This is a genomic window from Streptomyces sp. NPDC030814, assembly GCF_055572155.1.
The window spans coordinates 1-57,671 of the sequence record NZ_JBVIDX010000014.1; the positions used below are offsets into that span (position 1 = coordinate 1).

Below are 57,671 nucleotides of genomic sequence, written 5' to 3' on the forward strand. Positions count from 1 at the left end.
GATCGTGTGCGGCCGTTGTGGCTGGGGTCGGTGAAGTCGAACATCGGGCATACGCAGGCCGCGGCGGGTGTGGCTGGTGTGATCAAGATGGTGCTCGCCCTGCGGCACGGGCTGCTGCCGCGCACCCTGCACGCCGACGAGCCCACCTCACGTGTGGACTGGACGGCCGGTGCCGTCGGACTGCTGCAGGAGAACACCGACTGGCCGCGGGCCGCCGACCGTCCGCGCCGGGCGGGAGTGTCCGCCTTCGGTGTGTCCGGCACCAATGCCCACGTCGTCCTGGAGGAGGCCACTGACGAGTCCGCAGCGGACCCGGACACCTCCGTTCCCGCGCCGACCGCCCTGCGCCTGCCTTCCTCGGCGGTGCCCTGGGTGGTCACCGGCCGTACGCCCGCCGCTCTGCGTGACCAGGCCCGCCGGCTCGCCGACTTCGTGCGGTCCCGTCCGGCGGCCGACCCGGCCCACACCGCCGCCGCACTGCTGACCACCCGGTCCGTGTTCGAGGAACGAGCCGTCGTGCTCGGCACCGACCGCGACGAACTGCTGCGCGGCCTGGACGCCCTGGCCGTCGGCCATGCCCGGCCCGGCCTCGTCACCGGCTCCGCCGCGGCAAGCGGCCGGACCGCCTTCCTCTTCGCCGGGCAGGGCTCCCAGCGGCTCGGCATGGGACGGGAACTGTACGAGACGTACGAGGCGTTCGCGGACGCCTTCGACGAGGTGTGCGCGCACGTCGACACCACCCTCGAACGCCCCCTCCAGGACGTCGTGTTCGGCACGGACGCCGACGTCCTGAACCGTACCGAGTACGCGCAGCCTGCCCTGTTCGCCCTGGAAGTCGCCCTGTTCCGGCTCGCCGAGTCCTTCGGTGTGCGCCCCGACGTACTCCTCGGCCACTCCATCGGTGAACTGGCGGCCGCGCACGTGGCCGGGGTGTGGTCCCTCGCCGACGCCTGCCGTCTCGTGGTGGCCCGCGGCCGGCTGATGCAGGCGCTGCCAACTGGCGGCGCGATGCTCTCCCTCCCACTCTCCGAGGACGAGGTGCTGCCCCTGCTGGAGGGACGCACCGAGCGGGTGGGCATCGCCGCCGTCAACGCACCCCGCGCCACCGTGATCGCCGGCGTCGCCGCGGACGTGGCGGAGATCGCGGAGCAGGCCAGGGCGAACGGCCACCGCGCCACCGCGCTGCGCGTGAGCCACGCCTTCCACTCGCCCCTGATGGACCCGATGCTGCGGGACTTCCGGCGGGTCGCCGAGTCGTTGGACTACCACCCGCCGCGCCTGACCGTCGTCTCCGACCTCACCGGCCGTGTGGCGGACCCCGACGACCTGACCTCGCCCGACTACTGGGTACGGCACGTCCGGCACGCGGTCCGCTTCGCCGACGGCGTCCGCGCCCTGGCCGGCCTCGGCGTCACCCGCTGCCTGGAACTCGGCCCCGACGGCACCCTGTCCGCCCTGGCGGCGCAGAGCCGGCCGGACCAGGACGAGACGGTCGCCGTTCCGGCGCTGCACAAGGACCAGCCGGGACCCCGCTCCTTCGAGACCGCCCTCGCCACCCTGTACAGCCGTGGCGCCGCCGTCGACTGGACCAGCCTCCTCACGGGCACGGCCACGGGCACAGGCACGGGCACGGGCACGGGCACGGAGGCCACCGTCCCACCCGCGGAACCGCTGCCCACGTACGCCTTCCAGCGGCGCCGCGCCTGGCTGCCCGCCGCACCCTTGGGCGCCGCCGGGATCCGGGCGGCGGGTCTCGGTGCCGCGCGCCACCCCCTGCTCGGCGCCACCGTCGAACTCGCCGACGCCGGTGGCGTCCTCCTCACCGGCCGGCTCTCTGTGCGCTCCCACGCCTGGCTCGCCGACCGAGAGGCGGCGGGCAGCACGCTGCTGCCCGAGTCGGTCCTCGTCGAACTGGCCGTCCGGGCGGGCGACGAGGCCGGCTGCACCACTCTGGAGACACTGACCCTCCGGGAGCCGCTGCCGCTGCCCGCCCAGGGCGGCGTGCGGATGCAGATCCTGGTCGCAGCGGCCGACGACACGGGTCGCCGCGCGGTGACGGTCCACTCCCGACCGGACGACGACGAGGGCGACCAGCCCTGGCGCTGCCACGCCGAGGGCATCCTGAGCAGCAACGCCACCCAGCCCGCCGAGCAGGCGTCGGCGACCGACGTCTGGCCGCCCGAGCGGGCCGAACCCGTCGACGTGGACGACCTTTACGACGTGCTGCCGCTGCGCGGCCACGCCTGCGGCCCCGCCTTCCGTGCCGTGCGCGCCCTGTGGCGCCGCGGCGGCGAGCTCTTCGCCGAACTCGCCGTCCCGGACGAGCAACGCGCGGGAGACGCAGCCGCCTTCGGCGTCCATCCCGTGCTGCTCGACGCCGCGGTCCAGACCGCCCTGTGGGCCGCGCCCGAGGCGGAGGAGGGCCGTGTCGCGCTGCCGCTGGGCTGGCACGGCGTGACCGTGCACGCCACCGGGGCGGGCGCCGCCCGGCTGCGGGTCACGGGCGCGGGCACCGACCGCGTCTCACTGACCCTGACGGACACCCACGGACGGCCGCTGGCCACCGTCGACTCCCTCTCCCTGGCCTTCCCGGCCGTCTCCGAACTCGTCGCCGATCCTCCGGTCGACGGACTTCACGCCCTGGAGTGGGCGCCTGTCGTGGGCCAGGCTGCCGCCGATCCGGGACCCGCCGTGGGCGCGGGCGGCGACTGGGCGGTGCTCGCCCCGAAGGGCGCGGCCCTAGCCGCCCACCTTGCCGAGCGAGGTGTCACCGTCCGTGTCCACCACGACCTGGCCGCACTGCGCGCCACCCTGGACGAGGGCGGCACGGCGCCCACGACCGTGCTCCTGCCGATCGCCTCCGCCGAACACCCCGACGACGGCGTGGACCTCGCCGCCGCGGCCGAGGACGCCACCGCGGACGTCCTGGCCACGCTCCAGGAATGGCTGGCCGACGAGCGTCTCGACGGATCCCGGCTGGCCGTGCTCACCCGCCACGCCGTGGCGGCCGCACCCGACGACCGTGTGTCCGACCTGGCCCACGCCCCCGTCTGGGGGCTGGTGCGCACGGCCCAGTCGGAGCACCCTGGCCGCTTCCTGCTCGTCGACCGTGACACGCCCGCCCGCCTGCCCCTGTCCGCCCTGCGCGGTGAGGAGCCCCAACTCGCAGTCCGGGGGGAAGCCCTTCTGGCTCCGCGTGTCGTGCGCGCGCAGCGCCCCACCGAAGGGACGCGGCCCGGCTTCGGACCCGAGGGCACGGTGCTGATCACCGGCGGCACCGGCGGCCTGGGTGCCCTGACCGCCCGGCATCTGGTGGCCGAGCACGGCGTACGGCGGTTGCTGCTGGTCAGCCGGTCCGGGCCGGAAGCACCGGGCGCTGCCGGGCTGCGCGACGGACTGACCGCGCTCGGCGCGGAGGTGACGGTCGTGGCCTGCGACGTCTCCGACCGTGCAGCGCTGGCCGAGCTCCTGGCGTCGGTGCCGGACGAGCACCCGCTGACCGCCGTGGTGCACACCGCCGGTGTCCTCGACGACGGCCTGCTCACCTCGCTCACCCCGCAGCGCCTGGCGACCGTCTTCCATGCCAAAGCCACCGCCGCCGCGCATCTGCACGAGCTGACGGCGGGTCAGAATCTGTCCGCCTTCGTCATGTTCTCCTCGGCGGCGGGCCTGCTCGGCAATCCGGGCCAGGCGACCTACGCGGCCGCCAACACCTACCTCGACGCCCTCGCCCAGCACCGCCGCGCGGCCGGACTGCCGGCCACCTCACTGGCCTGGGGGCCCTGGGAGCGCTTCGGCGGTATGACGGCGACCCTGGACCGCACCCATACGGCCAGAACGGCCGCCCAGGGCGTCATACCCCTCTCCGCCGAGCGGGGACTGTCCCTGTTCGACGCCGGCAGCGCCGCCGACCGGGCGCTGCTGCTGGCGATGCGTCTCGACGCGCGCGCCCTGCGGTCCCGCGCCGAAACCGGTGAACTCCCTCCGCTGCTCCGCGGACTGCTGCGGGTCACCGTCCGGCGCGGCGCGGCCGGAGCGGGGGGCGGGGGCGGCGGATTCGCCCGGCGGCTCGCCTCGCTGCCCCGGGCCCGCCGGCACCGCGCGGTCGCCGAACTCGTCACCGGCCGGGTTGCCGCGATCCTCGGCTACGACAGCGCCGACCTGGTCGGCTCCGACAAACCGTTCAAGGAGCTGGGGTTCGACTCCCTCGCGGCCGTGAACCTGCGCAACAGTCTCGGCCAGGAGACCGGGCTGCGCCTGCCGGCCACCCTCGTCTACGACCACCCCACCACCGGCGCCCTGATCCGGCACCTGGCCGCGGAACTGGGCCTGGACGGAGAACGGGCGGAGACCGAGGACACGGCCGGCGGCCCCGACGCCGCCGTGCCCGACGACGACCCCGTGGTGATCGTCGGGATGGGCTGCCGCTATCCCGGCGGGGCCGACTCACCCGAAGCGCTGTGGCACCTGGTGGCCGCCGGAGCCGAGGGACTGGGCCCGTTTCCCGCCGACCGCGGCTGGGACCTCGACGGCCTGTACGACCCGGACTCCGACCGTCCCGGCACCACCTACGTCCGAGAAGCCGGATTCCTCTACGACTCCGGCGAGTTCGACGCCGAGCTCTTCGGCATCTCGCCCCGCGAGGCGCTCACCATGGACCCGCAGCAGAGGCTGCTCCTGGAGACGTCCTGGGAGGTGTTCGAACGGGCCGGGATCGCCCCCACCTCCCTCAAGGGCAGCCGCACCGGAGTGTTCGCGGGCGTGACCTACCACGACTACGCCTCCGGCATGCAGATGGGCACGGCCGGCAACGTGGCCGCGGGCCGGGTGTCGTACGCCTTCGGTCTCGAGGGCCCCTCGGTGGCCGTGGACACCGCCTGCTCGTCCTCCCTGGTCGCCCTGCACCTCGCGGCGCAGGCCCTGCGTGCCGGGGAGTGCGACCTGGCGCTGGCCGGGGGAGTGGCGGTCATGTCGCAACCGGATCCGTACGTGGCCTTCAGCCGGGAGCGGACCTTGGCCGCCGACGGCCGGTGCAAGCCGTTCTCGGCCGACGCCGACGGCACCAACTGGGCCGAGGGCGTGGGCCTCCTCCTCCTGGAGCGGCTCTCCGACGCCCGGCGGCGCGGGCACACCGTCCTCGCACGGATCGCCGGCAGCGGCGTCAACCAGGACGGTGCCTCCAACGGGCTGACCGCCCCGAGCGGACCCGCCCAGCAGCGGCTGATCCGCCAGGTACTGCGCTCCGCCGGACTCACCGCCGCCGACGTGGACGCCGTCGAGGCCCACGGCACGGGCACCCCCCTCGGCGACCCGATCGAGGCCCAGGCGGTCCTCGCCACATACGGGCAGAACCGTGAGCGGCCCCTGTGGCTGGGCTCGATGAAGGCCAACGTCGGTCACACCCAGGCGGCGTCCGGCGCCGGCGGTGTCATCAAAATGATCATGGCGATGCGGTACGGCGTCCTGCCCCGCACACCGCACACCGGCCTGCCCTCCCCGCACGTCGACTGGTCCGAGGGCGCGGTCGAGCTGCTGCGCGAGGACGTGGCCTGGCCGCCCGGTGACCGCCCGCGCCGGGCAGGTGTGTCCTCCTTCGGCATCAGCGGCACCAACGCCCATGTGATCATCGAAGAGCCGCCCCGGTTCCGGGAAGACGTCATCGGCGGTACCGACACCCCTGTCGATGCCCAGACCGCCGACGACCCCCGGACCGGGGCCCCTGCCTCGCCCGCCCGCGTCCCGCTGCCGCTGTCCGCGCGCGGCGCCGAGGCGCTGCGCGGCCAGGCGGTGCGTCTGCACGCTCTCCTGACGGACGAGCCGGCGCCGGACCTGCGGGACGTGGCCCTGTCGCTCGCGACCACCCGGTCCGCCCTGGAACACCGCGCGGTGCTCACCGTCCCCGACCGCGACACGGCCCTGCGCACCCTGAAGGCACTGGCGGACGGGACGGAGCCCGACACCCCCGTCATCCGAGGCACCGCCCCGACCGGCTCGGCACAGCCCGCACTGGTCCTCGTCTTCCCCGCCGCCGACGCCCACTGGACCGAGAGCGTCGCACCACTGGCCGCCTCCGCTCCCGTGTTCGCCGAGACCCTCGAGGTCTGCGGACGGGCCCTGGCCGGGCTGGTCGACTGGACCCCCGCGGACGTCCTGGCCGGACGCACCGCCCCCGACTGGCGGCGACGGCCGGAGATCGCCGGACCGCTCGGCTGGGCGGTGGCCGTCGCGCTCACCGCGCTGCTGCGCTCGTACGGCGTCGAACCGGCGGCGGTGACCGGCCAGGGCACCGGCGAGATCGCCGCGGCCTGTGCCGCCGGGCTGCTCACGACGGAGGCCGGCGCCCGGCTCGCCGTGCACCACAGCCGGACGACGGACGAGAGCGTGCCGCGGGTCGGCTTCGGACCCGTCGGCACACCGTTCTGCTCGGCCGCGACCGGCGGCTGGCTGGACTCGGAGGGGAGCGGCGCCGCGGAGTGGGCCGCTAGCCTGGCGGGCGATCCCGGCCGACCCGAGCAGGCCCTGCGGGCGCTGCTGGACAGCGGACACCACACGCTGGTCGTCCTCGGCGGGCCGGACCGGGGCGGAGCCGCGCCCTACGGGGGCACCGAGCCCGACGCGCGCGTGGACCTGCTGCCGCTCACCGGCCCGGACGGACCTGACCTCGTGACCCTCCTCGCGCAGCTGCACGTCCGGGGCGTCGAGGTGCACTGGGACGCCCTGCTGGCGCCCACCGGCGCACGCCGGATCCCGCTGCCCACCTACGCCTTCCACCGCCGCCACTACTGGATGGCCCCCACCCCGCGCCCCGGGTCCGGCGCGCCCACGGCGAACCCGGGGGACGGGCACCCGCTGCTGGACTCCGTCGTCGAACTGCCCGACGCGGGCGGGCTGGTGCTGAGCGGAACGCTGTCCTGCCCCAGCCGGGGGTGGCCGGTCCCGGACGCCGTCGCGGGCACCGTGGCAGAGCCCGGCTCGGTGCTCCTCGAACTCGCCGTCCAGGCCGGCGAACGGGTCGGCTGCGACCGCGTCGCCGAGCTGATCGCAGAGGCCCCGCTGATCCTGCCCGAGCGGGACGAGGTCCGGCTGCGCGTCACGGTCGGCGAGGCGGATCCGTCGGGGGAACGCGCCGTGCGGATCCACTCCCGGCGGGCGGGCGCCCTGCCCGGCACGCCCTGGACCCGTCACGCCCGGGCCGTACTGTGCCCCGGAGACGGCCCGGCCTCCTTCGACCTGGAAGTCTGGCCGCCCGCCGACGCCGAACCCACCGACCTGCCCGTGACGGCCCCCGAAGGCCTGCGGGGCCTGTGGCGGCACGGCGACGACCTGTACGCCGAGGTAGTGCTCACCGCCGAACAGCACCCGCGGGCCGCCTCCTACTGCCTGCACCCGGCGCTGCTGGACACCGCCCTGCGCGCCCTCGCCCGCACCCCCGGGGCCACCGGCGGCGACGCGCCCGCCCTGCCCGTCTCCTGGCACCGGATGGCGCTGTACGCCGTGGGCGCCTCGTCGTTGCGGGTCCGGCTGACGCGCACCGGGACCGACACCGTCGCAGTGGAGGCCACCGACGGAACGGGGATGCCCGTCGCCTCGATCGGCGGTATACGGCTCGGCGCCGCCGACCCGGCACTTCTCACCGGGGCCCGCACCGCACAGCACGGTCCGCTGTTCCGGCTCCAATGGCGCGAGACCACGTGCGAGGCCCCCACGGACAAGCCCCGCTGGGCCCTCGTCGGCCCTGACCCGCTCGGTGCCCGCGCGGCCCTGATGAAGACGGGTGTCTACACCGAGGCGTACGACGACCTGGCCGCGCTCGCGGAGGCGTTGGACTCCGGGGTCACCGTGCCCGAGGCGGTCCTGGTCGGCTGTGTGCCCGAACCCGGGGACACCACCGGCGCCGCCGCGGTGCGGCAGATGGCCGCGCAGGCGGGGGAGTGGCTCTCCGACGACCGCCTCGCCGATACACGGCTCGTCGTGCTGACCCGTGGCTCGCTCGCGGGCGACGGCACCCGGGCGCCGGACCCGCAGGTCGCCGCGGTGTGGGGCCTGATCCGTTCCGTCCAACTGGCCGAGCCGGGCCGTCTGGTGCTCGCCGATCTGGACGGCAAGCGCGCGTCCTGGCGCGCCCTGCCGGCGGCTCTGGCCCTTCCCGAGCCGCAACTGTCCCTGGCCCAGGGAGTGGTGCGCGTTCCACGGCTGGCCGCCGTGCCCGCCACCACCGACGGCGGGGGCCTGCCCACCGACCCGGAAGGGACCGTCCTTGTCACCGGCGCCGGCCGGCCGGCCGGGACCGAGATCGCCCGGCACCTGGCAGAGCGGCCGGACGTGCGCCGTCTGCTGCTGGTCGCCCAGGTGCCCGGAGAGGAGCAGAACCTGCTCAGGAGCGAACTGGCCGACCGGGGTGTCGAGGTGACCGTCGCCGCGTGCGACCCGGCAGACCGAGCGGCACTGGCCGCCCTTGTGGCGTCGGTGCCGGCCGCTCACCCGCTGACGGCCGTCGTGCACGCGGCGCAAGTGCCGCAGCGCCGGGAGACGGACGACGCGGTGGCGCCGGAGGGAGATCAGCTGGAGAAAGAGATGCGGGCGGCCCTCCACCTCGACGAGCTGACGGCGCCCGGCCGGCCCGGCTCCGCCGCGGTGCCCCTGGTCCTCCTCTCGTCCGCCGCCGGCACCCTGGGAGCCGCCGGACACGGCGACGAGGCCGCACTGGGCGCCTTCCTCGCCGCCCTGGCGGAGCGCCGTTGCGGCGCGGGGCTGCCCGGGCAGTCGGTGGCGTGGGGTCCCTGGGACGGGCAGGACCGCGCCGCGCCCGCCGCGCCCGCGGGAGTCGGACGGCTGCCCCGGACCGCGTGCCGCGACCTCTTCGACTCCGCCTGCGCACAGGACGCCCCCACGGCGGTCCTGCTGCGCCCGGACAGCGGGACGCTCCTCGGCCGCGCAGGCGACGCGTTCCTGCCGGCACCACTGCGGGGCCTGGCCGGACCACCCGCCCGTCGACGGGCGGGCCGGCCGGGATCCGCGGGTGCGCTCAGCATGCTCCGGCGCCGCCTCGCGGGGCTGGCCGACGCCGAGCGCGACGCCGTCCTCATCGACCTCGTGCGTACCGACGTGGCCGCGGTGCTCGACTATCCCTCGGCCGAAGCCGTCGACGACACCCGCGCCTTCCGGGACATCGGCCTCAACTCGCTCACCGCCTTCGCCCTGCGCAACCGGCTGCGCGAGACCACGGGGCTGCGGCTGCCCGCCGCCCTCCTGTTCGAGGCCGACACCCCCGTCCTGCTGGTCAAGCGTCTCAAGGAAGAGCTGCTGCGCCCGTGAACGGGCGGCGTCCCCGCTCGTCAGCCGCCCGGCATCCGACACCGCATCGCCCACGACACTCCCCTCACGACACTCAAGGAGAACAGCCACAGATGAAGACGAACGGCGTCTACGTCGACTCGGTCGGGGTCTATGTCCCGGAGCGGCGGGTGACTGTTGAGGAGGCCGTCGAACAAGGGCTCTACGACGAATTCTCCATCCAGTACGCGACCGGGCTCACCGCCGCCTACATCGCGGGAGACATGCCCGCCCTCGACATGGCCGTGCACGCCGCCCGGCACGCGTACCAGCGCTCCGGCAACGAGATCGACGACCTCGACTTCCATGTCCACTGCACCGCGGTGCAGCACGGCCCCGAGGGGTTCTACCCGCCCGGGTACGTGCTGCGCGAGCTGGGAGCGACCGGGGTGGCGAGCACGGACGTGCGCCAGCACTCCAACGGCCTGCTCGCCGGGATCGACGTCGCCGTGGGCCGGCTGACGGGTGCCGCGGGCGCCGAGAGTGTGCTGGTGACGGCCGCGGAGAACTTCACCAGCCCGCTCATCGACCGGTGGCGCGGCTTCGGCACCGGATTCACCGCGAGCGACGGGGGCGCCGCCGTCCTGCTCAGCGGCGAGGGCGGGTTCGCGGAGCTGCGGGCGGTGAACTCCGGCACCATGCCGGAGCTGGAGCAGTGGCATCGCGGCGAGGAGTCGCTGCTGCCGTTCCGCGGTGAGGAACGCAAGGCCTCCGGCACGATGGAACTGCTGATGTACTTCAACCAGCACGTGATGCCGCTCGACAAGTGCATGGAGATGATCCGGGACTTCGAGCTGGACCTGGTGCACCGCTCGCTGGTGGACGCGGGGCTGAACGCGTCGGACCTGCGTTGGGTGGTCGCGGCGAACAGCGACTCCCTCATGGTCGAGCAGACGAAGATGCAACCCCTGGGTCTGCCCATGTCGCGCTCGACCGCCCACTTCGGCAAGGAATACGGTCACATGGGAGCCTGCGACATGGCGGTCTCCCTGAACCACCTGCTCACCCACGGGCTGGTGTCCCCGGGTGACAACATCCTGATGACGACGTCGGCGGCCGGCTGGGTGTCCACCTCGGCCGTGATCACCATCCTGGAGATCCCCGACTGGGCCAGCGCCTGAGGTCCCTGGACGCCCGAGGCCGCGCCGGTGGCGCGGAGAACGCCGGAACCGGCACCACGTGGTCGTGGTGCCGGTTCCGTTGCCGCCGGGCTCCGGCTCACGCGTCCCGGTTGCGCAGCACGAGATACCCGCCGAGCAGCGCCGCGGCCACCCACGCCAGCATGATGACGAGCCCGCCCCCGGCCCCGTAGGGCAGGTCGGACTTCGGTACCACCCGCACCATCGCCGCACCGGCCTGGTCGGGAAGGTATTCGGCGACCTTCTTCGCGCCGGGCACCGAAGCCAGGATCTGCGTGACGAGGAAGAAGAACGGCATCAGTATGCCCATGGACAACATCGAACTGCGCAGCATGGTCGCCACGCCCATGGAGAACACGGCCATCAGCGTCATGTAGAGCGCCGCGCCGAACGTCGCCCGCAGAACGTTGTCCGCGCCGAGAGTGGTGCTGTGCGACCCGAGCGCGGCCTGGCCGGCGAAGAAGGTCACGAAAGTGGTGGCCAGGCTGACGGCCAGGGCCGCACCGGTGGCCACCGCGACCTTGCTGAGGTAGAAGAGGCCGCGCTGGGGGACCGCCGCGAGTGAGCTGCGGATCGAGCCGGTGCTGTACTCGGAGCCGATCACCATGACCCCGAAAGCGATCATCGCCAACTGGCCCAGAAGGCCGCCGGTGAAGCTGGTCCCGGCGGCGTCGAAGGAGAGCTTCTCCTGCTCCGTGAGGCTGTCGTAGTCGGAGTTGGACAGGGCGCTCACGAGTGTGCCGAAAGCCACGGTGACGGCGAAGGCGGCGAACAGGGTCCACCCTGTGGAGCGGACCGTGGTGAGCTTGGCCCACTCGGAGCGCAGGGTCGCAGTGGGTGCGGGCATGGGTCAGGACTCCGTTTCGGTCGGCTGCGGCGCGTTCGTACCGGCGCTCGACGGGGCGCCGGTGGCGGCGGACGCGCCCGTGCGGTACTCGGCTGCCTCACCCGTCAGAGCGATGAACGCCTCCTCCAGAGAGGCGTGCTGCGGGCTCAGCTCGTGCAGCGGGAGGCGGTGTTCCAGCGCCAGATCCCCGAGCCGCTCCGCAGGGGCCTCGGTCACCTCGAACGCACCGGAGGCGTTCTCGGTGGCGGTGATGCCGGCCGCCGCGAGCACCTCTCGCAGCTTCTCCGGTTCCGGCGTGCGGATCCGCACGTACGAACGGGAGTTGGCGGCGATGAAGTCCTGCATGCCGGTGTCGGCGAGCAGCCTGCCACGGCCGATGACGACCAGATGATCCGCCGTCAGCGCCATCTCGCTCATCAGATGGCTGGAGACGAACACCGTGCGGCCCTCCGCCGCCAGCCGTTTCATCAGCGTGCGGATCCAGTGGATGCCCTCCGGGTCGAGACCGTTGACCGGTTCGTCCAGCATCACGATCTCCGGATCGCCGAGCAGCGCCGCCGCGATGCCGAGCCGTTGCCCCATGCCGAGGGAGAAGCCCTTGGGCCGCTTCCTGGCGACCTCGCTCAGACCGACTTCCTGGAGCACCTCGTCGACCCGCGGCAGCGGTATGCGGTTGCTGAGGGCGAGGCATCTGAGGTTGTCGTACGCGCTGCGGCCGCCGTGCATCGCCTTCGCGTCCAGCAGCGCGCCGATGCGGCGCAGCGGTTCGCCGAGCTTGGAGTAGGGCTCGCCGTCGATGAGGACGCGTCCTGCCGTGGGACGGTCCAGACCGAGCATCATCCGCATCGTGGTGGACTTGCCCGCTCCGTTGGGGCCGAGGAATCCGGTGACACAGCCTGGCCGGACGGTGAAGGTGAGGTCGTCGACCACCACCTTCTCGCCATACTGTTTGGTCACTCCCGCAAGCTCGATCATGTGTCCACGCTAGGCGGAGCCATCCCTTCCGCCTGTGGCCATGCGGACATGTCTAGGGGTTCCCCCAGTTGTCCAGGCGGTCACCGCGAGGGCAATGCCGCCAGCCCTCCCGACTGGGCTGTGTAGTACGGCAGATAGGCGTCCAGCAACGCTCCCAGATAGTCCGGATCCGGGATCGCGGCGCGGAAGTCCGGCACCAGCCGCCGCAGTCGTCCGACGGACGCACGGGTGACGGCCATCGGGCCGGGACGGTGCACGCGCCGGGCCGTGACCCTCAGACGGTCCTCGATGGCGGTCACGATCGACTCCACCGGTTGCGGGACCCCCGAGGCCACGTTCACCACCTCGCCGTGGACACCGTTCTCCAGCAGTCTGCCGACCGCGTGCACCAGGTCCCGTACGTCCAGCAGGTCCCGATGCGCTCCTTGATGGACCGTCACCTCACCCGCCGAGATGTGCCGCACGAGCGTGGGCAGCAACTGGTGCGGCCGCTGATGATGGCCCACGGCGTGGCTCACCCGCAGGATCAGGTGCTCGACGCCCGAGGAGCGCACCACGCTCTCCAGCGCCAGCTTGTGCCTCCCGTACGCCGTCGGCGGCCGCAGCGGCCCTGTCTCGCTCACCTCTTCGTGTGTGAAGCCGTACATGGAGAACGAGGCGGTGGACAGGAACAGCAGCCGCCGTCCCTCCAGCCGGCAGGCGTCCAGCACCTCGTAGAGGAGCAGAGCCTCACGGTCGTACTCGGACGGGGCCGTGGTGGCTGTGCTGGAGACCCCGGAGGCGAGCACGGTCACATCGGGGAAGCGGTCCCCGAAGGCCTCGGTCAGGTTGCGGGCCAGAAATCCATCACCGATGATCCGCACGGCTGCCTCCCGGGCTCGGGGAGACGGCCCCGGTGCCGAGGGCTTGTGCCCAGGGCGGTCCGGAACGGATCCCCATGACGCTGCGCAGGGCCGCTATCAGTGTCCGCGCCTGCACGTTGACGTAGTGGCTGTACTTCAGCAGCTCCCCGAGCTGACGCAAAGTCACCCACCGGTAGTCGGCCGGGACCTCGGAGGGGACGCCGTCGTCCGCCTCGATGACCAGGTAGCGGTTCTGTGCGTTCAGGAACCGGCCGCCCTCCTCCGACAGCACCGTGTCGAACAGCACCTGTTCCGGGCGTGCCCCGGTGACCAGGTCGAGGAAGAGAGGGCGGTCCGACGCGGGCAGATGGGCGTAGTTCTCCGGTGTGCACTGCACGGTGGGCCCGAGTTCGACGACGTCCAGATAGCCCGGCTCGAGCCGGGCCTGCATCAGACAGTGGGGCACGCCGTCGATCAGTCGCACCAGCATCGCGGACACCCCGATGCCGTGCGGTTCGAGCAGCGGCTGCGACCAGGACGTCACCTCGCGCCGGTTGGACAGGACGTCCACCGGCACGATGCTGAAGAACAGGCCCCGCTTGTGGGAGATGCGGTCCTCGGCGCGGAACCAGTCCCGCCCCACCACATCGCTCAGGGGCAACAGGGAGGCGATGACGTCCCGTTCGCTCTGCTGGCGGGTGATCCAGCTGCGGATCGCCACGTCCGAGTGGATGCCGGCTGCCGGGGCGGCTCCGTGGTGCCAGTCCGGCAGACAGGAGAGTACTGTGCGAGCGTCCATGTTGACCAGATTGTCGTAGTGCAGCAGCGCGTTGACCTGGCGCAGCGTCAGCCAGCAGAAGTCCTCGCCCGCCTCCACCTCGGGACCGACCTCGACGATCATGTTGCGGTTGCGCTTGCAGAAGAACCACGAGCCCTGTTCGGACTGGAGCACATCGGCCAGCACCCGGTGGCCACGGGCCTCCGGTTCCCGGAAGCAGTCCAGATAGGGGACCGAGGAACCGCCGTGCACCCGCATGTAGTTGCTCTTGGTCGCCTGCACGGTCGGGGACAGCTGCACGCCGTTGACATTGCCCGGCTCGGACTTCGCCTGCATCAGGCAGTGGAGCACGCCGTTGGTCTCGCGGACGGCGATACCGAGGATGCCTATCTCCGGCTGCCTGATGATCGGCTGTGTCCACTCCGCCACGGGGCCGAAGTCGGTGTGCACCCGCATGCCGCGCACGGTGAAGAACCGCCCGCTGTGATGCACCAGGTCGCCGCTGCCCGGGTCGAAGCCCCAGCCCGACATCTCGTCGAACGTGGTGCGGCGCACCACTTGGCTGTGCCGTCGGCGGCGTTGGTCGAACCAGTCGAAGAACTCGACGTCGGACATCACCTCGCGGCCGGTGGCCGTCGCGGAGACGGCCAGCCGCGCGGTCAGGAGCGCATCGCTGTCGGACTCGGGGCCGGTCGTGTTGAGCTGGGGCATCGCTGCCTCTCCATCGGATCGTCATCGGTTCGACGCGTCCCACGGCAGCCGGCACGGCTCGTGGGACGGGGGCCGCCGCGGGGGTCAGAAGGCATGGGGGAGGCCCTCCCCTCCGGGTGCGGACGGCCACCTGCTCGGCGCGCCGGACACGGCCCGGGCGGCCGGCTCGAAGGAGTCCGACCCGCCACCCGCGCCGCGCACGACGGGTGCCAGCGCGGTCAGTACCAGCCCCTCCGTCACCAGCCATCGGCCGGTGAGCCCGGCACCACCGACCGGACCGGCGAACTCGGGCGGCACCGGCACCAGCAGTCCGACCTCGAACGTGCCACACGCCGCACCCGCGAGGTCGCGCTCCCAGGTGAAGCGCAGCCGGGCGTCCTCGAACCCGAGCGGTCGGCGGGCGAGCGGGAACCACACCTTGTACACCGACTCCTTCGCACTGAACAGCAGCCGGTCCCAGGGCACGTGCGGTGCCCTTCGCCCCAGCCGGGCGAGGTCGGCACGCTCCTCGGGCAGCGACACCGCCTCCAGGACGCCGTCCGGCAGCCGAGCCGCGGTCTCGGCGTCGATGCCGAGCGCCGCCAGATCGGTGGCGCGGGCGACCGCCGCCGCCCGGTAGCCGTCGCAGTGGGACATCGCACCGACCACCGCGGCGGGCCAGCGGGGTTCTCCCTGCGGGCCGGGCAGCAGCGGCTCGGCGGGCAGCCCCAGCGCGGCCAGCGCCAGACGGGCGCACCGCCGGCCGGTGGCGAACTCGCGCCGGCGCTTGTCGACGGCCCGCGCCACCACCGCCTCCTCCTCCGGGAACAGCGGCGGTGCGGTCAACTCACCGCGCACCTCGGTCACCTCGACGGTGTCCGGCAGCAGCCGGCGCATCAGCGACGTCACCGTGCACCTCGCCGGGGCAGGATCTCGCGCAGCAGCGGATCGGGCATGCCGTGGGCCTGCCACTCGCGCGGGTAGCCCAGCGACACCTCGCGGTGTGGTACCCCGTCGTGCCAGGTGGTGCGCGGGATGTGCAGGTGGCCGTAGACGACGGTGGCCGCCCGGTAGCGTCGGTGCCAGTCGTGGGTGGCGGTGGTCCCGCACCACAGCGCGAACTCCGGGTACCGCAGGATGCGGGTGGGTTCGCGCACCAGCGGGAAGTGGTTCACCAGCACGGTCGGCAGGTCGGGCGGACAGCTGTCCAGCCGCTCTCGCGTGTACGCCAGCCGTGCCCGGCACCAGGCCGCCCGATCCGGATACGGGTCGCTGTGCAGGAGGAACTCGTCGGTGGCCACCACGCCGGCCTTCTCCGCCCGGGCCAGCGCATCGGCGGTGCCGGTGGCACCCGGCGGCAGGAACGAGTAGTCGTACAGCAGGAACAGGGGCGCGATCACCACCGGCCCGTCGGGTCCCGGCCACTGGACGTAGGGGTCCTCGGGGGTCAGCACCCCCAGCGAACGGCACAGTTCGACCAGGCTGTGATAGCGGGCCTCACCGCGCAGGGTCACCGGGTCGTCGGGGTGCGTCCACAGCTCGTGGTTGCCCGGCACCCACACAACGGTCGCGAACCGCTCGGCGAGCAGCCGCAGCACCCACTCGACATCGGCCGTCAGCTCCCCGATGTCACCGGCGACGATCAGCCAGTCGGAGGGATCGGACGGGCGCAACCCCTGTACCACGGCACGGTTCTTCTCATAGGCGACGTGCAGGTCACTGACTGCGAAGAGCCTGCCGCCCGTGACCTGGCTCACCGCTTCCGAGCTTGGCCCGGGGCGGGCCGTGGAACCGTGGTGGTGGGCATGGGAACTCCTTGCTGGGGGTCCGGAGCCTCGGGAACGCGTCCGGTGCTCAGCTTTATGCCACCGTGTTGTCCCGCCGCACAACGCGCGGCCACCCTCCAGGCCCAAGGACAGGGGAAACGCCCAGACTTCGGGCCGCCACCGCCGTCACGGCCCGGCGGTGCCGGATAGTGGCGGCACACTGGTGGGACCACGCCGGTGATCCAGCCCACCGATACCCGCTGATACAGGACGGACGAACAGCGTGAGTTTCTCCCCCGTAGACGAACTGTGGTGCCGACGGTTCGCCCCGGCCCCCGACGCCGCACACCGCCTGGTCTGCTTCCCCCACGCCGGCGGCTCGGCCAGCTACTACCGCCCCGTCGCCACCGCGCTCAGCCCGAGCGTCGATGTCGTCGCCGTGCAGTACCCCGGACGTCAGGACCGGCGCAACGAGCCGCTGATCGACGACATCGGTACGCTCGCGGACCAGGTGCACGAGGTGCTGCGCGGCCGGGACGACCGTCCACTGACCTTCTTCGGACACAGCATGGGCGCGCTCGTCGCCTTCGAGGTCGCCCGGCGGTTCGAGGACGAGGGCAGCGGTCCGGTACGGCTGTTCGCCTCGGGTCGGCGTGCTCCCTCCCGCCAACGCGACGAGAACGTCCACCTCCGCGACGACGACGGCATCATCAGTGAGATCAGATCGATGAGCGGCACCGACAACCGGTTGCTGGAGGACGAGGAACTGATCCGCATGATCCTGCCGGCGCTGCGCGGCGACTACCGGGCCGTGGAGACCTACCGGTGCGCTCCGGGCGCCACAGTCGGCTGCCCGGTCACCGCGCTGGTCGGCGACAGCGACCCCAAGACCTCGATCGACGAGGCCCGGGACTGGGAGAAGCACACCACCGCCGACTTCGACCTGCGTGTCTTCTCCGGCGGCCACTTCTACCTCGACAGCCGCGCCGCGGAGGTGCTGAAGGTGCTCGACGAGCACTTCACCGCTCTGACCGCGCCGCGCGCCGTCTGACCGGCGCTGCGATCCGTTTCCGCTCGCCCACCGACCTCGAACCCGCCCCGCCGTCAGGCCGCTCCCTGAGGGCGGATCGGTTCCGCGGGCGGAGTCGACGCGTCCCCCGTCCGGAACAGGCCCGCGTCCTCGAGTGCACTCGCCAGCCCGGAACGGCCGGAGGTCGACATCTTGCGGTAGCAGTTCGTCAGATGCTTCTCCACGGCCCGCCGGGAGACCCCGAGAGCATCGGCGATGGCCTGGTTCGTCAGACCCTCCACGGCCATCAGCGCCACCATCCGCTCGGTCGAGGTCAGCTGTCCTCGGGTCGGAACACCGACCGCCCCGGGTCCCAGCATCTCCTGGGCGCGGGCCCCGATCCACGAGGCTCCGCACTCCACGGCCAGCTCGTACGACGTGCGCAGTGCCGCCTCCGCCTCCGCGGCATGACGCGGTGCCACCGCCTCCGCGAGCCGCAGCAGGACCGACGCCCGCGTGAGCGGATCGCCGGATTGCTCCAGCACCCCGGCAGCCTCCCGCAGCCATCTGGACGCCGAGGACCCGCCCGTCACCGCGGCGTGGAGCGCCAGGGCGCGGCCGAGGCACGACGGAGCACCCCATGCCCTGGCCCGCTCCAGGTGCCGCTCGGACACCTGCTCGGCACGCTCGGACTCGCCCATGCGGTGCAGTGTGCGAGCCGCCCAGTACGCCGCGGGTGCCAGCACCGGATTGCGCCAACCCGCCCGATCGAGGGCGTATTCGGCGTCGAGGAAGTGCTCCACGGCCATGCCCGGTTCATGCCGCCGCTCCGCCTGCGCACCGCGCACCATGGTGCGCAGTCCGGCGAGCACACAGTTCTCGTGCACCCCGCGGATCCGCTCCGGCAGCGCCTCGACCAGCTCCGGCTCGCGGGTCCGCAGCGCCACCATGGCCGAAGCGATGAGCGAGAGCGTGCTCGCCTCCTCGGGTCCGGACACAGCGAGGGCCCGCACCGCTCGTTCCCGCGCGGCCGTCAGCCTGCCCTGGGCGAGCAGGACCAGCGCCTGTTCGCTGAGCACCACCGACTGCTCCAGCCGGCCGCCCCGACGTTCCGCGTCGGTCAGGGCGGTGTCCAGCCAGGACATCAGTCCCGTGACCGAGTCAGCGGCGACCGCGGCCGGTACCACCAGCGGCAGCATGGTGTGTACATGGGCCGCGCGCGCCGGCTCGTGTTCCATGACCCGGCCTGCGAGCGCACTCACCTGAGCGGCGGGCAGCGTGGCGGAGACCGTCGCGGTGGACGTCAGCGCCATCAGCAGCTCCCGCTGCCCCGGGTCTGTCATCGACGCTCGTGTGCCCAGCTCGGCCAGCCGGTCCGCGGCCGACGCGATCACTGACGGATCGAGAGCGCAGAGATGTTGAAGCCGGGCCTCCAGGCGCAGCTCCAGCGGACGGCGGTCGGCCGGCGGCACCTCTGCGGCGGCCAGTTCCCGTGCCGTCTGCCGCAGCGCGTCCTGGACCGACAGCAGTGTGGCACCCGTGGCCACCGGGGTGAGGGTCAGCAGCGCCTCGGCGCGGGCGCGGGCGTCGGACAACAGCGGGAGCGCCTGGGTGATGTGCCGGACGGCCACCGAGGGCGCGAAGCTGCGTTCAGCGGTTGCCAGTTCCACCAGCAGCACTGCTCGCACCTCGCTGTGCGGCGGGGTGTCGAGCAGCGCCCGGCGCAGATAACGTGCCGCCGTTTCCGGGGCTCCGCGTCGCACGGCGGCTTCGGCGGCTTGGCGCAGCGCCACCACCGACTCGTCGTCCAACGGCACGGTGGTGGCGAGGAGATGGCCGGCCACGCGCTCGGGCGTGCTGCCCCGGTAGCGCAGCAGCGCGGCGGCACTCAGGTGCAGGCGGTTGCCCTCGACCGGCGGCATGCCGTCCTCGATCACCTGGTGCACCGCACGGTGCGCCAGCCTCAGTGCGGAGCCGTCACGTACGACCAGCGTCAGCCGGCGCAGCCGCCGGAGACCGGCCTCCCGGTCCACCCGGTCCAGTCCGGCCAGTTCGCCCACAACCTGCGGGTCGGCACCGTCACCGAGAACATGCAACGCCCGCGCTACGGCCAGGACGGACGCCGGCTGTTCCTGAAGACTCAGCATCAGCCGCCGACGCAACGCCGGTGGCACCAGTGTGGCCACCTCGGCGGCCCCGGCCGCCACCGGGGCGATGCCACGGGACTGGCATTCCTGGAGCAGCGACACGAGGTGCAGCGGATTCCCGCGAGTGGCGTCGTGACAGACAGCCGTGAACTCCGCGTCGCCCGGTACACCCAGGCGTTGCAGGATCAGCGCGTCGACGGACGCCGCGCCGAGCGGGGCCGGGAACAGCGTGTGTTCGGCGGCGGCGACCGGAAGGAGCCCGGGCGGCTCCGCCGCGGGCTCTCCCTCGCAGACCGTCGCAGCGACCAGGATTCTTCGGTGGGTCACTTGCTGCACCAGCAGGTCCAGCCAGTTCAGGGTGGCCTCGTCCGCCCAGTGCAGATCATCGATGAGGAGGACCGGAGTGCGGTCCTGGCTCATGTTCTCCACCAGGGACAGCAGGGCCCGCACCGTCGTCGTGGTGTGCTGCCGGGGCGACTCCGGATCGCCCTGGAGGAAGGCCAGTGCGGGCCGTGCCGGCCCCGAGCCCCATCTGCCCACCGAAGTACCGGACTTGACGACGGGTTCCAGCAGCTGCCGGGTGACACCGAGAGCGAAGGAGCGTTCCGCGGGGGCGGCGTAGGCACGCATCACCAGGGGCCGGGGCAGCGCAGCCGCCCCCGTCGTCGGGCCGTTGGACAGGTGCACGGCGAGTTCGGCGATCTCCGACAGGACCGCCGACTTGCCGATCCCCGGTGGTCCGCTGATCACGACCATGGATCCGTTGCCGTGTGCGGCGCGCCGGAGGGCATCGGCCGCCACCTTCAGTTCGTTCTGCCGCTCGAGCAGCATGCCAGCGGCCTCCTTGCGCGGTGTGATGAAGCTTGAGGGGGGTTGAATACGGGGTACGTCAGGTGCGCGGCATCATGGGCCCATCGGAGTCCCGCCGTACTGGTTCTCCGATCCGGGTGACGCGGCCTCGGAGCGCGCCCCGCAGCGCGCTCCGGCGGCCTCCCGGGCGACCACGGTCTGTACAAACCGCCGGGACGCGGGCGTGGGGCCCAGCTGGCGCAGTGCTTGTTCGGTCAGCCGAGCCGCCTGAGGCGCCGGGGAGCCGAATCCACGGCGCAGGTCGGCCCAGGCCAGGGCGGAGTCGGTGCCCCAGCGTCTGGCCAGCCGTGACTCCTCGGCGAAGAGTTCCGCCGCCCGGTCGTTCGCACCACAGCCCTGGTGGGCCAGGGCCGCCAGCGAGCGCCAGGCCACCAGGCCCGGGTTGGTCCACCCACGAGCCGACATGCGCCGCCCGCACTCCTCGGCCTCCGCCAGGGCCTGCCGGGGACGACCCTGGCAGAGGTACAACTGCGCGCGGGCGTAGAGCAGATGGATCGCGGTGTCGCTCTCCTCGGCCTCGGGCGCGATCTCCTCGCGGGCCAGCCGGTCGGCCTCCGCGTACCGCTCCCGCGCCACCAGGAGGCGGATCTCCAACGACCGCAGAAGTGAGAGCCACGTGGGATTCCACACCTCGGCCGACGCCAGGGAACGGCAGGAGGCGAGGTCGTGCAGGGCGGTGTCCGGGGCACCGGCCTGAAGGCTGAGCTGGGCGCGCAGCAAGCGACCCCACACCACCAGCGCGGGGCTGGGGCGGCGTCCGGCCGCTGCGAGTGCAACGTCGAGCGCGTCACGCGCGGCGTCATGCTCGTCCGCGACGGACAACGCGCAGCAGACGGCGAACCGGGGGAGCAGTGCTTCGTCGATCGGCGCCCGCAGGGCCTCCCGACACATCGCCCGTACCGCGGCCGCGTCGTGACCCTGCACCGTCTGCCGCCATGCCTGCGCGGCGAGGCGGATCGTGCTGACAGGAGAGCCGGGCCCACCGTCGACAGTCGGCCGGGCACCGGTCGCCGTGGACGGTCCGGGGTGCGGGGCGTCCGTCGGCCGGTTCAGGGCCTCCCTCCCGAGGGTGTGCGTCGGCCCCGCGCCGGACGTCCCGGACGACACCGGCAGCATGGCATGACAGACGCGCCTGGCGGCCAGGAGGTCCTCGGCGGCCGTGCGCATGTGCGGACGAACCTCTGTCCCGGACAGCAACTCCGCGATCCTGCGCTCCGCCGCCTCGGGCGCGGTCATGGTGTACGACTCGGCGGCCTCCAGGAGCACTTCCGCGCGCTCCACCGGGTTCAGCGGTTCGCGCAACGCCCGCTCCAGCAGCGCGGCCGCCTCGGCGTGCCGGCCGCACGCGAGCAGGGAGTGGGCGGCACGGCGCAGCACCGGCGGCACCCAGGGATCGCCCAGCGGCACGGTGTTCAGCAGCAGGGCGGCCAGCGCCTCGTCGTCGGCGCCACAGCGGTGCGCCCAGCGGGCCGCCTCCGCATGCAGACGCTTGCGCTCCTCGGCGGCCAAACCGGTCAGCAGACCGGCGGTACAGCCCGTCATCCTCAGCCGTGGTGGATCACCGGCGTCGGTCAGGCCCTGCACCTGTAGCGTCCTCAGGGCTCCCGCCACTTCGGCTTCGTCCAGTTCCACGAGAGCGGCGACCCGCTCCACCGGTACCAGTCCCTGGCAGACCGCCAGACCGCGGAGCAGCGCAAGCGGACGCTCGGGCAGTTTGGCGGCGGACTCCGTCGCCCGATCCCGATGCGCGGCCTCGATCTCCTGGGAGAGCGCCGCCCACAGTCCGACGGCGGACACCAGGGCGGGATCGCGGCGCAACGTGTCCATGGAGCGCAGAATCACCCAGGGACTGCCTCCGGTGAGACGGCTGACGCCGTCCCACCAGACGTCGTCCGACGTCGAGGGGACGGGTAGCTCCGACGCGGTGTACAGCGCCTGGATCTCGGGCACGCCGAGCGGTCCGAGCCCCAGCAGCAGCCCTCGGTTGTCCGGGGAGGCCGCCGCCTGGTCGAGGAGTCCGGCGCAGGCGTCGGGGAACTCGCCGTGGGCGCTGGTGACGGTCAGCAGTACCCCGAGCGGTGCCGCGGCCAACCTCCGCAGCAGTCCTGCGACGACCTGCACCGACTCCGGGTCCGCCCACTGGACGTCGTCCAGGGCGATGAGCGTCGGCCGGTGCGCGGCTGCCATCAGGGAGCGGCACCACCCCTGTACGGAATTCTCCGCCGACGGCTCTCCGGCTAGGGCGGCACCGCCCACCGGGGAGCGGCTGGGCCGAAGCTGTTCCACGAAGGAGTACGGTGCGGGCGAGGACGGGGCCGTGCCCAGCGCGGTCAGCACCTGTACATCCGCGGCCCGGGCGAAGGCCATGCCACGTCGCAGCAGACGACTTCGTCCGGAGCCCGGGACACCGTGGATCACGGTCACGCCGGAATGTCCGACGGCGAGTCGGTTCATCATACGGAGCAGTACCGCTTGCTCGGCCTCCCGCCCGTACAGTGGCGTGAAGCCGTCCAGGGCGGCGAGCTTGAGCAGGAAAGGGCTGGCGGACGCGGTCAGACGCTCCGGTGTGGTGTTCATCGCTCCCTGTCACCGGCCCGGGGCGCGAGGGTCCCGGAGGTGGCCCGCAGGACACCCACGAGATCCTCCCGGCCGCTCACGCCGAGTTTCTGATAGGCGTGGGTCAGGTGCAGTTCCACCGTACGCCGGGTGATGTAGAGCGCCTCGGCTATCTCCCGGTTGGAGTGGCCGGCCATCGCCAGGGCGGCGACTCTGCGCTCCCGTGCCGTCAAGGCGTCGTTCGGGCGGCCGCTGAGCTGACGGGGCCGCCCGCCCGCCTCGGCGAGCCGGAGCCGGATGCCGGTCGCGGCGTTGCCGGCCCCGCACCCGAGCATCAGGTCCAGCGCGGTCCGTAGCCGGGGCCGGGCGGCCAGAGGGTCGCCGGCGTCGAGCAGTGCGGCCCCCAGCGCGTACTCCGCGCGTGCCCGCAACAATCGCGCGGGGGATTCGGCCAGTCGCGCGCAGGCGTCGGCGAGAAGCCGGTGCCCGGCGCGCCCCGGAGTGGCCAACCCGCGGGCCAGTAGCGTCAGTCCGGCGCTGCGCGGGGTGTCGGAACGGAAAACCGTTGTGCCTCCCTGGGCGGCCACCTGCTGTGCCTCGGCCGGACGGCCCAGTTCCGTCAGTAAATCGGCGGTCTCCAGCCACCACGGCAGCACGAGCGGGGACTCGGCGCTCTGCGGGCCCAGTGCCCTGCCGCTGGCGCGGAGGGCTACGAGTGCGCCGCGCAGGTCGCCGTGGGCCCGTCGTACGGCCGCCGTCGCCCACCAGTGAAGGGGCTGGACGTAGGGCAGGCGTCGTACGTCGGCCCCGCCGATCTCGGAGAGGATTTGCGCGGCGGCGGCTGTGGTGCCGCGCTGGGCGAGGACGTAGGCGAAGACGACGGCGGACGTCACGGTGGTGCTGTCGCCGCGTCGACGTTCGAGTTCCAGGGCCTGCCGGCTGTCCCGTTCGGCCGCGGGCAGGTCGCCCATGGCGCTCAGGACCAGCGCCCGGACCGTGAGGGCATGGATCCGGCTGGGGTCGAGTTCCCCGCGCAGGGGGTTGCCGAGAAGGCGGTCGAGCGCGCCGAGCGCCGTGGTGTTGTCATCGGCGAGGTTCGCGACCATGGCGGAGGCGATCAGCGAAAGGTCGTCCAGCGAGGTGCCGGGGGCGCCCACGGCGGTGACGCCGGGGTGCTCGGACAGCGGCTGGCCGCTGAGCGCCGACAGCGCGGCGTGGGCCAGCCGCAGGCGACGGTTGCCAGGATTGTGGTCGCCCGGCTCGCTCGATGTCCGGGGTCGCTCCTTGACCCAGTGCATGGTCCGTGGATCCAGCGCTCCGCTGAGCAGCAGGGCGGATTCCAGACTGGCGCGGGACTCCTGCGGAACGGTGACCTGTGGGGAACCGGGCCGACGGTCCAGCACCTCGGCGAGCAGCAGGGCCGCCTCGTCACCTCGGCCGAGGAGGACGAGCGTGTCGGCGTACCGCAGGGCGAGCTCGGCGAGTTCCTGTCCGTCGGTGCTGCTCGCCAGGAGCATGCTGAGGTGGTGGACGGCCAGTTCCGGTTCGATGGTGCTGAGGGTGTCGGCCAGTAAGGCCCTGATCCGGCGCAGCGTGCGGGTGTTCTCGTTCGCCCCGGCGCCGATGTCCAGTGCGTGGGAGAGGTACCGTACGGCGGCGCTCGGGGAGTCGGTGGCCAGGGCCGCGCTGTAGAGGGCCTCCAACATCCACGGCGCGGCCCCGTACCGGATCTGCAGGAGTACGCGCGCCACCTGGGTCGGCGGCCGGCCCGCGTCCTCCAGCAGCCGGGCGGCGCGGGCGTACAGGGGAATGAGCTCGTCGCTCGACAGACCGGCCGGTAATTCGTCGGCGGGGCTGCCGGATCCGGCTCGTGCACAGTCGAGCGGCAGGATCCGGCGTTCGGCGAGATGGTCCAGAGCCCGTCGGACGGTCGGCAGCGGCACCCGGATCAGTTCGCTGACCAACTCCGGTTCCGCACATCCGAGTACGGCCACCGCGGACAGGACGGCGGAGGCGGATGAGGGCAGCGGCCCGGCGCTTCGCGACGTCGTGCGATCCGTTCCCGACTCCTCGCCCTTCGCGCCGGATGTGCCGGTGTACCGGGCGACGAACGCGTGGATTGCCGAGGGTATGCCCCCGGACTGCTCCTGGCACGAGCGCAGCAGGGCGGTGGAGGGTTCGTGTCCCAGACTCTGGGCGAGCAGTTGGGCGATCTCGGAGCCGGTGAGGGGCCTCAACTCCCATGCGGTCCAGGTGTGGTGGGTGAGCAGGGAGGTGAGGTCCGGCGGCTCGGGGACGTGGGGCACCGTGATCACGGGCAGCAGGGGCAGTCCGACGGATCTGCGCAGGACGTAGTCGAGTGCGCGCAGCGACTGCGGACGGGGCAGGTGGGCGTCGTCCATGGCCAGCACCACGGGGCCGCGCCGGCAGAGCCCCACCACCGCCTCGTGCAACTGATGACACGTCAAAGTACCGTTTGTTGAAGGCAGTCGGGCGAGCGACGACACACCTTGCACGTCACCGGTCACTTGGCGCCACGTGCCGTCGGGGGGGTCGGCCCGCAGCACGGACGTCGAGGGCCCCGCGAGGCCGCAGAAGGCTGCCAGCAGCGTGCTGCGGCCGATTCCGGCCGGTCCGGTGAGCATCACGCCGGGGGGCGGTCCGGAGTCTGGCCGGGGGATGTGGCCGATCAGCGCGGAGAGCAAGGTGGATCTGCCCACCAGGAGGGGATCAGCGGGGGTGAGAGCACCCCCGCGCAGTGATCGAGGGGCCGGTATGGCCGAGGTGAGGTTCACGGGGCCACCGAATGTTCTGTGCGGGACGAGGGGAGAGGGGAGCGGAGTCGTGTGATGGGCGCAACCGCATGGGGAGGCTGGGCGTCACGGTGGCCCGGGGGTGAAGGGCGTAACGCGCTCACCGCTTTGTAAGCGGCTTTCAGCGTCCTGTTCTCGATTGACAATTGTGCGCACAATGATCTGGATTGTAGCCGATGCTCACTGTCCGCATGCGTGACATGTGAGATGCAGTGACCAAGAAAGCAGACCCGTTAGGGAATCAACTAGACTTTTTAAGTCAATGTCGCGGGTGGATGGCTTTGGGATTGTGTGTACGGAATATCCGGTACCCGGGCGGCCCGACCGGGGCTCTTTCCTCAAGCAGGTGACGCGTTCCGACCCGCGCCGGACCCGTCTGCGTGGCCGGGAATTCGGCGGTGGAGCCTGACCTGACCGGCTCAGGCGGGCAGTCGGATGCGGAACCACGCGCCCCGGTGGCCGGGTTCCAGTGAGACCGTCCCGCCGTGCGCGCGGACGATGGCGGCCACGACGCTCAGCCCGAGACCGTTGCCGCCGCCCGAGTCCGCGGCCGGCGCCTGGGCCGCCGCCCGCCCGCCGTGGACGAACCGCTCGAAGGCCGAGCGGCGCAACTCGACGGGGATGCCCGGCCCGTCGTCTATGACCTCGATCACCCGGTAACCGTCCTCGGTGCCCAACCCGAGGGCCGTGCGCGTGCCACCAGGCGTGTGATGGCGCACGTTCGCCAGCAGGTTGGCGACCGCCTGGTAGAGACGGTCCCGGTCGCCGATGACCGCGTGGGTCCCCGGGAGGATCGTGAGCCGGATGGGGTGGTGCGGGGAACAGGCCTGGGCGTCGGCCACCGCATCCCGGCACAACTGCGCGAGGTTGACGGGCTCGCTGGCCAGTGGCTGGCCGAGGTCCAGCCTGGCGAGGAGCATCAACTCGTCCAAAAGCGCGGACATCCGGCGGGTCTCGTCGGTCATACGGTCCATGACCAGGTCGAACTTCTCCAGATCGGCCAGTCCGCCCAGCCGGGCCAGCTGGACGTAGCCGGAGATGGCGGTGAGCGGAGTGCGTAACTCGTGGCACGCGGTCGCCACGAACGCCATCACGCGCTGCTCGGACTTGCGCCGGTGCTCGCGGTCCCTGCGTAGTCGGGCGCTGAGCCCGATCGCCGCCAGCAGTGGCAGCAGGAGCAACACCAGCTTGAACATCGCCTGTGAACGGGGAGCCCGCAGGGACACGGACGGTCCCATCGTCGCCCTTTGGTGTTTGCCGCTGCGGATCACTGCCACCCGGTCGCCGCCGGCGGCGGCGACCGGGCGGAGGGCCGTCGTGTACGTCGTGGTCGGCCTGACCGGCGGTGGTGGTCCCCCGCCCGGCGTCGGCCCGGCGGACAGGGCGAAGAGGAGGACCGCGAGGGACAGGACCCCGACTGCCGCACCTCCGTGCGGAACCCAAGCCGAGTTCACAGGGCGAGGCGCCGACATCGCGGTCTCCTCGCTGGTCTGCCGGAGATACACCTCACCGCCCGATCAGGGTGATCCGCGCCAACGTGACGAGAACAGGCCTTGCTTGGCGGCACGATACCCAAGGGCCCTCTCTGGTCGGCAAGTCTTGGGCGCCGAGGACCTCTCGGCGTGCCGTGGATGTCGACAGGACGGTCGTGCCAGGTGGGCAGGGGCGGAACCGGACAGGCCGCCCGGGTGCGCCGCCGATCGGGAGCACTGGCGGTCCCGAGGCCCAGGCGGGCGACGCGTGGTGGGCCGGCCGCCCGGGCGGGCTTCACCGCCGGCCGGCGGCACCGCGGGCGCCGTGAGATAAGCACTGATCAACGGCTGTCGAACCGCCCGGGCAGCGCCGCCGCACGCGGCACACGAGCGTCCACTTCCGCCTCACAGCCGGGCCGCATGGAGCGGGTGCGGGCTCGACACCCTCCCGCCGGGGAATATAGGTGAATCCCTAGTTTCGAGGCATGCGACGTTTGCCCGTGAAGGAGCGGCGTCCGGTGCGTGCTCCAGGCGTACCGGCCGGAAGTCCTCGTACTGGACGCATTCGTGCTTTCGGCCGGTGGGCCGAGAGGGCGTGCCGGGCGTCGCGACGGGGCGAACGTCGCCTGCCGGGGCACTGGGTGCGCGGCACCGGTCGGGCGCATGGGCGGAACCGTAGGGCGCCGTTGTGGCTCATGGCAGCGTCTTCGATGACTCGGGGGCGAGTCCCTCGGTGGCGGGCAGGCTGACCCGGAACCACGCGCCCCGCTCGGAGGGTTCTAGACCGATGGAACCGCCATGAGCGGTCACCACCGCCGCCGCCACGCTCAACCCCAGTCCGCGTCCCGGACGTCGAGGCAGTTCCGGATCCGTCGCAGCGGAGCTCGGCGCGCGGAAGAACGGCTCGAAGATCCGGTCCCGCACGGTTTCCGCGACCCCCGGCCCGTCGTCGATGACATCGATGACATGGCGGTCACCGTCCAGCTCCAGCCTGAGTTGCGCCGAGGTCTCCTCGGGGGTGTGGTTCAGTACGTTGGAGAGCAGACTGTCGATCGCTTGCTCAAGTCTTCGCCGGTCGCCCTCCACCCAGTGGGGAAAGGACCCCACCACGCACCGCAGCGTGCGCGCAGTGCCGGGGCTCTGGGCACGGTTCACCGCCTGCAGGCAGAGCTGGGCCAGGTCCACCGGACACTGCTCGAGCGTGCCGCCGTGCCCCAGCCGGGCCAGCAGCAGCATGTCCTCGACGAGGCTGTTCAGACGTCGCGTCTCCCGCTGGACGTGCCCCATCGCCTCGTCCAGCCGGCGCGGGTCGTCCAGCCCCCTGATCAGGGCCAGTTCCGTGAACCCGGAGATGGTGGTGAGGGGGGTGCGCAGTTCATGACTGGCTGCGTCGACGAGATCGCACAGTCTGCTCTCCTCCTGTCGGCGGCGCAGGGAGGCCTCCTCGACGCGCCGCAACAGGTAGTTGTACGTCTCGACGGCGCTCCGCAGCTCGCGCGGCGGTTGCGTCGCCACCGACACGCATTCCGAGATTTCCTCGCTGCCGTCCGCGATGCGGCGGGCGTTGGCCGAAATCTCGGACATGGAGGCGAGTGTTCGGCGACTGTTCCACACGGCCCCCAGAGCCAGCGCGAGGATCAGCGGAATGCCGGTGGCGGTCCCGATCCCCACGAGTGTCCACACGGTCGTCTCGACGGAGGCCGTCGACCGGGCGGTCAGCAGATGGCCGCCGTTCGGCAGGCGGTCCACAACGGCCCGTACGGCTCGGCCCGGCACCGGCAGGGGTGGCTCGACCCCGTCCCGATCACGCGACAGCGTCGCCGACGGCGGAAGACCTCCGAGGAGGAACGGGGTCTCCGTCGACAGGCGGACGACCCCGCGGGCGGCGGTCACCGTTGACGCGGACTCGTCCCGCGCCGGGTGCCGGCCCCGCCCGGCACGCGCCTCCGTCCGCGACTGGTGACCCTGGACGATCTGCTGGTCCGTGCGTTCCCTGAGGCGGTCCGGCATGGCGCACACGTGGTGCATGTCGGCACCGAGCGCACCGATGGCGGCGATGATGAGGAACCCCCGGGCGAGCCTGGGGGCGAGGGGCTTGACGGGGGCCGGAAGGAACCGGGCCCCCCGGTCGCTTCGACCGCTCCCGGCGGGGCACTCGGCGGTGGACATCCTCAGCCCTCCGTGAGATTTCCGGGGGGTGCCGAGCGCACCAGGTAGCCCGCCCCGCGCACGGTGTGGATGAGCGTCTGGTCGGTGTCGCCCAGTTTTCGCCGCAGATAGTAGATATAGGTCTCGACAATTCCGGACTCACCCCGGAAGTCATAGCTCCAGACGGTATCGAGCATCTGCGCCTTGGAGATCACTTGATCGACGTTCTCCAGGAGATAACGCAGTAACGCGAATTCCGTCGAGGACAGCTGCACGGGCTGGCCGTGCCGCCAGACCTCACGCGTGTCCTGATCCAGTTCAACCCAACCGGCGCGCAGCCTGCGGCCGTTGGCCGGCGTCAGCTCACGCCCGCGGCGCATCACGGCCCGGATCCGGGCCACCACCTCGTTGAGGTCGAACGGCTTGGTGACGTAGTCGTCGGCGAGTTCGAGTCCGTGGATCTTGTCCTCGACCGCGTCCCGGGCTGTCACGAAGAGGACGGGGGCGTTGACGCCGGTGCCGCGCAGGCCACGGCAGACCTCGAATCCGTCCATGTCGGGCAGGACGACGTCGAGCAGAACGACATCGGGGGCACGGCTGGTCGCCAGGTCGAGAGCTTCGCTTCCCCGGGCGGCGGTGACCACCTCGAACCCGAGGAACTCCAACGCCATGGTGAGCATGGAGGCGATGCTGGCCTCGTCCTCCACTACGAGCACGGTCGTTTTCGAGGACGTGTCGCTCTGGATCATCGTATGCGCACCATGAAGTCGGTAAACCCATTGCTGTCGAGATCTGCCGGCAGAATCGAGGATGACGGGGTAAGCGCTGTCGCCGTCATGATGGCACAGGGATGATCCAGCGAAACGTATTCCGATCGTGCTCTGAGCGGACTTTGATGTAGCTCTGAGGTTGGTGCACTTTCCTGCTTGACATGACCACACACGCGGGGGCGACACCTGACCTTCACCCACTCTTCGCGTCGGAGGGGATCGAGGATGCCGACGAAGTGCTCCGCAGAGTCCGGTGGGAGATCTTCTCGGCTCTGACCGAGGTCGTGTCCGGTCAGGGCGACTGGAGTTGGCAGAGCGCGGCGCGCATCCGTGCGGAGGGCCGGGCGTGGGCGCGGGGCGGCCGGTCCGTCGACGAACTGCTCGCGATGGTGCGCGGTATGACCCGCCAACTCATCAACCGGTGCACGGTCGGAGCCCATGACCAGGACGCGCTGATGCACGAGGTGATGGTGCTGCGGCTGGGCGACGCCGGCTGGTTGGTGGGCCGCGAGCTGAACTGCGGCTTCTTCGAGGAGGGGATCGGCGGCGAGAGCGAACCGGAGCCTGCCCACCAGGCCCGCGCGGAGGGAACCCAGGAGACTCCGGACGGGGCCCGCGCGGTGCTGGCCGTACACGCGCTGTCGTGCACGATCGCCGACATCGAACGGGTCTTCCGGGGACTCGCCGTGGCGGTGGTGCCGACGTCCGAGGAAGGAGCCCACATCCTGCTGCGGGCTGAGAGCCAGGAAGAGGCCCTCGCCCTCGCCCGCGAAGCCCACGAGCACCTTCCCGGCGAGGTCTGGATCGCGGTCCACTGGCAGGATCCCGACCTCGGTACACCGGGCGGTCGGGCGGTGCCGGAGGGGGGCGGAGTGTCGGTCGCCGACGGCATCTGCGCCACGCTCCTCGCCCTTGAGCACCCTCCCGGGGTGTACGGACTCGACGACGTCCTGGTGGAGTACAGCGCGACGGAGACCCCGGCCGTTTCGGAGCGGCTACTGGAAATGGTCGAGCCGCTGGACGCGTACCCCGTTCTCTGGGACACCCTGACCGCCTTCATCGCCGTGGACGGCGTCCGTCACCGCGCCTGTGAGCGGCTGGGCATCCACCGCAACACGCTGGACCGCCGCTTGCAGCGGATCGGCCTGCTCACCGGTCAGCGCCTCGACGGACTGCGCGGTCTGTGCACACTCCGCGCGGCTCTCGCCGTCGTCGCGGTCACCAGACTTCAACGCACCGCCGGCCTGATCCGGACCGAACCGACGGCGACGACGGACACATGGACCCGGCAGGACACCCCTGACGCCGGCGACCACCAGGCCGTCCCCGACAGCCGACGCTCCCACACCGCCGATGCGACCCGCCCACGCATCCCGGCCCCACACCCCCCGCGCCCTCAACCACCGCTGCACACGGTGCCTCGTCCCGTCCGAGCCCCCCACGGCTCCCCCCGCGCGACCACGGCCTACGCCCCCCTCTGAGCGGGCAGCACCCGGCCACGGCCGACGCGCCGGGCCGCCGCGTTCCCGAAGCGGCCCGACCATCCCGCGGCGCGTTCCGCTCCGACCGGCCGCTCCCTGCCGCGCTCCGGAAACGGACCGGCCCATCAGGGCGGAGCACCGGGCGGCTGCGGTCCCGGGCTCGTGAACCATTCTCGGGACGTGCGGGCGAGGAGCCCGATCTGAGTGGCCGGCGTTCCGCGTCGGCCGAGGGAGCGATGAAGTCCTCCTGGACCACCGCCGGTTGGAGGACGCCGTCGAAGCCGGCCCTGTACCGGAGCGACCACGGAGAGCCGTCGGGATGCCCGTGACCTGGCCGTGCAGCAGGGAACGCCGGTGCCCGTGCACGCCCTGCGCGGCGGCACCGCCCGGTCGTGGTGCCGGACGACGTCCACCTGTGCTCTCGCCCATCGCCCCGAGGGGACCGCACCCGAGCCACCGGAGGCCTGGAGGACGGGGCGCCGGCGGACGGGGTGACGCGTATCGAAGCGGGCTTCCTCGTCACGGGAGCCGTTACCGCACTGCCGGCCGACCGGCACGCCCCCTCATGTTCCGGATCGTGCACCCCGGCCGCAGGAGTTCGCAGCTCGGCTGAGGCGCTGCCGACCGAGGACAAGCCCCTGTACGCACGCCTGCCCGTCGAGGAGGACTGCGGCCCAGGAGCACCTGCCCGACCGCCCGGACACCGACGCCGCCGGCCCTCGCTCTGCGGCGACATCGCCGATCGCCGAACTCGAAGCGCTCTCGACGCAGGCCGCGCTCACGGCGCGGGCACCGGCCGTGGTCGGCAGGGTGCGGGGGTGCTGCCGCCCCGAATCTCAAACCCGGGTGAATTTTCTGTGCATAACCGAAGTTCAGGTGAATGACTAGATCCTGTGTGAACCGGTCTCCGTCGGGCCCTGGGTATGTATTTTGGCCGTGCTGGTGCCGACCCCCACCAACCCTCCTCACTCCCAGGAACGACAATGCACGGTTCAATGAGGGCGTTCAACGGCACGTCATCCGGGCGCAGGGCGCGTCTTCTCCGCCTCCACCGGCGAAATCCGCAGCGCATGTTCGTAGTGCCCCTCGACCACCCTCTTTCGGACGGCCCGTTCGCCGCCGGTGGCGCCAATCTCAATCGTCTGGTAGGTCAGTTGGCGACGAACGGCGCCGACGCCGTGGTACTGCACAAGGGCAGTGTCCGGTTCATAGATCCCGCCTGGTTCACCCGGACATCGCTCATCGTCCATCTGAGTGCCAGCACCTCACACGCTGCCGACCCCGACGCGAAGTTCGTGGTGGGCAGCGTCGAGGAGGCGTTGCGATGGGGTGCCGACGCCGTGAGCGTGCACGTCAACATCGGTTCCCGGGAAGAGGCCCGTCAGATCGCCGACATGGCGAAGGTCGCGGAGGACTGCGACCGCTGGAACGTGCCGCTGCTGGCGATGATGTACCCGCGCGGACCGCAGATTCCCGATCCCCGGGACGCTGCCGTCGTCGCGCACGCGGTGGCCGTAGCCGTCGAACTCGGGGCCGACCTGGTCAAGACGTACTGCGTCGACTCGGAAGCCGAGATGCTCCGCCTCACGGCGAGCTGCCCCGTGCCCCTTCTGGTGGCCGGCGGGCCGAGGATCACGGACGAAGAGGCACTGCTGCAGTTCGTGGACATGGCGTTGAGGCGTGGCGCGGCGGGAGTCGCGATGGGGCGCAACGTCTTCGAATCGGCGAATCCCGCGGACATGACACGGAGGCTCGCTCGTCTGGTGCACGGGGACGTGTTCCCTCCTGCCCCGGCCGAGCTGCCCGGACGCGCTGCGAGCGCCGAATGACGGCCGCACGACGGGACGCCCTGAGTGAAGATCACGGCAAGGAACGGACAGGCATGAGGCTCACGTGGCTGGACATCCGCACCACGATCGACAAGAAGGCCGTGCTCCAAGAGGCGGTGCACCAGAGACTGGACGGCGTCGTGGCGGACCGGCTGGAGGATCTCCGGCAACTGCCCCCCACGGTGAAGAAGATCCTCTTCCCCCAGGGCAAGGAGCTCCCCGCGGATCTCGCCGGCGCCGACGTGGTCATCGTCGATCCGCGCGAGCACGGCAGGCCGGCGGAGCTCACGGCCGTGCATCCCGGGGTGGACTTCGGCCGGTTCGTGGAGATCGTCGACGCGGAGTCCCTGGAGGAGGCCTGCGAGTCGGCGCGCAGCGAGCGGTGGAGCCTGCTCTTCTTCCGTGATCCGACCAAGATCCCCCTGGAGATCGTCATCGCCGCCGCCGCGAAAGCCACGGGCAGTCTGATCACCATCGCCCGGGACGCAGAAGAGGCGGAGATCATCTTCGGTGTGCTCGAGCACGGATCCGACGGCGTGATGATGGCGCCGGCCGCGGTGGGCGACGCCACCGCGCTCAAGCAGGCGGCCGTCGTGCACACCCCTGCCCTCGACCTCGTCGAACTCACCGTCAGGGAGACGCAGCACGTGGGCATGGGGGAGCGGGCCTGCGTCGACACGTGCAGCTACTTCCGGGAGGACGAGGGGATCCTTGTCGGCTCCCACTCCAAGGGAATGATCCTCTGCGTGAGCGAGACGCACCCTCTTCCCTACATGCCCACGCGCCCGTTCCGGGTGAACGCGGGGGCGATTCACTCGTACACCCTCTCCCGAGACGGACGTACCCACTACCTGAGCGAGCTGAAGTCCGGCAGCAAGGTGATGGCGGTCGACGTGAAGGGGCAGACCCGGCTCGTGACGGTCGGCCGGGTCAAGATCGAGAGCCGCCCGCTCATATCGATCGACGCGGTCGCAGAGGACGGTCGCACCGTCAACCTGATTCTTCAGGACGACTGGCACGTGCGGGTACTCGGCCCGGGTGGTGCGGTGCTGAACAGCACCGAGCTCAAGCCCGGCGACCGGCTTCTGGGCTACCTGCCCACCGAGGACCGGCACGTCGGCTACCCCATCAACGAATTCTGCCTGGAGAGGTGATCCCGGGTGGCTGAGCAGAAGTACGTTCCACGCGTCGCGATCGTGGGAGCCGGCATCACGGGCCTCACCCTGGCCGCGGCACTGGGCCGGTTCGGCGTCACCTGCGAGATTTTCGAGCAGGCACCCGAGCTCGGGGAGGCCGGTGCGGGTCTGCAGCTGGGGCCGAACGCCGTGCGCCTCCTGTACCGGCTCGGGCTGGCAGAGGACCTCGCCGGGACGGCGGTGCCGTCGGCCGGGATCGAGTTGCGCGGTTGGGAGCGCGGCGAGGTGATCGGCCGCATCCCGCTCGGTGACCGGTGCGAAGAGCGGTTCGGGGCCCCGTACCACCTGCTGTGCAGATCCGACCTGCACAGCGCGCTCCTGCGGCTCCTCCCCGCCGGCACGGTGCACCTCGCGAAGGTGTGCGTCGGCGTGAGCGAGCTCCCCGGCGGAGCGGAACTGCGTTTCTCCGACGGCACGGCGGCCGAGGCCGATCTGGTCGTCGGAGCCGACGGCATCCGTTCGGCGGTACGAGGCCACCTGGTACGGGACGAGCCCATCTATTCCGGACAGACCGTCTACAGGGGCCTCGCCCCCGCCGACCGCACCCCCCTCCCGGCCGAAGAGCCCGGATCGCTGATATGGGCGGGGCCGGGGAAACACTTCGTGTGCTACCCCGTGGCGGGCGGCCGGCTCGTCAACTTCGTTGCGACCGTCCCCTCCGGGCACTGGACCACGGAATCATGGTCGGAACCCGGCAAGATCCAGGACGTACTGGACGCCTACACCGGCTGGGACCCCACGGTCCGGGGCATCGTCGAGGCCACGGACACGGTGACCCGCTGGGCGCTGCACGTCAGGGAATCCGATTTCGGCTGGAGCCGACAGCGCATCACTCTGGCGGGCGACGCCGCCCACCCCATGCTGCCCTTCATGGCGCAGGGGGCCAGCCAGGGCATCGAGGACGCCTTTGCCCTCGCGGTCTGTCTGCGGGACGCGGGGCCCTCCGGCATCCCGCTCGCACTGCGACGGTACGAAGCGGCACGACGACCGAGAACCGCCCTCGTCCAGCAGCGGTCCAACGACATGGTCCGCGTCTTCCACGATCCGGACGCACCCCGGCCGGTGCCGGAGCATTCCCCGGGGCACGGCGACCTGCTGGACATCCTCTCCTGGCTCTTCGACCACGATGCCGAGCAGGTGCCCACGACTTGACCGGACGTCCCAGGGCCCCGCCGGCGTCGCACTCCACCCGGATCGCTCCCTCGGGGAGCGTGGACGAAGCACGACTGCGACGGGTTCCCGGGATGCGCCCTCCCACTCCGACCATCGACAGGACCCCTCACGCTCATGGACCCCGAACTCGTCGACGCCTATCTGCGACGCATACGCGCCCGCAGGCCGGAGAAGGCAGATGCGGCAGCGCTGAAGCACCTTCAGGAGCGCCATGTGCTGTCCATTCCGTTCGAAAATCTCTCGTTCCATCTGAACGAATCGGTACCCTATTCCGTCGAAGCGGTTCGCAGGATCGTCCGCGAACAGCGAGGAGGTTGCTGCGAGCTGAATTCGGCTTTCGCCCTGCTGCTCCAGGAATTCGGCTTCGGTGTGACCTTCCTGGGCGGACGCATCTACCGAGGGAACAAGCCGAGCAGCCAGACCGGCCACTTCGTGCTCAGGGTGGAGACCGATGAACCCTCCGGGGCCGGTCCATGGCTGGTCGACGTCGCGCAGGGCAGCCACAGCCGGTGGCCACTGCGCCTCTTCCTGCGCTCACCCCAGGGAGACCCGCACGGAACATACGTGCTTTCCGACGCACCCGAGGGTGACATCGACCTCTCGCTCGACGGTGTGCCGCTCTACCGGCTGGAGACCAGGCCCCGCGACCTGGAATTCTTCTTTCCCGTGCTCTGGTGGTATCGAACCGCTCCCGAATCCCCTTTCGCGAACAGGATATTGTGCGTCCGGCCCCGGGAGGACGGAAAGGTGGCGCTGACAGGAACCGGGCGTGTGCTCGTCCGGGAGAGGAAGGGGCAGGAAACCGTCAGGCAGAGGATCACTGATGAAGAAGAGCTGCGAGAAGTGCTGCGGACCTGGTTCGACATCCATCTGGACCAGCCGCCGAAACTCGCCGGACCGCCCGTCCGGATGAGCACCGCCGGCCGGGCGTGAGCGTACGTGCAGCGGCGCGCCTCGTCCGGTCCGGCCGCACGGCCCGGCGAAGCCGCCTGCCCGGTGGCATGCGCTCCGCCCGCCCCGCGAGGATGCAATTCGGCCATGATCGGCCGCCTCGGCCGAATGTTGCCGCTCTCGCGCCTGTACAACTTTCTCCAAAACGGTTTAAGGGATCCCCTAGTCCTCAAATCGCTTCTTGACTGTTCAAGCAACCTTGCTACGGTTGTCGTCGTGATCTCCACCGCAAGGACCACTCGTCGTCGGGATTCGAGTCAAGAATTCATGCGTTGGTGCGCTCGACTTTCCTTGCCTTATCGGCCTCATGCTTGCAGTATTTCATGAGCGTTCCTCGGTGAGCGAATCTGGTTGCTTCCTGAGTCAATCCAAGAACTGCATCTTCAGCATGCGTTTGGAGTATTGATGAACCACCCAGCGAGAGTCGAGGAGACGATTCTCGTCACGGCTTCCGCGGAGTCCGCCTACCGTGCGATGAGCAACGTCCGGCGCATGGGCGAGTGGAGCCCCGAGTGCGTGGGCGTCTGGTCCCGGAGTCAACGGTTCGAGCCAGGCACGCGGTTCATCGGCTGGAATCGCAAGCGCCTGTGGTTCTGGTTCACCTCGTGCACCGTCGTACGCGCCGAACACGCACGCGACTTCGCTTTCACGGTGAGCACGTTCGGGATGCCGGTCGCGCTGTGGGGCTACCGCTTCGAAGATCAGGACTCCGGCTGCCTGGTGACGGAGTACTGGGAAGACCTGCGAACCGGTCGTAGCGCTCCGGCCGCCAAGCTCCTCGGTCTGGTCTTCACGGGCACCCCGCCCAAGAGCCGCACCACGGTCAACCGGGAGGGCATGCGCGCCACGCTGGCCCGGTTCAAGGCGGTGATGGAACGAGCATGAGGCCTTGCCCGTGTGCCGTGAACAGCGAACCACCTTCCTGGAGACAAACGCCAGAATGAATACCTCCCTGTCAGCCGGCGCCCATTCCACCGACGATGCGATCGCCCTTCACCGCGCACACCTGAGCAAGGGGCGCAGCCAACTGGCCGCGATGTTCGGCAGTCTCGTCGAGCAGTCCGCGTCCGGCGCCCGGGTCACCACCTCCGATGGCCAGGAATTCCTCAACTGCGGTGGCTACGGGGTCTTCTTCACCGGAGCCGGGCACCCGCACATCGTTGCGGCCGTACAACAGCAGGCGGAGAAGCAGGCCCTTTCCACCCGTCTTTTCCTCGACCCCGTCGTCGGACTCGCCGCCCAGGCGCTGACTTCCGTCGCACCGGCCGGGCTCGAACGGGTCCACTTCTCCGGATCCGGTACCGAGGCCACGGAGACCGCCATCAAACTGGCCAGGGCCCACGGGAAGCGGCGGCTGATCTCGATGGAGAACGGCTATCACGGCAAGACCGTCGGAGCCCTGTCACTGACGGCGAAGTCCTTCTACCAGGATCCGTTCCGGCCGCTGCTGCCCGACGTGAACCACGTTCCCTTCGGTGACACCGCGGCGCTGGCCACAGCCCTCGCGGGTGGCGAAGGCGACGCCTGCGTCGTGCTGGAACCGGTACAGAGCGAGGCGGGCGTGATCATGCCGCCGCCCGGCTACCTGAAGGAAGTGGCGGACCTGTGCCGCAAGCACGACGCCTTCCTGGTGGTGGACGAGGTGATGACCGGACTGGGACGGCTGGGCGCCTGGTGGGGCTGCGATCTCGCGGAGGTGAGGCCGGACGTCCTGCTGATCGGGAAGGCCCTGTCCGGGGGCGTGGTTCCGGTGGCGGCCGCCCTGGCCACCCCCGAGGCGTTCGCGCCCTTCGACGCCGACCCCTTCCTGCACACGTCCACCTACTCCGGGGCACCGATCGCGATGGCCGCGGCACGCGCCACCATCGAGGTGATCCGTGACGAGCAACTGGTCGACCGAGCCGCCGAGACCGGCGCTCGGCTGCTGGAAGGCCTGCGCGCCATAGCCGCCGACCGGGCCCCGCAACTGGTCCGCGAGGTGCGCGGCGCCGGCCTGCTCATCGGCGTTGAACTCGTCGACGCCAGTCAGGCCGGGGAACTGCTGCTGGAGCTGGTCGACCGTCACGTGGTGGTCAACCACTCACTCAACGCGCACCCGGTCGTGCGCATCACCCCACCCGCCGTCATCGCCCCCGACGAAGAGACCCAACTGCTGGAGGCGGTGGACGGGGCACTGACGGCCATGGCGAAGAAGTTCTGAGTCCTTCCCACCAAGTCCAACCCACGCCTCGGAAAGACACGACATGGCAACGTCGAAGAAGACCGTCCTGCTCACCGGCGGCTCCGGAGTGCTCGGCACCGCGCTGATACCGCAGCTGCAGCATCATCGGGTGATCGCCCTGGCCCATCGAAATCTCCCCTCCGGCTGCGACCGGGTGGTGCACGCAGACGTATCCCAACCCCTGCTGGGCATGGACGACGCCACCTACCGCGAGCTCTGCGCCGAGGTGGACGTCGTGATCCACGCCGCGGGCATGGTGAAGTTCAGCAGCACCGCGGAGGAGATGGAAACCCTCAACGTGCAGGGCGCCCGCGGAATGTCGCAGTTCGCCCTCGACGCCGACGCACCCCTCATCCATGTCAGCACGGCCTACGTCGCGCGCGCGGAGGAGATCCGGGCGGCAGGCGGAGACCAGACCGGCCGGGCCGGCAGCAGCCCCTCGCTGTACGTGACCTCCAAGGTGGCCGGCGAGAAGATCGTCCGGGAGAGCGGCGCCCAGGCCGTGATCGTACGCCCGTCGATCATCATCGGCGACTCCGTCACCGGCGAGATCTCCGAGACGCAGGGGCTGCACACCTTCGCCCACAACGTCCTGCGCAACAGGCTGCCCTTCGTGCCCAGCGACCCCACGGGCTACGTCGACTTCGTCCCCCAGGACCTGGTGGCACGGGCCGTCGTGACGCTGCTGGACCAGGACGTGAGGGACGGGGAGTACTGGATCAGCAGTGGGGCCCACGCCCTGAACTCCGAGCGGCTGACCCAAGTGATCATCGAAGAGGCCGCCGCCCAGGGCATCACGGTCAACCCCCTGCGCGTCCTCGCCCCCGACATCGTGGAACGCCTGGTGCGCCCCGCGTTCTTCGACGTGGTGCCCGACTGGGCGAAGACACGGCTCGACCGGCTGCTGGACATGACCGCCGTGCTCTTCCACAAGCACCCGATCCCCAGCTCGCTGACGGAGATCCCCGGTTGTGAGGCCGCGGCGGACGTCAAGGCCAGCGAGAACGCCTGGCGGGCTTCCATCCGCCACATGATCCAGGACCGGTACAACGTCTACGCCACGGCCTGACCGTCCAGGTGTGGGAAGGAAACCATGAGCGCGGAGCAAGCCTTCGGGCACCCGCAGAACTACCTCACAACGCGGGCCGAGTACCTCGGCGTCTTCGCCGTGGCCGCCGTCGCCTTTCTGTGGCACTTGGACGAGGTGCGCTGGGGACCGGCGATCCTGCTGTTCGCCTACATCGACATCATCGGCTACATCCCGGGCCTGATCGCCTACACCCTGTCCAGGGACGGGCGGATCCACCCGGTGTTCCACATCCTGTACAACGTCATGCACACCTGGCTGTCGGCCGGCGCGGTGATCCTGCTGTGGGTCTGGCTGGTCGGGCCGGAGTGGGCCCTGCTGGTCGTCCCCCTGCACCTGTTCGGTGACCGCGGCCTGCTGGGCAACTACGCCAAACCGATCAGCGAGCCGTTCGAGCACTTCGAGACCGGCCGTCAGAAGGCCTTCCGTGCCGCCCAACAGGCGCAGGTGCAGCCCGTATGACGGCCACGCAGTCGGACGTGCTGGAGAGCATCTCAGCGCACGCCGACCACCCCAGCGGGTTCCTCGCCTACAACGACGGCGTGGAGCACTTCACCTCCGCGTCCGTGCCCGGCGTCGTCTCCTACCGGCGGCGCGGCTCGACGGTGTTCGTCTTCGGCGGGCCGTTCGCGCCCGCCGAACACCGCAGCGCGCTCCTGGCCGAGTTCCAGGAGCGGGTGGTGGGCGGTCGGCAGCGGCTGGTGGCCGTCCAGGTCCGAGCCGCGGACCTCGACGTGTTCGCCGGACGCGACTGGACGGTCAACCAACTGGGCAGCTCGTACAGCGTCGACCTGACACGCTTCTCGCTGAAGGGCAAGGCGCTGGCGAAGATCCGGCAGAACATGGCCAGGGCGAGACGGGAGAAGGTCTCGGTCCGTGAGGTGCCGCCCACCGACCCGCCGCCCGAACTGGACGAGATCGACCACAGATGGCTGCGCGACAAGGGCTGGCACGTCAAGCGCATGACGTTCCTCGTGGGCGAACGTACCGGCCGGGGCACCCCGCACCGGCGGCTGTTCGTCGCGGAGCGGGACGGGGCCGTGATCGGCTACGTCTCCTACTCGCCGGCGTACGGCAGCCGTCCCGGCTGGCTGTACGACCTGACCCGGCGCACCCCTGAGGCATCGGTCGGCACCATCGAGCTGATCAATTTCGCCGCCCTGCAGACGTTCACCGAGGAAGGAGCCGAGTGGCTCCACCTGGGACTGACCCCGTTCGCCGGGCTGGGCGACGAGCCCGCCAACGCCAGCCCGGTACTCAGCCGCATGGTGCGGCTGATCGCCGAGCGGGGCACCTTCGTCTATCCGGCACGGTCCCAGCAGGCGTTCAAGCTCAAATGGGCGCCGCACGTGATCGAACCCGAGTACGTGGCCTTCAGAGGCGGGCCCCGGCCCTCTTCCCTCTGGCAACTCTTCCGCATCACCAACGCAATCTGATCCGACGATCTCGAGGACCGCGAAATGACGACGAACATCGCACCCGAAGCGGACTGGGAACTGGCTCCCAACGTGCTGGAGGGGGCCCGCGAACTCAGGCTCACCCCCGAGCAGTGCGACCTGGACTACTGGATCGCCAACGTCGCCCAGGGCACGCTCACCGGGCTGGTCAACGGCCACCGCCCGGACGCCGTGACTCCCGACTACATGCTCAAGCCCGGCCCGCTGCGTGACGCGCTCCTCTTCGAGTTCTCCTTCCGCTCCATCGCCGAGGACAAGGCCGCACGCGCCATCACCTCCCTGGTGCAGAACGCCCCCGACGTGAAGTCCATGGAGTTCTACGCCACTCAGCTCATCGACGAGGCGCGGCATGCCCAGGCGTTCCGTGCCCACATGGTGGAAGTCGGCGTCCCGGAGGCGGAACTCGACGAGGTCATCGAGAAGTACGCGGGCGAGCACCAGCGCAACGTCCTCGACCCGCTGGAGGAGTTCGGCCTGGCGGTGATGAACGGGCCGCACGCCTTCGTCTCCGGGGTCGCCGTTCTGACCATCCTGGTCGAGGGGGTGCTGGCGCCCACCGGCGAACTCAGTGAGCACAAGTGGAAGATCGTCGACCCGGCGGCCGCGAGCGTGGAGCGCGGAGCGGGCATCGACGAGATCCGGCACCTGACCGTCGGCAGCGAGATCGTCAAGCGGCACCTGGAGCGTGACCCGTCACTCAAGGAGCACCTGGCGGACGTGGTCCGGCGCGGCAACGAGCTGTGGGCCGAACTGCCCGTGCTCGCGGTTCTGCAACGCCGGGAGGAGCTGTTCCAGGAGGGCATCCAGCAGATCGCCGACGTCATCGGCGACCACGAGATCTGGGCGGGCCGCCGGCTGCTGGACACCACTCCGGACGAAAGGATCGCCACCGCCCTGCAGTGGTCCGCCGAGACGCAGGTGACCCGCCTGGCGTACATGGGGATGGGCGAGTGAGTGATCCGTCCGAGCGTCCGGCGGCGGACACCGGGGCCGACCGGCTGACGGTGCCGCTGCCGGCCGGGGACCAGCTGGCGGTGCTGCACTGGCCGGGCCCGGTCGGCGCCCCGCTGGTGGTCGTGTGGCCCGCGCTCGGTGTTCGAGCGCGGTTCTACCGACGTTTCGCCGCCGCGCTGGCGGCGCACGGCCTGGGTGTGGCCGTCGCCGATCTGCGCGGGTACGGCGACAGCCGGCCCCGACCGGACTCCTCGGCCCGGTACGGCTACCACGAACTCGCGACCGTGGACTACCCGGCCGTGTTCGGCACCCTTCGCGAGAGGGCGCCGGGCAGCGCCGTGTTCCTGCTGGGCCACAGCATCGGCGGACAGATCGGACTGATGTACGCGGCCAGGAATCCGTCCGAGCTGGACGGCATACTGCTGGTCGCGGCGGGCACGCCGCACTTCCGCACCTATCCGGGGCTGACTGGGCTGATCCCGCTCCTGGGGACCAACACCGTCGCGGGAGTCGCCCGGCTGCGCGGCTACTGGCCCGGTGACGTCCTGCGCTTCGCGGGCCGTCAGTCCCGGGTGCTGGTCGGCGACTGGGCCCGGATGGCCCGCACCGGCCGCTACCGCCCTTCCGGCGCCGACGTCGACTACGAGCAGCTGATCGCCGACCTTCGCCTGCCGGTCCTTGCGGTGTCGGTCGGCAACGACCTGCTGGCCCCGCCCGGCGCGGTGGACGCCCTGTGCGGACTGTTGCCGGGCGCCGAGGTGTCCCGCTGGCACCACCCCGAACGACTCAGTCACACGGCCTGGGCCAACCGGCCCGAGCCGATCGCCAGGGAGATCGGCCGATGGGTCGACAGCACGCTCGCGGGCAAGCCCTGGCCCGGACCCGCAGGAGACAGTGATGCGGTTTCTTGAGCCAGAGCGCGAGACTCTGGAGATGTTCCTGCCCGGACTGGACGACCGGCTGGCGGCACTCCCACTGAAGGAACGGGAACGGCCGCAGGGGCCCGCACTGGCCCTGTTCAAGGAAGCCGGCGGCCCCGGCCTCGTGGTGCCCTCGGAGCACCGGGGCCTGGGGGCGAGCGCCGTGCAGGCCGTACGGCTGCAGCGGGCCGTGGCCTCGCGCAGCCCGTCCCTGGCGGTGGCCACCACCATGCACCACTTCTCGGTCGCGGGCCTGATCCAGGCGTATGAGGCCACCAAGGGCATGGAGTGGATGCTGCTCGAGGCCGTCGCCGACCAGAAGCTGCTGATGGCTTCCGGGTTCGCCGAGGGCAGGTCCGGGCAGTCGATCCTCGCGTCCTCCATCACGGCCAGGCAGGACGGCGACGACATCGTCCTCAACGGGGCCAAGAAGCCCTGCAGCCTGTCCGCGTCGATGGACCTGCTGACCGCGTCCGTGACGCTCGACACCGGCAACGGTCCGCAGCTGGCCGTGGCGCTGGTGTCCGCGTCGACCCCGGGTATCTCCGTGCACCCGTTCTGGGGTACCGCCGCGCTGGCGGGTGCCGAGAGCGACGAGGTGCGGCTGGAGGACGTCCGGGTGCCGGCGGACATGGTGGTCCGCACCGAGCTGGGCGAGGACGGCAGTCTGGACATGGTCCAGAACGTCGGCTTCATCTGGTTCGAGCTGATGATGGCGTCCTCTTATCTCGGCATGGCCAGCGCGTTGGCGGAACGGGTGCTGGCCCGCGACCGGACGGACGTCGCCGAGCGTGCCCGGATCCTGGTGGAGCTGGAATCCGCGATGGGTGCCATCGTCGGTGCCGCGTCGGCACTGGACGGCGACGGTCCCGTGGGACAGGCGGAGCTCCTGCAGTCGCTGGTGGTCCGGTTCTCGGTGCAGGACACGATCGACCGGGTGGTGCCCCGCTGTCTTGAGTCGCTCGGCGGCATGTCATACGTCTCCAGTGACGAGACGTCATATCTGGCCGCGTGTGCGGCCGCCCTGAAGTTCCACCCGCCGTCGCGCGCCTGGTCCAGCCAGGCGCTGTGCACGGCCTTCGCCGGCGGACCGCTGGTTCTCGGCTGACCCGGCCGCCGTTGGCCGATCCCATGGTGTTCGACTTTTCTGGAAGGAACCCGCAATGCCCTGCTTCATACGTGTCGAGGGACTGCTCGGCGACCGGGACGCGGACGAGGTCTTCGACCGCGTACGTGACTTCGAACGATACGCCCTCCACACCGATGCCGTGCGCGAGGTCACGGTGACCGCCGACGACGCCGGCACCGTCGATTCCGCCTGGGCGGTGAACTTCCGCGGCGGCGTCCTGCACTGGACCGAGCGGGATGTCGTCGACCCCGTCGCCCGGAACATCGCCTTCGAACAGCTCACCGGCGACTTCGCGCGGTTCGTCGGGACCTGGGACGTCCACCAGACCGGCGACGACGTGGTGGTGCTGTTCTCCTGCGAGTTCGACATGGGCATCCCCAGCCTCGAGCCGATCATCAACCCCGTCGCCATGCGTGCCCTCATCGACAGCATCGGGCTCATTCTGCGCGGTCTGCTGGGTGAGGACATCGAGCTCACCAGCAGTCACCGGGACACTGCGGTCGTCGGCTCGTGACGGTCCCCGAGGCGCCGCAGGGGCGCGGCCCCCGCGCGTTGCGCCTGGCCTTCATCTGCGCCGGCGTCGTCATGGTCTATCTCGACAGCACCGTCGTGGGGGTGGCTCTCCCCGACATGCAGGAGAAGATGGACATCGGCGTCTCGGACCTGCAGTGGGTGTTCGACATCTATGTCCTCACCTTCGCCTGTTTCCTGCTCACGGCCGGCACGCTCGGTGACGCCCTGGGGCGCGGCCGGGTCTTCCTCGTCGGCCTGACCGGCTTCACCGCCGCGTCGGTGGCCTGTGCGCTGGCCACCGGTATCGAGGCGCTGTTGGTGGCGAGGGCCGTGCAGGGCGTCTTCGGCGCTGTCATGATCACCGTGTCGCTTGCCCTGATCCGTCAGCTCTACACAGAGGAACGGGCGCGGGCCGCGGCGGTGGCGACCTGGGCCGGGGTGGGCGGTGTCGCCCTGGCCGCCGGTCCGATCGTCGGCGGGCTGCTGGTGGACGCGTACTCCTGGCAGAGCATCTTCTGGATCAACCTGCCGATCGGCGTACTGGCACTGGGTGCCCTGGCCATGTTGCTGCCGCTCGGCCCGGCCCGGCCCGAGTCGGGGGCGGCGTCCACCGGTCGCAAGGCCGACTGGATCGGTCAGCTGCTGTTCGTCACCGGCATCGGGGCGATGGCCTACGCCCTGATCGAGGCCGGCCCGCGGGGCTGGGGATCGCCACTGGTCGTCGGGCTCCTCGTCGGCTCGGTGCTGGTACTCGGCGGGTGCCTGCGGTGGGAGAGCCGGACCTCGCACCCCATGCTGCCGCTGGCCCTGCTGCGCCACCGGGTCGTGCTGATGACCTGCTCGGTGAACTTCTTCGGCTTCTTCGGCCTGTACGGGATCATCTTCTTGCTCACCCTGTTCCTCCAGCAGGTGAACGGGCTCACCCCCGTGCAGACAGGTCTACGGCTGCTGGCGCTGACCGCCTCCATCACGGTGGCGTCGCTGCTGGCGCCGGGAGTGGCTGCCCGGCTGGGCACCAGGACCGCCATCGTGGTCGGCTCCCTCGTGACGGTCGGCGGATTCGTCGGCCTGGTGCGCATGGAGGCCGACAGCGGTTTCGCGACGTACTGGTGGCCTCTGGTCCTGATCGGGACCGGCGTGTCCGTGGTCGGGGCGCCGGCCACGGTGGCCCTGCTGTCGGCGGTGCCGCCGCAACAGGCAGGCGTCGCCTCGGGGATGTCACAGACCTGCCGTCAGGTCGGGGCCGTCTTCGGTGTGGCCCTGTCCGGAAGCCTGGTCCAGCAGCGGCTGCAGTCAGGTCTGCCGGACGTGCTGGCCACGGTCCCGCTGCCGGACGCCGCGCGGCTGGAGCTGGCCGACGCCATCGAGCATGGGCAGTCGGGCGGCACCGACGCCCTGCCGGCCGACATCCGGCAGAGCGTGCTGCGCTCGGTGGGCGACCTGATGGCGGACGGGCTGCACACGGCGGTCCTGGTGGCGGCGGCGGGCGCGGCCCTGGGCGCCGTCGCGGCGGCCGTACTGCTGCGGCGACACGGCAACGCTACGACGGCGACACCCGGCGACGAGCCGGAGCCCGAGACGGGCCAACTCAGCTCGGATGCTTCTTCCTGGAGCCGATGAGCCTTTCCGGCCCGGGGCACGGGCCCATGGGGCCGAGGCCGGCCGCACGGCGGGAACATTCCCGTCGGCGGTCGGCGCATGCGATCAGACAGCCCGGCGGCCGGCGGCCGCTGCGATCCCCGAGGAGTGCACGGCGATGACCAGGCCCGTCGAGGTGACCGCCGAATCGGCCCAGGCGGATGACTTCCGCTCCCTGATGTCAGGTTTTCCCACCGGCGTCGTTGTCGTCACCACGTTCGACCTCGAAGGCAGCCCACGAGGCATGACCTGCTCCTCACTGTGCAGTGTGGCCCTGGACCCCCCGACGCTGCTGGTCTGCATGAGGCAGGGGAGCGCCACGCTCGGGGCCGTGGAGCAGCGCGGGACCTTCGCCGTCAACCTGCTGCACGGGGGCGCAAGGCCGGTGGCGGAGCTGTTCGCATCGGGCTCGCCGGACCGCTTCGACCGGGTGCTCTGGCAGGCCGGACCTGCGGCGGCCGGTCCGCATCTGCCGGACGCCGCCCGGACGGTGGCGGACTGCAAGGTGACAGGGACGAAGCAAGTGGGCGACCACCTCGTGGTGTTCGGCGAAGTCCTGGAGGTGACCTCGCACCACGCCGCTGCCGCACCACTGATGTACGGCTTGCGGCGGTACGCCACATGGCCCCCGGGCACACCGGAGTGATCCGACCGCGGACGGCAGTGCCTACCCGGCGATCCCGCTGGCCGGCCCTGGCCGTGCACGGCCGTGGGAGGAAGCCTTCGACCGCCTTGTGGTCTAGGAGTTCTGTCAGCCGGCTGCCCGGCAACGGCAGTGGTGGCCACGACCGATGCCAGCAGCTCGCCTCGGCGCCGGCGCGCCGCGACGCTTCCTGCCCATGGCTTCTCCGGGGCGTACGGCGCTTCGAGATCACCCCGCGGCCCCTTCCGGGCTTGCAGTTGCGCACCAGGGACCGTATTCCCCGCGGCCGGGCCCGGGCCCGCTGTGGACGAGATCGCGGGCGGCCTGGCGCAGGGCCCTGTCGTGCCCGCGCTCGGCCTGGATGGGAGAGCGGGTGGCCCGCTCGAACGCGACGGCTGCCTCCCTCAGTTGCCTCCTGCAGTTGTTGTACGGGTGTGGGCGGCGGAGGTCTTGGCGAAGCGCGTGGAGAACCTCGAGAGCTACACCTTGCAAGGGGTACGCAAGCTGCTGATCCGGCACGGCTTTTCCTGCCGGGTCCCGGCCAGACGTGCTGTCGAACGCGACGAGGAGCAGGTCACCGGCTGGGTGAAGGAGACCTGGCCGCAGGTGGAAGGGCCGCGGTGCGCTCGGGGCATGAATTGTCTTCGAGGACGAGTCCGGTTTCTCGATGACGCCGCCGGTTGCACGCACCTGGGCCCGACGCGGCCGCACGCCGGTGATCCGGGTCCGTGGCCGGTCCCGTCGGCGGATCTCGATAGCCGCGCTGGCCTGCTACAGACCCGGTCAACGCTCGCGTCTGATCTACCGGCCGCGCCGCGACGACGGACAGCGCGACGGACGCAAGAGCTTCGCCTGGACCGACTACCGGGACCTGCTCGTCACCCGTCCATCAGCAGCTCGGCGGCCCCATCGTGCTCATGTGTGGCAACCTCAACGTCCACCTCGCTTACGGGATGCGGCAGTTCATCGCCCGGTAGGACTGGCTGACCGTCCACCAGCTGCCCTCTATGCACCAGACCTCCACCCGGTCAAGGGCGCTTGGTCGCTGGTGCGGCGCGGCTGGTTGTCCAACATCGCCCTCACCACCCCCGAACACCTCATCCAGACGATTCGACACGGGATGAGGAAGATCCAGTACCGGCCCCACCTCATCGACGGATGCCTCGCCGGAACCGGACTATCCCTCACCCCAACGACTTCATGAGTTCAACCCCAGTAATGACAGGACTGGCAGGGCATGGGCGGCCCCACGCCTCGCGCCCTGGTCAAGGGGCCGCCCGTCTGTCTCAGCTCCATCGCGGCCGGCTGGGTCAACTCGACACGGCAGGCAGCACAACGGCGCTCGCAGCCCAGTCCGCCGAACTGCACCGTCACCGCCCGGGATCAGCCCGCCGTCGACCATGGCTCGTCCGAGCAGTGGTCGACGGCGGGCCCGGCGGCGCGGTGAGGCGCTGCGGAGGTGGCGGGCTTTGCCCGGCAGGGGGCTACGGCAGTTTCACGAACGGCGCCAGGAAGGCGCGGGCGCCCGGGGTGTCCAGGCGGTACGACACGTTCGTCGCGTAGCACGGGCCGTCGCCGGTGATCGTGGTGGCCGCGAGCACGTTACGGCCGCCGATCACGGCGAAGTTGGGGCCGCCGGAGTCGCCGTAGCAGGCGCCGCCGTTGCCCTGGGGTTCGGTCATCGCCAGGCGGACCCACGCGTCGTTGAGGGCATCGAAGGTGACAGGCGCCTTCATCCGGACACCGCCGCCGGGGTGGGTCTGGCCGCCGGGGCCGCGCTGGGCCTCCTGGGTGCCGTATCCGGCGACGAACCAGTCGGTGGAGTTCAGCGACTGTGCGAGCGCGCCGAGCTGGTTGGAGGTGGGCAGGGTGGCCGGGGTGAAGGTCCAGCGGGCCTTGACCTTGGTCGGGGGCAGCTCGATCACCGAGATGTCGTGCGGGTCGGACGCGGGCCCGGGGTAGTCGGGATGGCTGTGCGCGGTGCCCTGCACGGCGACGGTGCCTGCCTGCGCGGCCGGATCGCCGGGGTACTTCTTCGCGGCGGCGTCGAGGCCGGCCTGCACGTCCTGGTCCAGGGACACGTAGAACTTCACGTTGTCGGGCCAGTCGGTGGTGCAGTGCGCGGCGGTCAGGAACGTGTCCGCGTCGATCATGGTGCCGGAGCAGACCCAGTCGACCCGGTCGGGTGTCGTGGGGTCGCCGTCGTTGTCCCAGGTCGCGACGAGCGCGCCGACCTCGGTGCGCTCGGGTGCGGGTGTCGCGTTGTACGAGTTGATGGCCGAGGACGGCAGCGCGGTGGCGAGCACGGCGGCACAGGCCGCGGCGGTGACGGCGGAGGCGCGTAGGGCGGTCAAGAGAAACCCTTCTACTGACGGGACGGGTGTTCTCCTGTGGGGGGAGCAGCAGCGCCAGTGAAGCGCTCTGAAGGCGGCAGCGACAAGAGCACGCCCGCCTATCCAGGGTCTTCCCTATGTACTGTCCGCCTCCGCGACCGGCCGTGGTGTCGCGCAGGTGCGGACGCGGTCCGCAGGGGCCGGCCGTGGAACCTTCCGCTGGAGGACGGACGCTGCTGGTCGCCGCCTACTGGCGCACCAACCTCACGATGCGGCAGCTGCCCCGCTGTTCGGGGTGTCGTGCCTCACCCCGTCACCCCGTCACCCCGTCACTCGGTCCGGGTCAGCCCGCCGGGCTCCGCAGGCCGTTCACAGGGACGCCGCAGGTCCCCGACGCCGGACATCATTCCGTGCGTCCCGACATTCGCGACTGAACACCCACCCTTATTCGCCGACATGAAGGCGTCCGAGCAGTCGACCCAAATTCGAGCCGCCCCGCGACCCATCGGCCGACGAACTCCTCCGGTATGCCGCACATCATGACCAAAAATCGCTCCCCATGCGCGTCCGCCAGCGGAATTCCCGAGTGCGAAATCCCTTTCGGACCTACCGCAAATGACCGGTGAACACCTCATAAATCACCCCTTGCAAATTACACCGACTGCTGAGTAACATTCCGTCCCGGCTGCTGAACGCATTCCGACTCAGTGAAATATTGCCGCCATGTTAACGGCGGAAGTCACACAATGACGCCCGCCCGGACAATCGACTGCTCTTTACGCTCACGTCACCCCACATCGTTTACGAGCGACAGGCAGACACGTGAAATTCATCGATATGCACGACCTTGATGTCCTGCCAGGACTGCTCACCGTCTGGCGACCTGCGCCCGCAGGACCGCACTCGACCCCCTGGATACCGGATCCACGACCGGCGTCGTACCTCCAGGAGGCGCACATCAGGGAAGCACGCATCAACGGCCCCGGCCCGCGCCCACCCTCCTGGCTGGCGACCGTCTTCGAACTGCCCGGGGAACTGAACGCCGGGGCGCTGGAGCGGGCACTGCTCGGCTGGATCGACCGGCACGAATCGCTGCGCAGCCGACTGCTCCCCCACAGCGGGCCCGGTGCCGGGCCCAGGGGCGGTCGGGTGAGCCGGGCGACGCTGCGGGCGGGGACGGTTGCCATGCTGCCTACCGTCGTCGGTGACTTTCCGAGCGGCGACGAACTCTCACACCGTATCGAGGCATTGTTCGACCAGGAGACGGATCCGCTCACCTGGCCGTCGTTCGTCTTCGCCACTGTCGGACACACCGACACCGAATCCACCACGCTCTATGTGGGCTTCGACCACTCCAACGTGGACGGCTACTCCATCTTTCTCATCGCACACGAGATCCGTGAGCTGTACGCGGCAGCGTTGCGGGGCAGGCCTGCGGAACTGGCCGAGGTGGGGAGCTTTCTCGACTTCGCCGGGAGCGAGCGGGCGGGCGCGGCTCTGGTGCACAGCGAGCATGAGGCGGTCGCCGGGTGGCGCGACTTCGTCGCGACGAACGGCGGGGAGTTGCCGGGCTTCCCGGCTCCGCCGGGAACACCGGCGAGCGGTACCGGGGTCGTCGGCGACGTCACCGGTCAGGGCCTGGGCCACGGACACGTCGGGGCCCAGGCCCAGGCCGGCGGCTGCGAGTGGCTCCTCGACGCGCAGGGGGCACAGGCCTTCCAGGACGCCTGCGTCAGGAAGGGCGGGAACTTCTTCTCCGGGGCGCTCGCGTGCCTGGCGATCGTGGCGCACGAGAACACGGGGCAGCAGCAGTTCCGTGCGATCGCACCCTTCCACACCCGGACCGATCCGCAGTGGGCCCAGTCGGTCGGCTGGTACGTCGGACTGGCGCCGGTCGGATTCGCGGTGCGCGGCACCGACGCCTTCCGTGAAGTGATGGCGGAAGCCGGCCTGGCGTTGAAACGCGCGAAACCCCTGGCGACTGTGCCGCTTCCCCGTATCACCGAATTACTCGGGATGCCACTCGAACCACGGTTCATGGTCTCGTACATGGATATACGCAGCACTCCGGGTGCGGAACAGTGGGGCGAATGGCGGGCGTTCGCGCTGCGCAGCCGCCGGATACATCCCCACGAAGTGTTCCTCTGGATCATGCGCTCACGCCACGGCGTCTACCTGAGTTTCCGATACCCAGACAGCGAGGGCATCAGAACCGCCGTTCCACGCTATATCGAACAGACCGGATGGCTCATGGAACAGATCGCCAATGAAGGCAGTGAAGACTGTCGAGGAAAGGAATCCGCAACATGCTGATGACACCGATTCTCGAATACGCTCCGGAACCCGGTGAACTGGTCGAATTCCGGGTACCCGCTGCGGTACTGGCGGCCACCGCCACGGCGCCCGAGCACCCGGCCCCGCCGTCCTATGTGCAGGAGAACCACATCTGGCGGCGGCTGGCCAACCAGATCACGGGCAAACGGCACTCGGGGTGGCTGGGCATCGTGTTCGACGTGCCCGGCAGACTCGACACCGGGGCGATGGCGACGGCGCTGGACAAGTGGGTGCGTCGCCATCCCACGCTGCTGACCTGGTTCGACGTGGAAACGGTCGCAACGGGGGCGGATACCCTTCCACGCCTGCGGCGCCATGCGCTCAACCCGGAGACGGAAACGTTGTCACCCCTGTTGGAGCCGGTCTCCCTCGGCTCGTACGGCTCGGGGTCCGCCGTCCGCGACCACCTGGTGAAGCTGTTCGACAACGGCACAGACCCGCTGCGCTGGCCGCCGTTCGTCGCCGGCGCCGTCGTACGGGACGACGGGACCGCGTCCACGGTGTTCTTCGCCGTCGACCACACCCACTCCGACGGGTTCTCGGTCGTGCTGGTATTCGACGAACTGCGCACGCTGTACGAGGCCGAACTGAGCGGAATCGAAGCGGAGTTGCCCGCCGCCGGCAGCTATGTCGACTACTGCGCCCTCGACCGCGAACGGTCCGCGGCGATCACCGTGGACTCGCCCGAAGTACGCCGCTGGCTGGAGTTCTACCTGGCCGGGCCGCCGCCCACGTTCCCGCTGGACATCGGAGTGAAGCCGGGGAAGACGTACCCCAGCATCCCGATCGAGATGGATCTGCTGGATACCGCGGAGGCCGAGGCGTTCTCCAAGGCGTGCAAGGCGCACGGGGCCGGTTTCTCGGCCGGGCTGCTGGCGGCCCTGGCCCTCAGCGGGTACGAACTCGGTGGCCATGAGTCCTACCGGGGGCTGACCGTCGTCCATACCCGGGACGAAGCACGCTGGCAGTACACCCAGGGTTGGTTCATCAATCTGGCGCCGATCGAATTCCCGGTCGGTGAGCGCCCGTTCAGCCAGGTCGTGGGCGATGCGCAGCGGGCCTTCGAAGGAGCGCGGGAACTGGCGAGGGTGTCGCCTCTGCGGGTGGCGGAACTGATGCCGGGGCTGTCCGCCACCGTGCAGTCGGACGCCGCGGCCGTGCCGCCCATGACCTCGTACATCGATGTGCGGCACGCGCCCGGGTCGAAGGACTGGGCAGCGGCCAACTGCAACGCGCTGGTGGGGCCCGGGGACAGCAGGGAGGTACCTGTCTGGGTGAACCGGCTGTGGGGCCGCACCTATCTGAAGACGAGGTATCCGGACACCGAGGCCGCCCGGGTCAATGTGCCGCGGTTCTTCGGACATCTGCGGGACGTGCTTCGCGAGATCGCGGGCACTGGCGAATACGGCACGGACAGGGCCTGATTCACCGTGCACGTGACCACGATCGACCGTTTCGTCCCCGCGCCCGGCCGGGTCGTGGAGTTCGCGACGTCCGCCGCGACCCTGGCCGTGGCGGAAGGCGCTCCCGCCTCCCCCGTACCGCCGTCCTTCAACCAGCGGTTCCACCTGGCGGGGGCCCCGGGCCACTGGCTGGCGTGCGCCTTCGACATCAGGGGGCCAGTCGACACGGAGGCCCTGCGCACGGCCTTCGAGACCTTCGCGGGCCGGCACGAGACGCTGCGCAGTGGGTTCCGTTCGGCCGGGTCCGCGGGACCCGATCGGTTCGTACTGCCCGCCGAGAAGCTTGAGCTGGTGATGGTGCGCGACGGTGAGACGTACGCGACCGCCGAAGAGCTGCGTACATGGCTCAGGAACCGTCTGGCGGCCAACTGTCGCCCGATGTCCTGGCCCTCCTATCTCTTCGCGGCGATCCTGCGCCCCGACGGCGGCACCGTCGTCTGCGGCTTCGACCACTGCGACGCCGACGGTTACTCGCTGGCGGTGGCGGTGCACGAACTGCACGAGCTCTACACCGGCCGCCCGGTGTCGTCTCTTCCGCCCACGGGCAGTTTCGTGGACTACTGCGCCCTCGAACAGGAGCAGTCTTCAAGCTCTCCCCGGGACTTCGCCGACCCCCTCGTCCAGTCCTGGTCGTCCTTCTTCGCCGACTGCGCCGGCACCACCCCGTCGTTCCCGCTCCCGCTGGGCATGCCACCCGGCGAACGGGCCCCGCAGGGCACCGATGTCCGTCTGCTCCTGGACTCCGACGCCACCGACGAGTTCGAACGCCGCTGCCGAGCGGCCGGAGGCAGCGTCTTCACCGGCCTGCTCACCGCCCTCGGCCTGGCCGCACACCGGCTCGGCGCGGACAAGGTGATCAGGCTGCTCGTCCCGCTCCACACGCGCCATGAGGAGCGGTGGCAGCACGCGATGGGCTGGTTCACCACCGTCGCCCCGCTCACTCTCGACGTCAGTGACGCGACCGACCCCGCCGAAGGGTCGTCGCGGACCCGGGCCGCGTTCCGCAAGGCCCGCGCCCTGGCCGAACTACCGGTCGCGCAGGTCCTCCCGGCCCTTGGCGACAGCTTCCGGCGCACCCGGACCGACGTCTTCATGGCCTCCTACATCGACTACCGCCGCTTCTCCGGCTCCGCCACCCACCTCGCCCGCCGGGCCCACCACATCAGCAGCGTGACGGTGGCCGACGACGCCCAGTTCTGGTTCTCCCGCACCCATGAGGGCCTCTTCCTGCGCTCCCGCTATCCCGCGACGGCGGCGGCGGAACCGATCGTCCTGTCCTTCGCCGACGCGGTGGGGGTACTGCTGGGGAGGCGCTCCACTCCGTCGCGCGGTCGGCGTAGTGAACCGACTGCCGGAAGGTGATCTCGAACCCTTCACGCCCTCCGGCTACGGGTTCGACACCTTCGACCTCACCGTTGATCGGGTCGTCGACCCGGACCTGACCAGTTGGCGGTGAGCCAAAGGGGCCATGGGGTGATCCCGAAGCCGTCATCGTCGTGGTGACCGTCGTGACCTGAAGGATCCCCGACGTCAGCGGCGGCTGCGCTGCTACACCCTGGTCAACTGCGAGGACCCGGATGGCGAGCCGATCGTGCACGTCACCACGCGGCGGGCGGGCACCGTCTGGCGCGACGTCGGCCGCGGCCCGGAGCTATCTCCTGGGAAGAGACCCCCGAGTGGCAGCGCCACGGATGGGGAGGGCCTGCTCGACGCGGCAAGCCAGTCAGCAGGCATTCGTATCACGCCAGTTGTTCGTCCCTCCTTGCGGCTTCCGACTCAGGACGCCAGCCAACGGCGTCGAGTGCGCTTCAGGCGAGGGGGCTTGAGGAGCCCGAGAGAGTTGACACTAACTCACGGTTAGTGCTTTCCTGTAGGAAGCGTAAGCTTGAAGTTTCAATATCTATCTGTGTTCGGAGAGCCACATGCCCCCCACTGCCAGCTCTGTCCGCAGGGCCCTTGTCGCCTTCGTCGCCTCCACCGCCGTGCTGGGTGCCGCCGCCGTTCCGGCCCTCGCGGCGCCGCGCGCCGCGTCGGCGGGTCACGCCGGCCACGGCGCCCAGGGTGATTCCGCCCGCCTCGGATACCAGAAGGACGTCGCCGCCCGTGTCCTCAAGGGCGTGTTCGAGCGCGGGGACACCGCGGTCGTCGACCGTTTCGTACGGCCGGACTACATCCAGCACAACCCGCAAGCGCCGAACGGCGCGGAGACGCTGAAGAACCTCGGCGTCGCGCTGCACCAGCAGTTCCCCGACGCCACGTACGACATCAAGCGGGTGATATCGGAGGGCGACCTCGTCCTCGTGCATTCGAACGTCGTCCTCACGCCGGGCACGCGGGGCACCGCCGTCTTCGACATCTTCCGCTTCCAGGGCGGGAAGATCGCCGAGCACTGGGACGTCGGCCAGGACGTGCCGGAGAAGCCCGCCGACGGCAACGACATGTTCTCCACGGTGAGTTGGCCGCGGACGGAGCGGCCGGGGCCGGGCTTTCTCACCGCGTACAACAAGAAGCTGGTGACGACCGCGTTCGATGAGTTGTTGGTGAAGAAGGACCTGTCGGCGCTCGACCGGTACTGGAGTCCCGAGTACGAGCAGCACAACCCGAACATCCCGAACGGCGTGGACGGTGCGAAGGCGGGCCTGGGCGGGTACTTCAAGCAGTTCCCGCAGCTGACGGTCACGCCGAAGCGGGTCATCGCCGAGGGTGATCTGGTCGCCGTCCACAGCCACTACGTGAACGCGCCGGGGGAGCGGGGGCAGGCGATCGTGGATCTGTTCCGGGTGCGGGGCGGGAAGATCGTCGAGCACTGGGATGTCATCCAGGACGTGCCGGCGACTTCGGCGAACGACAACGGGATGTTCTAGGCCCTGAGTCGTCAATTCGTGTGCAGTATGCGGCAAGGGCGTCGAGGATGTCGTCAGCCGTCTGCGGCCAGCAGTCCTGGGCGGCGGCGTCAGCCGAGGCGCCACTGCTGGTTGCTGCCGCCGTCGCCGTCCCATACGCGACTTCGCCCAGGGCACCGGCGCAAAGGCTCCGGACCGAACATGGTCCGGGGCCTTTGGCGTCACGGCGATCGCTAGGTGACCCCCAAGGCCTTCTCCAACGCCGTCCTGCGTACCGTCGCCCGCTTCTGCCGGACCGCCGACGAAGCCATCACCCGCCACCACGTGCCCCAGCTGCGAGGCTTTGAGGACACCGACGGGAGTCTCGTAGGCGGCAACGGTCCACGCTGTTTCGTGGGGGTGGGTGTCGTGGACGCGTTCGATGCGCAGGGTCTGCGATTCGTGGATGGCATGGGTCGTTTCGTCCGACCAGGTCCGTTCCCTGTCAAGTTCAGCGTGTTGAAGTTGAGGCGGGTCCCAGCGCGGGCGGTCGGCAGTACTTGAAGGCTTGGCAGGCCGTCCGCCGAAGACGGCGGCACTGCCAAGCCTTGGCGAACTGGGCGGGAGCTGACAGAGGTTGTGGTCAGAGGCCGATGTCGGCCAGCCACTGGCTTGTGGTCCGGGGGGTGACTCCCAGCAGCTTCTGGGCGGAGGTCTCCGGCGTGATCGAGCGGCCGGGCATGGCGCTCATCGCCTGGTAGGCGCCTGCGATGTCAGCGGCGGCGCTCTCCCCGATCAGGGGAGTCATTGAGGTGCGGAACTCCTCGGCGGTGATTTGGTCGAAGACCACGTCCCGTCCGAGTCGGGCACCGAACGCCTCGGCCAGATCCGGTCCGGTGATAGCCGGGTACTGGCCGACGGAGACCACGCCGGTGACGTCCGTGCGGTCGAGCAGGGCGACGACGGCGTCGGCGATGTCCAGGTGGGAGGCCCAGGAGACGGGGAAGTCGGCCCGGATCGGGTAGGGCAGTACGCCACGTTCGCGGATCGAGCCGATGACGTGCGGCATGAGCAGGTTCTCGAGGTAGAGCTCGGGCGCGATGACCGAGTGGGACACGCCGCTGTCGGCCAGGCCGGCGGCCAGGGTCGCGGCGGCACCGCCGATGGCGGGATCGATGGGGAAGCCGCTGGTGGAAAAGACGACGCGGTCCGGCCGGGCCTCGCGGACGGCGGTGAGGATGTTGTGCGCGTAGGTCTGTCGGTCCTCCTCCGGGGCCACTGGCAGATGGACGAAGACCCCCTCGGCGTCTCGGTAGGCGTTGGTCAGGTCGGCGGCGGAGGAGTAGTCGGCGGCCACGACGCGCTGCGCGCC

The 57,671-nt window shown here is 70.8% G+C and carries 38 protein-coding genes and 3 pseudogenes (1 of these 41 running past the window's edge); 26 read left to right on the plus strand and 15 right to left on the minus strand.

Features of this window, described 5'->3' with window-relative positions:
- Positions 1-9,315, plus strand: a 9,315-nt coding sequence (locus tag ACZ43N_RS26710; protein ID WP_468100984.1) for an SDR family NAD(P)-dependent oxidoreductase, incomplete at its 5' end; no start/stop codon positions are given.
- A 92-nt stretch (positions 9,316-9,407) separates the two neighbouring features.
- Positions 9,408-10,454 carry a ketoacyl-ACP synthase III family protein gene (locus tag ACZ43N_RS26715; protein WP_468100986.1) on the plus strand — a complete coding sequence of 349 codons (1,047 nt, stop codon included), beginning with the start codon at positions 9,408-9,410 and terminating at the stop codon, positions 10,452-10,454.
- A gap of 97 nt (positions 10,455-10,551) precedes the next feature.
- Here ACZ43N_RS26715 and ACZ43N_RS26720 read toward each other — a convergent pair whose 3' ends face one another.
- The 6 genes from ACZ43N_RS26720 to ACZ43N_RS26745 all read right to left on the minus strand — a co-directional run bounded on the left by ACZ43N_RS26720 (position 10,552) and on the right by ACZ43N_RS26745 (position 16,361).
- Complete coding sequence (locus tag ACZ43N_RS26720) at positions 10,552-11,319, minus strand: ABC transporter permease (RefSeq protein WP_468100987.1); 768 nt, start codon at positions 11,317-11,319, stop codon at positions 10,552-10,554.
- A gap of 3 nt (positions 11,320-11,322) precedes the next feature.
- Positions 11,323-12,294, minus strand: coding sequence for an ABC transporter ATP-binding protein (locus ACZ43N_RS26725; RefSeq protein ID WP_468100989.1), 972 nt, complete (start codon positions 12,292-12,294; stop codon positions 11,323-11,325).
- 80 nt (positions 12,295-12,374) lie between these two features.
- Positions 12,375-13,157, minus strand: coding sequence for an NAD-dependent epimerase/dehydratase family protein (locus tag ACZ43N_RS26730; protein ID WP_468100990.1), 783 nt, complete (start codon positions 13,155-13,157; stop codon positions 12,375-12,377).
- A complete protein-coding gene (locus tag ACZ43N_RS26735; protein ID WP_468100992.1) occupies positions 13,141-14,625 on the minus strand; it encodes an NDP-hexose 2,3-dehydratase family protein in 1,485 nt (494 codons plus the stop codon). Before ACZ43N_RS26735 ends, ACZ43N_RS26730 begins: the two co-directional genes overlap by 17 nt.
- Before the next feature lie 84 nt (positions 14,626-14,709).
- On the minus strand, positions 14,710-15,513 hold the full coding sequence (locus ACZ43N_RS26740) for a 4'-phosphopantetheinyl transferase family protein (protein ID WP_468100993.1): 804 nt from the start codon (positions 15,511-15,513) through the stop codon (positions 14,710-14,712).
- Positions 15,510-16,361: a metallophosphoesterase family protein gene (locus tag ACZ43N_RS26745; protein WP_468100994.1), complete on the minus strand. Its 852-nt coding sequence runs from the start codon at positions 16,359-16,361 to the stop codon at positions 15,510-15,512. The genes ACZ43N_RS26740 and ACZ43N_RS26745 overlap by 4 nt, the downstream gene beginning before the upstream one ends.
- A gap of 292 nt (positions 16,362-16,653) precedes the next feature.
- On the opposite strand from ACZ43N_RS26745, the gene ACZ43N_RS26750 reads away from it, so the two are divergent.
- Positions 16,654-17,421: a thioesterase II family protein gene (locus ACZ43N_RS26750; RefSeq protein ID WP_468100995.1), complete on the plus strand. Its 768-nt coding sequence runs from the start codon at positions 16,654-16,656 to the stop codon at positions 17,419-17,421.
- A 53-nt stretch (positions 17,422-17,474) separates the two neighbouring features.
- Here ACZ43N_RS26750 and ACZ43N_RS26755 read toward each other — a convergent pair whose 3' ends face one another.
- From ACZ43N_RS26755 to ACZ43N_RS26780, 6 genes are all read right to left on the minus strand, one after another.
- On the minus strand, positions 17,475-20,357 hold the full coding sequence (locus ACZ43N_RS26755) for an ATP-binding protein (protein WP_468100996.1): 2,883 nt from the start codon (positions 20,355-20,357) through the stop codon (positions 17,475-17,477).
- 72 nt (positions 20,358-20,429) lie between these two features.
- Positions 20,430-22,973 carry an AAA family ATPase gene (locus tag ACZ43N_RS26760; protein WP_468100997.1) on the minus strand — a complete coding sequence of 848 codons (2,544 nt, stop codon included), beginning with the start codon at positions 22,971-22,973 and terminating at the stop codon, positions 20,430-20,432.
- Positions 22,970-25,672 carry a helix-turn-helix transcriptional regulator gene (locus ACZ43N_RS26765; RefSeq protein ID WP_468100998.1) on the minus strand — a complete coding sequence of 901 codons (2,703 nt, stop codon included), beginning with the start codon at positions 25,670-25,672 and terminating at the stop codon, positions 22,970-22,972. Before ACZ43N_RS26765 ends, ACZ43N_RS26760 begins: the two co-directional genes overlap by 4 nt.
- 512 nt (positions 25,673-26,184) lie before the next feature.
- Positions 26,185-27,237: a sensor histidine kinase gene (locus ACZ43N_RS26770; RefSeq protein ID WP_468100999.1), complete on the minus strand. Its 1,053-nt coding sequence runs from the start codon at positions 27,235-27,237 to the stop codon at positions 26,185-26,187.
- Between the two features lie 693 nt (positions 27,238-27,930).
- Positions 27,931-29,406, minus strand: coding sequence for a sensor histidine kinase (locus ACZ43N_RS26775; RefSeq protein ID WP_468101001.1), 1,476 nt, complete (start codon positions 29,404-29,406; stop codon positions 27,931-27,933).
- Between the two features lie 2 nt (positions 29,407-29,408).
- The gene (locus ACZ43N_RS26780; RefSeq protein ID WP_468101002.1) at positions 29,409-30,134 is read right to left on the minus strand and encodes a response regulator transcription factor; all 726 of its coding nucleotides are present in this window, start codon (positions 30,132-30,134) and stop codon (positions 29,409-29,411) included.
- A 257-nt stretch (positions 30,135-30,391) separates the two neighbouring features.
- Between ACZ43N_RS26780 and ACZ43N_RS26785 the strand changes: the two genes are divergently transcribed.
- The 16 genes from ACZ43N_RS26785 (at position 30,392) to ACZ43N_RS26860 (ending at position 47,350) form a co-directional block, all read left to right on the plus strand.
- Positions 30,392-31,636, plus strand: coding sequence for a helix-turn-helix domain-containing protein (locus tag ACZ43N_RS26785; RefSeq protein ID WP_468101003.1), 1,245 nt, complete (start codon positions 30,392-30,394; stop codon positions 31,634-31,636).
- Between the two features lie 995 nt (positions 31,637-32,631).
- A complete protein-coding gene (locus tag ACZ43N_RS26790) occupies positions 32,632-33,465 on the plus strand; it encodes a 2-amino-3,7-dideoxy-D-threo-hept-6-ulosonate synthase (protein WP_468101005.1) in 834 nt (277 codons plus the stop codon).
- Between the two features lie 53 nt (positions 33,466-33,518).
- A complete protein-coding gene (locus ACZ43N_RS26795) occupies positions 33,519-34,619 on the plus strand; it encodes a 3-dehydroquinate synthase II family protein (protein WP_468101006.1) in 1,101 nt (366 codons plus the stop codon).
- A 6-nt stretch (positions 34,620-34,625) separates the two neighbouring features.
- Positions 34,626-35,813, plus strand: coding sequence for an FAD-dependent monooxygenase (locus ACZ43N_RS26800; RefSeq protein WP_468101007.1), 1,188 nt, complete (start codon positions 34,626-34,628; stop codon positions 35,811-35,813).
- A 135-nt stretch (positions 35,814-35,948) separates the two neighbouring features.
- Positions 35,949-36,767: an arylamine N-acetyltransferase family protein gene (locus ACZ43N_RS26805; RefSeq protein ID WP_468101008.1), complete on the plus strand. Its 819-nt coding sequence runs from the start codon at positions 35,949-35,951 to the stop codon at positions 36,765-36,767.
- Between the two features lie 423 nt (positions 36,768-37,190).
- Positions 37,191-37,670: an SRPBCC family protein gene (locus ACZ43N_RS26810; RefSeq protein ID WP_468101009.1), complete on the plus strand. Its 480-nt coding sequence runs from the start codon at positions 37,191-37,193 to the stop codon at positions 37,668-37,670.
- Positions 37,671-37,725: 55 nt separating this feature from the next.
- Positions 37,726-38,985: an aspartate aminotransferase family protein gene (locus ACZ43N_RS26815; protein WP_468101010.1), complete on the plus strand. Its 1,260-nt coding sequence runs from the start codon at positions 37,726-37,728 to the stop codon at positions 38,983-38,985.
- Between the two features lie 43 nt (positions 38,986-39,028).
- Positions 39,029-40,075 carry an SDR family oxidoreductase gene (locus ACZ43N_RS26820; protein WP_468101011.1) on the plus strand — a complete coding sequence of 349 codons (1,047 nt, stop codon included), beginning with the start codon at positions 39,029-39,031 and terminating at the stop codon, positions 40,073-40,075.
- A gap of 24 nt (positions 40,076-40,099) precedes the next feature.
- Positions 40,100-40,555, plus strand: a complete 456-nt coding sequence (locus ACZ43N_RS26825; RefSeq protein WP_468101012.1) for a hypothetical protein — start codon at positions 40,100-40,102, stop codon at positions 40,553-40,555.
- Positions 40,552-41,529 (plus strand): bifunctional lysylphosphatidylglycerol flippase/synthetase MprF, encoded by a 978-nt coding sequence (locus ACZ43N_RS26830; RefSeq protein WP_468101013.1) that lies wholly within the window; start codon positions 40,552-40,554, stop codon positions 41,527-41,529. The genes ACZ43N_RS26825 and ACZ43N_RS26830 overlap by 4 nt, the downstream gene beginning before the upstream one ends.
- 24 nt (positions 41,530-41,553) lie before the next feature.
- Positions 41,554-42,504, plus strand: coding sequence for a ferritin family protein (locus tag ACZ43N_RS26835; protein WP_468101014.1), 951 nt, complete (start codon positions 41,554-41,556; stop codon positions 42,502-42,504).
- Positions 42,501-43,415, plus strand: a complete 915-nt coding sequence (locus ACZ43N_RS26840; RefSeq protein ID WP_468101015.1) for an alpha/beta hydrolase family protein — start codon at positions 42,501-42,503, stop codon at positions 43,413-43,415. The genes ACZ43N_RS26835 and ACZ43N_RS26840 overlap by 4 nt, the downstream gene beginning before the upstream one ends.
- Positions 43,402-44,532, plus strand: coding sequence for an acyl-CoA dehydrogenase family protein (locus ACZ43N_RS26845; RefSeq protein ID WP_468101016.1), 1,131 nt, complete (start codon positions 43,402-43,404; stop codon positions 44,530-44,532). Before ACZ43N_RS26840 ends, ACZ43N_RS26845 begins: the two co-directional genes overlap by 14 nt.
- A 55-nt stretch (positions 44,533-44,587) precedes the next feature.
- A complete protein-coding gene (locus ACZ43N_RS26850) occupies positions 44,588-45,067 on the plus strand; it encodes a type II toxin-antitoxin system RatA family toxin (protein WP_468101017.1) in 480 nt (159 codons plus the stop codon).
- Positions 45,064-46,686 carry an MFS transporter gene (locus ACZ43N_RS26855; protein WP_468101018.1) on the plus strand — a complete coding sequence of 541 codons (1,623 nt, stop codon included), beginning with the start codon at positions 45,064-45,066 and terminating at the stop codon, positions 46,684-46,686. The genes ACZ43N_RS26850 and ACZ43N_RS26855 overlap by 4 nt, the downstream gene beginning before the upstream one ends.
- A 136-nt stretch (positions 46,687-46,822) precedes the next feature.
- Complete coding sequence (locus ACZ43N_RS26860; protein ID WP_468101020.1) at positions 46,823-47,350, plus strand: flavin reductase family protein; 528 nt, start codon at positions 46,823-46,825, stop codon at positions 47,348-47,350.
- A gap of 267 nt (positions 47,351-47,617) precedes the next feature.
- On the opposite strand, the pseudogene ACZ43N_RS26865 reads toward ACZ43N_RS26860, so the two are convergent.
- Positions 47,618-47,802 (minus strand): annotated as a pseudogene (locus ACZ43N_RS26865) (mobilization protein); the annotation flags it as partial.
- Positions 47,803-47,824: 22 nt separating this feature from the next.
- Here ACZ43N_RS26865 and ACZ43N_RS26870 point away from each other — a divergent pair.
- Positions 47,825-48,551 (plus strand): annotated as a pseudogene (locus tag ACZ43N_RS26870) (transposase); the annotation flags it as partial.
- Between the two features lie 33 nt (positions 48,552-48,584).
- Complete coding sequence (locus ACZ43N_RS26875; RefSeq protein WP_468101021.1) at positions 48,585-48,794, plus strand: hypothetical protein; 210 nt, start codon at positions 48,585-48,587, stop codon at positions 48,792-48,794.
- Between the two features lie 37 nt (positions 48,795-48,831).
- Here the strand turns inward: ACZ43N_RS26875 and ACZ43N_RS26880 are convergent, their stop codons facing one another.
- Positions 48,832-49,701 carry a trypsin-like serine protease gene (locus tag ACZ43N_RS26880; protein ID WP_468101022.1) on the minus strand — a complete coding sequence of 290 codons (870 nt, stop codon included), beginning with the start codon at positions 49,699-49,701 and terminating at the stop codon, positions 48,832-48,834.
- Positions 49,702-49,851: 150 nt separating this feature from the next.
- Here ACZ43N_RS26880 and ACZ43N_RS26885 point away from each other — a divergent pair.
- The 5 genes and pseudogenes from ACZ43N_RS26885 to ACZ43N_RS26905 all read left to right on the plus strand — a co-directional run.
- Positions 49,852-50,021: pseudogene (locus ACZ43N_RS26885) on the plus strand (helix-turn-helix domain-containing protein); the annotation flags it as partial.
- 496 nt (positions 50,022-50,517) lie between these two features.
- Positions 50,518-51,993: a condensation domain-containing protein gene (locus ACZ43N_RS26890; RefSeq protein WP_468101024.1), complete on the plus strand. Its 1,476-nt coding sequence runs from the start codon at positions 50,518-50,520 to the stop codon at positions 51,991-51,993.
- Positions 51,987-53,438 carry a condensation domain-containing protein gene (locus ACZ43N_RS26895; RefSeq protein WP_468101025.1) on the plus strand — a complete coding sequence of 484 codons (1,452 nt, stop codon included), beginning with the start codon at positions 51,987-51,989 and terminating at the stop codon, positions 53,436-53,438. Before ACZ43N_RS26890 ends, ACZ43N_RS26895 begins: the two co-directional genes overlap by 7 nt.
- A gap of 12 nt (positions 53,439-53,450) precedes the next feature.
- Positions 53,451-54,839, plus strand: a complete 1,389-nt coding sequence (locus tag ACZ43N_RS26900) for a condensation domain-containing protein (protein WP_468101026.1) — start codon at positions 53,451-53,453, stop codon at positions 54,837-54,839.
- Between the two features lie 560 nt (positions 54,840-55,399).
- The gene (locus ACZ43N_RS26905; RefSeq protein ID WP_468101028.1) at positions 55,400-56,341 is read left to right on the plus strand and encodes a nuclear transport factor 2 family protein; all 942 of its coding nucleotides are present in this window, start codon (positions 55,400-55,402) and stop codon (positions 56,339-56,341) included.
- A 601-nt stretch (positions 56,342-56,942) separates the two neighbouring features.
- Here the strand turns inward: ACZ43N_RS26905 and ACZ43N_RS26910 are convergent.
- Positions 56,943-57,671, minus strand: partial view of an NmrA family NAD(P)-binding protein gene (locus tag ACZ43N_RS26910; protein ID WP_468101029.1) — the 3' portion only. It continues 117 nt past the right edge of the window; the window shows 729 of its 846 coding nt (coding positions 118-846); its start codon lies beyond the right edge, outside the window — the gene reads right to left on this strand; the stop codon is at positions 56,943-56,945.

Bases quoted from the DNA above. Each gene is read 5' to 3' on its own strand.
- ACZ43N_RS26715 (WP_468100986.1), top strand. From the start codon at position 9,408: ATGAAGACGAACGGCGTCTACGTCGACTCGGTCGGGGTCTATGTCCCG.
- ACZ43N_RS26720 (WP_468100987.1), bottom strand. From the start codon at position 11,319: ATGCCCGCACCCACTGCGACCCTGCGCTCCGAGTGGGCCAAGCTCACC.
- ACZ43N_RS26725 (WP_468100989.1), bottom strand. From the start codon at position 12,294: ATGATCGAGCTTGCGGGAGTGACCAAACAGTATGGCGAGAAGGTGGTG.
- ACZ43N_RS26735 (WP_468100992.1), bottom strand. From the start codon at position 14,625: ATGCCCCAGCTCAACACGACCGGCCCCGAGTCCGACAGCGATGCGCTC.
- ACZ43N_RS26755 (WP_468100996.1), bottom strand. From the start codon at position 20,357: ATGCTGCTCGAGCGGCAGAACGAACTGAAGGTGGCGGCCGATGCCCTC.
- ACZ43N_RS26760 (WP_468100997.1), bottom strand. From the start codon at position 22,973: ATGAACACCACACCGGAGCGTCTGACCGCGTCCGCCAGCCCTTTCCTG.
- ACZ43N_RS26770 (WP_468100999.1), bottom strand. From the start codon at position 27,237: ATGTCGGCGCCTCGCCCTGTGAACTCGGCTTGGGTTCCGCACGGAGGT.
- ACZ43N_RS26775 (WP_468101001.1), bottom strand. From the start codon at position 29,406: ATGTCCACCGCCGAGTGCCCCGCCGGGAGCGGTCGAAGCGACCGGGGG.
- ACZ43N_RS26780 (WP_468101002.1), bottom strand. From the start codon at position 30,134: ATGATCCAGAGCGACACGTCCTCGAAAACGACCGTGCTCGTAGTGGAG.
- ACZ43N_RS26790 (WP_468101005.1), top strand. From the start codon at position 32,632: ATGAGGGCGTTCAACGGCACGTCATCCGGGCGCAGGGCGCGTCTTCTC.
- ACZ43N_RS26795 (WP_468101006.1), top strand. From the start codon at position 33,519: ATGAGGCTCACGTGGCTGGACATCCGCACCACGATCGACAAGAAGGCC.
- ACZ43N_RS26805 (WP_468101008.1), top strand. From the start codon at position 35,949: ATGGACCCCGAACTCGTCGACGCCTATCTGCGACGCATACGCGCCCGC.
- ACZ43N_RS26810 (WP_468101009.1), top strand. From the start codon at position 37,191: ATGAACCACCCAGCGAGAGTCGAGGAGACGATTCTCGTCACGGCTTCC.
- ACZ43N_RS26815 (WP_468101010.1), top strand. From the start codon at position 37,726: ATGAATACCTCCCTGTCAGCCGGCGCCCATTCCACCGACGATGCGATC.
- ACZ43N_RS26820 (WP_468101011.1), top strand. From the start codon at position 39,029: ATGGCAACGTCGAAGAAGACCGTCCTGCTCACCGGCGGCTCCGGAGTG.
- ACZ43N_RS26825 (WP_468101012.1), top strand. From the start codon at position 40,100: ATGAGCGCGGAGCAAGCCTTCGGGCACCCGCAGAACTACCTCACAACG.
- ACZ43N_RS26830 (WP_468101013.1), top strand. From the start codon at position 40,552: ATGACGGCCACGCAGTCGGACGTGCTGGAGAGCATCTCAGCGCACGCC.
- ACZ43N_RS26835 (WP_468101014.1), top strand. From the start codon at position 41,554: ATGACGACGAACATCGCACCCGAAGCGGACTGGGAACTGGCTCCCAAC.
- ACZ43N_RS26845 (WP_468101016.1), top strand. From the start codon at position 43,402: ATGCGGTTTCTTGAGCCAGAGCGCGAGACTCTGGAGATGTTCCTGCCC.
- ACZ43N_RS26850 (WP_468101017.1), top strand. From the start codon at position 44,588: ATGCCCTGCTTCATACGTGTCGAGGGACTGCTCGGCGACCGGGACGCG.
- ACZ43N_RS26860 (WP_468101020.1), top strand. From the start codon at position 46,823: ATGACCAGGCCCGTCGAGGTGACCGCCGAATCGGCCCAGGCGGATGAC.
- ACZ43N_RS26875 (WP_468101021.1), top strand. From the start codon at position 48,585: ATGGGCGGCCCCACGCCTCGCGCCCTGGTCAAGGGGCCGCCCGTCTGT.
- ACZ43N_RS26890 (WP_468101024.1), top strand. From the start codon at position 50,518: ATGCACGACCTTGATGTCCTGCCAGGACTGCTCACCGTCTGGCGACCT.
- ACZ43N_RS26895 (WP_468101025.1), top strand. From the start codon at position 51,987: ATGCTGATGACACCGATTCTCGAATACGCTCCGGAACCCGGTGAACTG.
- ACZ43N_RS26905 (WP_468101028.1), top strand. From the start codon at position 55,400: ATGCCCCCCACTGCCAGCTCTGTCCGCAGGGCCCTTGTCGCCTTCGTC.